We start from the raw sequence: 56,991 nt of genomic DNA, 5'->3' as shown, positions 1-56,991 counted from the left end.
TCGCCGAGCTGTCCGCGTCCTACGGCATCCCCTTCCACCACCTCCCCGTCACGCCCGACACGAAGGCGGAGGCGGAGGCGCGGCTGCTGGAGATCGTGGACGACGAACGGGTCGAGCTGGTCGTCCTCGCGCGCTACATGCAGGTCATCTCGGACGACCTGTGCAAGCGGCTGCCCGGCCGGATCATCAACATCCACCACTCCTTCCTCCCCAGCTTCAAGGGCGCCAGGCCCTACCACCAGGCGCACGCCCGGGGCGTGAAGCTGATCGGCGCGACCGCGCACTACGTCACGGCGGAGCTGGACGAGGGCCCGATCATCGAGCAGGAGGTACAACGGGTCGGGCACGGCCTCACGCCCCAGCAGCTCGTCGCGGCCGGGCGCGACGTGGAGTGCCAGGCGCTCGCCCGCGCGGTGAAGTGGCACAGCGAGCGGCGCGTCCTGCTCAACGGGACGCGGACCGTCGTCTTCGCCTGACGGACGACGCCGGGCGGGCCCTCACAGCCGCGACAGTTCGGCGGCGGCGCACAGCACGTCCCGTATGACGTCCGCGTCGCCGTACCCGCCCGCCGCCACCTCGTCCGGCGCGACACGTCCCGCCGCGAGCTGGCAGAACACCACGTCGTCCAGCGCCACGCGGGCCACCGGCTTGTCGTCCCACGCCGCGGCCACGGCGGCGTCCGGCATGTCCACGGGGATGAACCAGTCCCCGCCGCCCGCGCCCTCGACCTCCAGGTGCAGCGCGCGCCCCGGCGTACCGGCCGGGGCGAGCCGCGCGGGCGAGGCGGCGTCGCCCGCCCTGCGGCGGCGCGCGATGCTGCCCGGCAGCCGCCGCGCCGCCAGGTCGACGAACCGCCGCAGGTGCGGACCGTCCGGCGCGCCGTACGGGTAGTCCACCGCCTCCGCTATGTCCCGCGCGTGCGTCCAGCAGGCGAACGCGCGGCCCACGTACGCGTCCGGCAGCGCGCCGTCGCCGTCCCCGCCGTCCTCCCGCCCGGCCGCCGCGCGCACCAGCGCCCGTATCTGCTCCCGCCACGGCCCCCGCGCGTCCGGCCCCGGCGCCGCCCAGCGCGCGGCGGTGCGCTCCGCCGGGTCGAGCGGCGGTGTCCCGCCGGGCCACGGCAGCGGGTCGGGCAGGCCCGTCAGCCGCGCCAGCAGCCCGTCCACAGCGAACAAGTGGTCGAGCACACCGGCGGCGGTCGTCACCGTGCCGTGCCGCCGCCCGCCCTCGTACCAGCGCAGTTCGACCGGGGTGTCCCACTCGTGCTCGTCCATGTCGTCGAGCAGCGCGTCGAGCCTGGCGGCCTCGGCGTCCAGCGGCGCCGCCCAGCCGGGCAGCGGCAGCGCGGCGGGCCGCCGCGCGAGGCAGCCGGCCAGCACCCGGCCGCGCAGCCCCGGGTCCATGTCAAGGCCGCGCGGCGGCTCCAGCAGCGTGACGGCGTCGGAGAACCGTCCGGCCTCCGCCGCGCAGGACCGGCACGTCCCCAGGTGCGCCTCGACGCGTGCCGACTCCCCGGGCGCGCAGGCGCCCAGGGCCCAGGCGCCGAGCAGGGCCGCCAGCTCCTGGTGGCCGTCCGGCGCCTCGTCCGGGCGGGCGGCCCCGCGGGGGAGTGGGGACATCGGCTCGCTCGCCTTCCGCTGCCGGGGTGTGGTGAAAGGCGGGTGCCCGGTCCCGCCACGCGGTCCGCCGGGGCCGCCGGGGCGCGCGGTCACCGTACGGCCCCGCCCGCCGCGTCGGGGTCGTACCGGGACGCCGAGGACAGCAGCTGGAGGCCGAGGCGCAGCCGCCGCCGTGTCTCCGCCTCGGTGATGCCGAGGCGCCGCGCGGTCTCGCGGCAGTCGTGGCGGCGGAAGCGGGTGAGGCGCAGGGCCTCGTGCAGCGGCGCGGGCATGGAGGCGACGATGTAGTCGGCGCGGGCGGCCGTGGAGGCGTTGCGGATGCGCTCGGCCACCTCGTCGGGGGTCCCGGGGCCCGGCCGGTCGCGCAGCCGGGCGACGGCGAGCCGGTGCGTGGCGTCGGCGATCCACGTGCGCAGCGGCCCGCGCGACGGGTCGAAGCGGTCCGGGCGCTCCCAGAGGCGGGCGAACACCTCGCGCGTCACCTCGCCCGCCGCCTCCTCGTCGCCGCCGAGGATGCGCTGCGCGATGCCGTACGCGAGGGTGGCGAAGCGGTCGTACAGCTCGGACAGGGCGGCGGCGTCGCCGTCCCCGAGGCGGCGGCGCATGTCGCGGTCCCACTGTGGTGGCGTCAGGTGCGCCATCCGGCTCTCCACTTCCGTCCGCCCGGCGGGCCGTGCTCGGCCCCGTGCGTGCGTCAAATGTAGTGCGGCTGCCCCGTCGTGCGCGCCCCCACGCGAGGATCCGGACAGCGGGACCGGGTGAGCGGGGCGGGACGGGGGAGAAGTGAGGAGAGGACGAACGGAACGTGGCGCTTTCCGTCATCCCGTGCCCGGACGTGGTGGCCGGATGGCCGGATCGTTGCGCGGACGGTACGGCGGCGTACGCGTGGCCGCACGAGAAGTGGGCAGGCCGCACATAGAGTGGGCCCGGCACGGGCCCCCGGTCCGTGACCGTGGCATAACACAGAAGGGCCCGACTCTCGTGACGTTGACCGTGCAGGGGGAGCAGCGGGGGGAGTGGACCGTGCTGCGCGTCGCGGGCGAACTGGACCTCGCGACCTCGCCGCTCGTGCGCCAGCACGTGCACGAGGCGGTGGCGGAGGGCCGCAGACTGCTGGTACTCGACCTGTCCGACGTGCTGTTCTGCGATTCGAGCGGCGTCGGCGTGCTGGTCGCGGCCCGGCGGCTGATGCGTTCGTGCGGCGGTGAGCTCCGGCTGATCCTGCCCGCCAGGGGCGCGGAGGACGGCAGCCATGTGAACCGCGTGCTGGCCGCGCTCGGCGTGCGCCGCCTCTTCGACTGCTATCCCGACCTCGCGTCGGCCGCGGCCGGGCAGCGCCTGACGGCCTGACCCGCCCGCCGCGCCGCGCCGTTCGCACACAGGCGCGGGTCCTTACTCCTTTGCGCCGGAATATGCCGGAAGCGCTTGTTGTCCGAGTCTGCCGTCAATCATGCTGGGCGGAGCCGAGGTTGCGCCTCGGTGAGTGGCGAGATGTCCGCCGGTTCGGATGGTGTGAACGGTGCAGGAGCTGGAAGAGCAGTTGGAGGTCGCCCCCGAGCCCTCGGAGGTGGGCCGCGCCCGCCGGTGGGTGCGCGCGCAGCTGGGCCGCGGGCAGCCCTGCCCGGCCTGCCCCGACGACGCGCGGACGGACACGCTGGTGCTGCTGGTGTCCGAGCTGGTGACCAACGCGGTGGTCCACACCGGGCGTCCGGCGGTGCTGCGGCTCGCGGTGCGCGAACCGGAGTCCGTACGGCTCGAAGTGGTGGACGACAGCGCACGCGCGCCCCGTCCGCGCCGGGCGCAGGGCGAGGACACCGGCGGGCGGGGCCTCGAACTGGTCGAGGTCCTGGCGGACCGCTGGGGCTGGCAGCCCGAGGGCGGCGGCAAACGCGTGTGGTGCGAACTCGACTGCCCGCACGCGGCGGAATCCGGCCAGGTATTGACGAGTCGTGGTGGCTTGATGACTCTGGGAAGTGTTCCGTCCAGGTCCGTGGAGGCCGGATCGGGCGGAGCGGGGTGATGCGTCGCGAGGGGACGCCGAGGACCGCCGGGCGACCGGGGGCGCCTCGGCGAGTGCGGATCGCCCCCGCGGGTCCCTTCCACTCGACGGGAGGGGCCCGTTCTCCCTCGACGGCACGTCAGCCGCGCGCCTTCGCGGCCGCGGCGACGGCCGCGGCGATCTTCGGGGCGTCCCTGGCCAGTTCGCGCAGCATGCCGCTGATGGGGTTCGTGTAGCCGGTGAAGTAGAGCCCCGGCGCGGTCGGATGGGTCTGGCGGCCGTGCACCAGCGGGCGTCCCCGCCCGTCGAGCAGCCCCAGGTGGCCGACCAGCGGTTCGAGGCCGCGCCGGTAGCCGGTGGCGGCGACGACCACCTCGGGGGTGATGGCCGTCCCGTCCGCGAGCCGCACCTCGGCGCCGTCGAACGACTCGACCGCGCCCACCGGTTCGACCTTGCCGCGCTTCACCGCGCGGACCAGCCCCGCGTCCTGCACCGGGATGGCGCCCTCGCGCACCCGGGAGTAGAGGCCGGTCGCGGGGCGCGGCAGCCCGTACCGCGTCAGGTCGGGGAGGCCGCGCTCGACGGGCCGCGCCAGCCGGTCCACGAGCCGGACGGGGAGGCGGCGGCACAGGATGCCGCTGGCCTGTGCGGGCCAGCCGAGGGTGGAGCGCCGCAGGATGTGCGGCGGGGTGCGCACCGCGAGGCGCACGCGTCCGGCCCCGCCTTCGGCGAGGTCGGCGGCTATCTCGGCGCCGGTGTTGCCGACGCCGACGACGAGCACGTCCCGCCCGGCGTACGGGCTCGGTTCGCGGTAGCGCGAGGCGTGCAGCAGTTCGCCGGTGAACGCGTCGCGGCCCGGCCAGTCCGGCAGCCAGGGCGTGTGGTTGTGCCCTGTGGCGACGACGACGGCGCTCGCCCGCAGCCTGCGCCCGGCGGTCGCCTCCAGCAGCCAGCCGCCGTCCGGCTCCCGTTCCGGCTCCCTGACGACGCGGAAGACCTCGACGCCCGTGGCCAGGTCGAGGCGGTGGTGGCGCGCGTAGACCTCCAGGTAGCGCACGAAGTCGTCGCGCCGCACCCAGCGTCCGGCGGAGCGCGGGATGGGCAGGCCGGGCAGGGCGGAGCCGCGGCGTGTGGTGTGCAGGCGGAGGCGGTCGTAGTGCCCGCGCCAGGAGGCGCCGACGTCGCCGGACTTCTCCACCAGGACGGTGCGGATGCCCCGTCCGGCCAGGGCGGCGGCGGTGGCGAGACCGCCCGGCCCCGCTCCGATGACATGGACAGGTGCGGTCGGCGTCGGCATGTGCCGAGCATACGCAGGGGATACGGAGCGCCGCCCCGTGCCCGCCGGAGAAGTGGCGGGCGCGGAGCGGCGGTTGGGGTTGCGCGGCGACGGCGGGGCGCCGTCCCGGGGACAGGGACCGGGCGGCGGTGCCCGGCGCGCTACTTGGCGGCGGGCCTGCGGCCGGTGACCCCGAGGTGGACGAGCGACGTCAGCGCCGGCTTCAGGTCGGCCTGCTTGGCGCCGAGCGCCTGGAGGCTCTTCGGCTGTGCCGAGACGGCGGCGAGCATCGTCACGAGGGAGCCCGCGAGCGCGGCGGGCGAGGCGTCCGCCTCGCCGCCGCGGCTGCGGCTGCGCAGCTCGTCGATGGTGTCGGCGAGCGGCTTCACGATGGCGCCCTGCACGCGCGTCCTGATGCGGACGAAGCGCCGGTCGCCCTCGGCCGCGCCGAGGTCGATCACCCGGAGGATGGCGTCGTGTTTGCGCCAGAAGGCGAGGAAGCCGTCGACCAGCTCCTCGGCCGTCTGGCGGCCCGCGCGACCGGCCCAGGAGCGCCCGGTGACCAGCTCGGAGAGCGCCGCGCTCTCCCGCGCGGTCGTCTCGGCCAGCTCCAGGACGGCGGCCTCCACATCCGGGAAATACTGGTAGAAAGTGGCCGGTGACGTGCCCGCTTTGCGTGCTACGTCGATGACTTTCACGTCGCGGTAGGGCGAGGCGCCCAGCATCCTGCCGAGGCAGTCGAGCAGTTTCTGCCGTGTGGCCTGACCCCGGCGGCCGGCGACCCGGCCGTCAACGGTCGTTACCTGTCCTGTCATGCCAGTCAGCTTATCTACGCGTGATCTCGGCGCGATTTGATCGCATCCGAATGGGGAATCCTTACCGACCGGGCCGGACATCTGCCGACACTCCGCCCAAGCCGGACCCCGGGTTCGCCACGGTCGGTCCCGGCAGGAAGAATCGTCCCGGAGCCCGCAGCTTTCCGGTGGCGGATGAGATGCTGCACAGGGCGGGGAAGCAGCGCCCTAACGGGGAGGTGCAGGAGCAGTGGAGCAGCTGACGCAGCACGATCCGCGACGGATCGGGCCGTTCGAGGTGCTCGGCCGGCTGGGCGCCGGGGGGATGGGGCTCGTCTTTCTGGCCAGGTCCGCTTCGGGGCGCCGGGTCGCCATCAAGACGGTGCGCAGCGAGCTGGCCGAGGACCAGCTGTTCCGAGTGCGCTTCACGCGTGAGGTGGAGGCCGCGCGCGCGGTCAGCGGCTTCTACACGGCCGCCGTCGTGGACGCCGACCCGGGCGCGGCCGTGCCGTGGCTCGCCACCGCGTACGTCCCCGCGCCGTCGCTGGAGGAGATCGTCGCCGAGTGCGGGCCGCTGCCCGCGCAGGCCGTGCGCTGGCTGGCCGCCGGGATCGCCGAGGCGCTCCAGTCGATCCACGGCGCCGGGCTCGTCCACCGCGACCTCAAGCCGTCGAACGTGCTGGTCGTCGAGGACGGGCCGCGCGTCATCGACTTCGGCATCGCGTCCGGCGTCTCCAACACCCGGCTGACCATGACGAACGTCGCGGTCGGCACCCCCGCGTACATGTCGCCCGAGCAGGCGCGCGACTCCCGCAGCGTCAGCGGCGCCAGCGACGTCTTCTCCCTCGCGTCCACCATGGTCTTCGCCGCCACGGGCCACCCGCCCTACCGGGGCGCGAACCCGGTGGAGACCGTTTTCATGCTGCTGCGGGAACGGCCCGACCTGACCGGGCTGCCCGACGAGCTGCGGCCCCTCATCGAGTCGCTGATGGAGCACAAGGCGGAGGACCGGCCGACCCCGGCGGAGCTGCAGGCGGAGCTGGCCCCGCACCTGTTCGCCGCGAGCGACGACAGCGGCACGGCGTCGGCGTGGCTGCCGAGCGGCGCGGTGGAGATGATCGAGCGGCGCCGTGGCGGTGTCCCGCGCCTCCTGCCCGAGCAGTCGGGGCGGACGCGGGAGCAGCCCGAGGCGCGCACGGCGAAGCAGGGGCCGCCCGCGCCCTCGCCCGCCGTGCTCGCCCCGGACGCGCCGCCGCTGCCGCCGCCCTCGTCGCCGCCGTACACGGGGGGTGCCGCGAGCCGGGCCACGCCGGGCCGGGTGGCGCAGCCCGCGGCCGACGTCCTCCCGCCGCCCACCGGCGACCCGGTGCGGCTGCCCGGCGCGCGCGTGCCGATCGGCCCCGGGCCGCAGCGGGGGGAGCCGTCCGGGCCGGGCGACCACCTGGTGCCGCACTCGCCGGACTGGGCGAGACCGCCGTCCGGCGCGCCGGTGGCGGCCGTGCCGCACTCCGGCGGCGCGCACTCCGGGCAGGCCGCGCCGGGCCGGCAGGTCGCCCCGCCGCGCTGGCGGCCGTGGCGTTTCCGCATGAACCACGAGCTGTGGGGCTCCCCGACCGTGCGCGGCGGCCTGCTGTACGTCACGTCGCACGAGGTGCACGCCCTGGACGTGGCCAGCGGGCGCAGGCAGTTCAAGACGCGGGAGCCCGCCTGGGCGCTGGCGGTGACCGGCGGCCGGGTCCTCGCCTCGGACGGCGCGGCGCTGTACGCGCTGGACGCCACGGACGGCTCGGACCGCTGGCGCATCCCGGCGGAGGGCTGGATCTACGGGCTGCGCGCCGACCGGGGGACGCTCGTCACGGCCACGCGCGGCGGCGGCGTGCAGGCGTGGGAGTCGGCGAACGGCGAGCGGCTGTGGGAGCTGTCCGGCGTGCAGACCGACTTCGAGTCGCCGGACACGGCGCCGGTCGTGCACGGCGGGACGGTCTACGTGTGGGGCGAGGGCCTGCTGTACGCGCTGGAGGCGCGCACGGGCGCCGAGCTGTGGCGCCATCCGGTCGGGGACGTGTCGGTGACCGGCGGTGTGCCGGTGCGGATCGCGCCGACGGACGACGGCGCGGTGTACGTGAGCGCCGGATCGCGTGTCCTCGGGCTCGACGCGGCGACGGGCGCGGAGCGGTGGCGCTTCGACGCACCGGCGGCCATCCTCAGCCCGCCGACGTACGAGTCCGCGCGCAGCCGGGCTGCGGGTGTCTACTTCGCGGACTACCTGGGGACGGTCTACGCGCTCGACGTCGCGACGGGCGACGACCGGTGGCGCATCGCCACGGAGACGCGGCAGACGGCCGAGCCGGTCGTGGTGGCGGACGGCCTGGTGCACCTGGGCAGCGGCGCGGCGATGTACACGCTGGACGCGGTCAGCGGCACGCCGCGCTGGCGGTTCGCGGCGGGGGAGGCGATCGTCGGCTCGCCGGTGGTCAGGGACGGGCGGCTGCACTTCGGGTCGGCCGACCACTGCCTCTACACGCTGGACGCGGTGAGCGGCCGGCTCAGCTGGAAGCTGGAGACCGGCGGCGAGATCACCGGGACGCCCGCGGCGGCGGACGGCATGGTCTTCGCGTGCAGCAAGGACCACTGTGTGTACGCGCTGGACGCGGCGCGGGGCACCCGCCAGTCCTGAGCGGCCCTCATCACCCGAACGGGTGGATAACGCTCTGTGCCCTTCCCCGCACCCACTCCGTCACTTAGGGTCACGGAGTGGGTGGCGGGCGTGAACCTCCCGCCACGGGGACCGAGGAGGGGGAGGCGGTATGCGGGCGTCATGGTGGTCGCCGCGGGCGGGACCGCACCGGCGGGTACGCCGGGCCGGGGCGGTGATACGCGGATCGCCGCGTCACACATTCCCTCGCGGCGCCCTGGCGACGACTCCGGGCACCTCCGCCGCCGCGTGCCCGCCGGTACCAGACGGGGACGGCCACGGCCTGCCGGAGGACGGTGGCGGCCCGGGAACGGCCCGGAGTCCCGGCGGTGGAACAGCGCTGCTCCGGCAGGTGGCACGGCCGGGGAGCGCCGGACGTACCGGGGCGTCGCGCCGCCCGCACGGGCGGACGCATGGCCGCCTTCAGGCGGCGGTGGTGTGTTGTTGGCCGCCTGCTCACCGACGGGCGCGGGTGGTGCGCCGGCCGGGTCGGCCGGCGCACCACCCGGGGGAGTGCGCGAAGGACGTGGGGTCAGGCGGCGTCGCGGCCCCGGTGGCCGTCGCCGGAGTCGTCGCCCCGGTCTCCACGGTCGCCACGGTGCTCCCGTTCGTCGTGGATGCCCCGGCCCTCCTGGGCGTCCCGGTCATGCTGCTCGCCCGTGCGCTCGGGGCCGTAGCGCTCCTCGTACCCCTCGTGGTAGCCGCCCGTGCCGCGTTCGGGGCCCGCGTCGGACTCGTCCGGCGGGTGCTGCCACGGGCCGGGCCGCACCGTGTCCTCGGCCTGGACGCCGCGCTGCCGGGGCTCGGGCGCGTTGCCCTCACCCTCCTCGCGCTCCGTGCGGCCCTGGCGCTCCTTCCGCTCCTGGCGGTGGCGGCCGTGGTGGTGTCCGTGTCCCGCGGCGGCCAGCCGCGCGGCCCTCCGGCCCGGCATCAGCGCCGAGGCGAGCCACAGCGCGGCGCCGCTGATCAGCGCGAGCACCGCCGGGAACTTCAGGTTGCCGTCCCCGACGGTCAGGTTGTCGCTCACCTGGTACTGGCGCACCATCCACAGGATGGTGAAGCCCAGCACGATCAGGCCTGCGAGCGCCACCAGCCACCGGGACATCAGCAGCAGCCCCAGCAGTGTGACCGCGGCGGCGACGAGCATCACCAGGAAGAGCCCGGTGAGCAGGTTCGCGTTGGAGCGGGTGATCCCCTCGCTCGTGAACAGTTGCGTCAGCTTGTACAGCCGCCCGTCGCGTGAGCCGTACCAGTGGAAGAAGACACTGATGATGGCCGCTGCCGCGGCGAGGACGGCGAGCACGGTCCCGAGTGTGTTTCGCCACATGGCGAGCCTCCTCGACCTCTCTCGTCCTCCGAACGACGCTACGTGCGTCCGGCCGGGTCCGCACCCCGAGCGGCGGGAGCGCCACCGGCGGGCACTACTCTCAGCCGTCATGATCCTCATGGCGCCGGGGCGCCTGATATCCCCGCTCACGGCCGTGACGACCCTCGTCGCCCTGGAGGCGCTGCGGGTCGCCGGGACCGTGTCGGGCGCGTCGGTGACCGGTGCGCTGGCCGTCGGCGCCGTGGTCGCGCTGGGCGGGCCGCTCGTCTGGTGGCTCGGGTCGCGCGCGGCGCTGTCCGCCGGGCTCGCCGCGGCGGCCGTGGCCCGGCTGGTCGTGCAAGTGCCGGGGGCGCAGGTGCCGTTGGTCGCGGCCGTGGTGGCCGGGCTCGCGCTCGGGGCGGTGCTGCTGGTCGCGCGCCGCTCCGCGCCGGGACCGGTCGCGCGCGCCGTCGCGCTGGGCGTCGGCGCCGATGTCGCCCTGCGGCTGCCGCTGTCCGGGCTCGATCCCGTCTGGCGCGGCGGGGTGGCCGGCTGGGCGGTCGCGCTGCTGAGCGCGGCGGCCCTCGGCGCGGCCGCCGAGTACCTGCGGCGGCACCCCGTTCCGGCGCCGGACGAGCCGGTCGGCGACGCGGGTCTGGCGCTGCTGGGCCCGGCGCTGGCCCTGTACGGCGTCCTGCTCGGCTCGCCCGCGGTGCTCGCCGCCCGTGCCGGACTGCCCTGGGACGTGGCCGGACTGTGGATCACCGCGGGCACTGCCCTCGCCGTACTCGCCCTGACGCGTCCGCTGCCCGCGGTGGAGCGCTGGGTCTCGCCCGCTGTGGCGACGGCCGCCGTCGCCGTCCTGCTGCTGGTCCCGTCCTGGCCCGCCGCGCCCGCCGTCCTGCTGGCCGTCGCGGCGCTTCCCCTGCTGCTGCGCCGCACGCTGGCCCTGCCGCTGCCCGCGCCCCTGGCGACATCCCTCATCGGGCCCGCGCTGGCCGGGGCGGGCGCCGGACTCGGGTACGCGCTGGTCGCCCTGCCGTCCGCCTCGCGGGTCGCCTTCAGCTCATGGGCGGCCCTGGTCGCTCTCCTGGTCGTGGCGGGCATCGGCTGCGCGGCGATCGCGGGGACGGGCCCCGCGCGCGTGGCGCCCGCCGCGCTGCCCGGCGCGTTCCGTTCCGTCGTCCTCGCCGCGCTGCTGCTGGCCCTCCCTCCGCTCGCCGGTGCGCTGCGCGCCGTCCCCGAGCCGCTGCCGACCGACACGGCGGGCGGCATGTACCGCCTCATGACCTGGAACATCCACTACGCCGTGGACCGCGACGGGCGGCTCGACCCCGAGGCGGTCCTCGACGTGATCCGCGACTCCGGGGCGCACGTGGTCGTCCTCCAGGAGGTGCCGCGCGGCCGGGCGGCCGCCGGCGGCCTCGACCTGCGGACGTGGCTGGAGCGCCGCCTCGACGTCACGGCCGTCTGGTCCCCGGCCGGGGACCGCGCGAGCGGGAACCTCCTGCTCACCGGCCTCCCCGTCACCGCCGCCGACACGGGCGTCCTGCCCGGGGAGCGGTCCCACGCCGTCGTGGACCTGCGCCTCACGGACGGGGAGACGGCCCGCGTCGTCACCGCGCACACCGGTCCCGACACGGCCCAGCACGAGCCGCTGCTGCGCGCCCTCGACGGCGACCCGCACGCCGTGCTCGCCGGTGACCTCAACTCCGAGCCGGACTCACCCGAGATCGCCGCCCTCCTGGCGGCCGGGCTGCACAGCGCCCAGGACGGCGCGGACGGCCTCGCCGACCGCGACACCGCCGTGGGGCCGCCCCGCCGGGTGGACTGGATCCTCGGCGGCCAGGACGTGGCGTTCGGCGACGTGCGGCTGACCCGCACCGACGCCTCCGACCATCTCCCGCTCACGGCCACCGTCTACCTCGACTGACCACGCGCCCGCCGGGCGGAAACGGTTGGCACGACCAACAAGCAGGCGTACTGTTGGCCGCACCAATCATTTCTGCGAAGGGCGGTCCCCGTGTCCCCCAGCCGTCACACCCCTGCCCAGGACCGCCTCGCCGACCTCGCCGACCTCGCCGACCGCCTGGAGCTGGCCGAGCTGACCGCCCGGCTCGGCCACTGGCTGGACGACAAGGCGTTCGACGACACCGCGTCCCTCTTCACCCCCGGTGTCGTCGGGGAGTTCCCCGGCGGCGCGGTCGAGGGGGCGGCCGCCCTCGCGGCCCACGCCCGCGGCAGCCACGCCGCCGATGTGACCACCCATCACGCCACCGCCGGGGTCGCGGTCACGCTCGACGGCGACGAGGCCACCGTCCGGGCCACCCAGACCGTCACGTTCAACAAGCCGGGCCCGTCCGGCGAACCCGACTTCACGGTCGGCGAGCGCTACGACCTGCGCGCCCTCCGCACACCCGGCGGCTGGCGCTTCACCCGCATCCACGTCCACCCTGTCTGGCGCTCCTGACCCCGCCCCACCAGCCGCCTCAGTGCCGCACCGGGCCGCCGACCGCTCCGGGAGGGACATGCCCGGTCGCCGGAAGCGTCCGCGCCAGGGCCATGCCGACACCGACCGGCGACGACCACCGCAGACCGGCGACCTCGGGGAGAGGGGTCCCGCCGGACTCGGCGATCTCCCCACCCGGCTCCGGCCTCAGCCGGCCGCCGGTGACGCGGACCTGGTGGAAGACGCCGACGTTCTGGTGCGCAGGTCCGCCGGGCACGGCGCGTTCGGCCGCGGGGACGACCCGCGGGTCCACGCCGAGCAGGCGTTCCACCACCGCCTCGCAGCCGGTCTCCCCGGAGACCTCCCTGACGACCCCGCCGCCGGGGAGCGTCCAGTTCGGCTCGCGCCCCGGCGGCGCGTGGCAGGGCGAGCAGCACCTTCCCGTCCTCGCCGCACACGGCGTACGCGGCCGGCCGGAAACCCGTCCCGTCAGCCCAGGCCGCCGGTGGCCCGGATGTTCTGGCCGGTGACCCACCGGCCGTCGGGTCCGGCGAGGAACGCGACGACGTCCGCGATGTCCGCCGGTTCGCCGAGCCGCCCCAGCGGTGTCAGCGCGGGCACGCGCTCCAGCGCCTCCGGCGCGTTCGCGGCCCGCAGCATGTCGGTGTCCGTCGCGCCCGGCGAGACGGTGTTGACCGTGATGCCGCGCCCGCCCAGCTCCAGCGCGGCGACGGCGGTCAGGTGCTCAAGGGCGCCCTTGCCCGTGACGTAGAGGGCGATCCCGGGGGCGGGGCGCGTGGTGTTGAGCGTCGAGATGCTGACGATCCGCCCGCCCGCCCGCATGTGCCGCGCGGCGTACCGCAGCGTCAGGAACGCCGACTTGAGGTTGACGGCGAGCGCTTGGTCGAACGCGTCCTCCTCTGTCTCGGCCAGCGTGCGCGCGGGGAGGACGACGGCCGCGTTGTTGACGAGCACGTCGAGGCCGCCGAGCAGTTCCGAGGCCCGCTCCATCAGGGCCCCCGCGGCGGCCGGGTCAGTGAAGTCGGCCCGCACGGCGTGCGCCGTCCCGCCCGCCGCCGCCACGGCGGCCGTCACCTCGGCGGCCCGGTCCTCGGCCCGCGCGTAGCTGAACACGACCTCCGCGCCGTCCCGCGCGAGCCGTTCGACGATCGCGCGCCCGATGCCGCGCGAACCCCCGGTCACCACAGCGGCCTTGCCCCGGAGGGGCTGGGAAGAAGCTGACATGGCCCCGAGCCTGCCAGCGGGCGCGGCGCGGGGAAAGTCCCTTCTGCCGACGGCAGGGCGGCGCGTATCGTCGCGATATGCGAGACCACCGCCGCGCCCGCCGTCTCGTCGTCGGGGACACCCTCTGGTGGTGGAGCGTCCGGCACGACCACCACCCCCCGGCCTGCCGCGAGAAGCTCTCCCTGCGCCGCGACGGGACGTCCGCGACGCTCCGCCTCGTCTTCCCCGGCGGGCCGGGCCGGATCATCGCGGACGGCCTGTCGCCCGGCGGCACGGTGGGCGGCGGAAGCCTCGTGCTCAACCTCCACCGGCCCGGTGTCGCCCGCCGCTTCCTGGACGCCGCGCTCGCGGAGGGCCTGATGCCCACCGCGCGCGGCGCGACGGAACACGACGGCTGGGCGCTCTTCGACACGTTCGCCGCCGCCGTGCAGCCTTGGGAGATTTGATCGTCTCCATTGCTGCCGCATAGGTTGATGTCATGTCAGCGATTTCGACCGGGTGGCGGTGGACAGGCAGTGTCTGACGTGATTTTCGTGCGGTCCCAAGTCGAGGAGAGGGCCGATCCCAACCCTTGGGCTTTGCAGGAAGAATTCTCGGCGGAGATCGATCCGGAGAGCATGGCGGACACCGCCGCCGCCTACCTGCGGGCGTCGTCGGAGGCGGATGACGCGGGAAAGCTGGCCGCGACGGCCTCACGTGATGCCCGGGACGCCGGTGAGATCGACGGCGAGTCGCTCGTGGACGCCGACGGGAACATCCGGATGACGACCGGAGAACTCGACGCCTCCGGCATGGAGGGGGTCGTGCGCGGCATCGAGCGGGCGATGAATCTCGCCATCGACGCGGAGCGGGCCGTGCGGCACCTGATCCGGGACCAGGTCGCGGAAGCTCTGGACGATCACCGCCACAACGCCAGGATCGAGCTGCGGGACGCGAGGGGCGAGCTGGACCGCGTCCGCCCAGACAGGGGCAACGAGGAGATCGTCCTCTCCTACCAGGGCGACGACTACACCGTGGTTCCCGAAATGGACGGATTCGGCTTCGCCGCGTACAGCCTGCCGCAGGAGCTGGTCGAGCTCATCAAGTCCCGGCACCTGGGAGCTGCCGTCGTGAGCGCGTCGTCCTTCGGGGAGGAGATCAAGGAGGAGATCGAGAGCTACCGTCGCAGACTCGTGGAACTCGCCCATGAGATGGGGCCGGACGCCGTGGCCCTGACCGGCGGGCCGCTGAAGATCCTGCTCTCCCCCGAGATGGCCGAATGGGCGGCGGACCAATTCCGGCAGGAACAGGGCCGGGTCCCCCCGAGAGTCGCCGAGCTCACGCGTCTGGTCGCCACACTGAACACCATCGTCATGGGTGTCTGGGGTTCCTCCTCGGACGACCCCACCGACGTGCCCGAAAAGGCCCTCCGGGACCTGACACCGGCCGAACGGAAGTATCTGGAGACCTTCTACGGGCGATCGGTGGACATATCTCTGGCCTACTTCGGCAGGCAGGTGTTCCAGAACGAGCACGGCATCGTCACGGAGGACCCGCCCTTCGAGGGCGGCAGCGGACTCCCCGTGGCGTCCACGCTCGCCGACGGCATCCTCGTGCTGACGAACCCGGAGGTCGGCGGCTTCGACGTGCGCGCCGTCAACGCCAAGGTGGACCCGAGGGCAGACGTGTCGGTGGTGAACCTCGTCTACGCCCCTGAGTACCTGGAGGACCCCGGGATGGGCCTGGAAAGCGGCATAAGCGATCTCGACTTCGGGACGCTGATGGGGACGGCCACCGTTCCGCCCGGCCGGTCGTTCGGTGAGGATCTCCTCCGCATGTCCGACCAGGTGCGCGGCGCGATGATCCACCCCGACTCCCACTACCTCGAATGGCAGCGCAACCAGCCCCAGCCACCCTCCCTGCCCCAGTCCCAGAGCCAGCCCTTCACCCCGCCCGAGCTGCACCCCACCGAGTATGTGATGCCGCCCGGCATCTACGGCCTCCAGTGGGCGGCCAGCCGCCACCCCGAGCTGGCGCACGACCCGCAGGTCGAACTGCGGTAGCGGCGGCGGTCCTCCCCGGCGGTGGCCGCGCGGACCCGGGATTGTCAGACCCTCCCGTTACGCTCGGCCCCCGAGCGTCCGACCCGGTGCAGGGGCCAGGCCAGAAAATGGGTACGGTGTACCCGGATCTCTGGCACACTCGGTTCCTCCCCGGACCGCCACCGCCAAGGAGCCCCGCCATGCCCGACGATCCCACCACGCCCCGGACCGCCGCCGCAGCGGACAGCCACTCGCTCATCGAGGTGCGCGGCGCGCGCGAGAACAACCTGCGCGACATATCCCTCGACCTGCCCAAACGGCGCCTGACCGTCTTCACCGGCGTCTCCGGCTCGGGCAAGTCCTCCCTCGTCTTCGGCACGATCGCCGCCGAGTCGCAGCGGCTCATCAACGAGACGTACACCGCGTTCATCCAGTCGTTCATGCCCAGCCAGTCCCGCCCCGACGTGGACGCGCTGCACGGTCTCAGCGCCGCCATCGTCGTGGACCAGGAGCGCATGACGGCCAACTCCCGCTCCACCGTGGGCACCGTCACCGACGCGTTCACCATGCTGCGGATCGTCTTCAGCCGCCTCAGCACCCCGTACGTCGGCCCGGCCACGAGCTTCAGCTTCAACAGCCCGGAGGGCATGTGCCCGCGCTGCGAGGGCACCGGGCACGTCACCGACATCGACATCGACCAGCTCGTCGACCGCGACCTGTCGCTGAACGGCGGCGCCATCACCGTGCCCAACTTCTCGGTGGGCAACTGGTACTGGCAGGTCATGGCCCAGTCCGGCCTGTACGACCCGGACCGCCCGCTGCGCGACTTCACCGAGCGGGAGTGGGACGACTTCCTCAACAAGCCCGCCACCAAGGTCTCCGCCGGCTCCCTCAACACCACCTACGAGGGCCTGCTCGTGAAGGTCAGGCGCATCTTCCTCGCGAAGGACCGCGACGCGCTCCAGCCCCACATCCGCGCCTTCGTGGACCGCGCCGTCGTCTTCACCACCTGTCCCGAGTGCGACGGCAGCCGCCTCGCCGAGGCGCCGCGCTCCGCCACCGTCCACGGCCGCACCCTCCCCGAGTGCGCGGCCCTGCAGATCAGCGACCTGGCCGAGGTCGTGCGCGGCATCGACGACCCGTCCGTCGCGCCCCTGCTCGCCTCGCTGCGCGGCCTGCTCGACTCCCTCACCGACATCGGCCTCGGCTACCTCAGCCTCGACCGCCCCTCCGGCACGCTGTCCGGCGGCGAGGCGCAGCGCGTGAAGATGGTCCGGCACCTCGGCTCCAGCCTGACCGACGTCACCTACGTCTTCGACGAGCCCACCACCGGCCTGCACCCGCACGACATCCAGCGGATGAACGGCCTGCTCCTCAGCCTGCGCGACAAGGGCAACACCGTCCTCGTCGTGGAGCACAAGCCCGAGGTCATCGCCATCGCCGACCACGTCGTGGACCTCGGTCCCGGCGCGGGCGCGGCGGGCGGGCAGCTCTGCTACGCGGGCGACATCGCGGGCCTGCGCGCCTCCGGCACCCTCACCGGCCGCCACCTCGGGCACCGCGCCCGGCTCAAGGAGAAGGTCCGCACGCCCACCGGCGCCCTCACCGTGAAGGGCGCCGACCTGCACAACCTCCGCGACGTCACGGTGGACTTCCCGCTCGGTGTCCTGACCGCCGTGACCGGCGTGGCCGGTTCGGGCAAGAGCTCGCTGGTGCACGGCTACCTGGCGAAGGAGGACGGCGTCGTCGTCGCCGACCAGTCGCCGATACGGGGCTCGCGCCGCTCGAACCCCGCGACGTACACCGGGCTGCTCGGCCCGATCAGGAACGCGTTCGCCAAGGCCAACGGCGTGCGCGCGGCCCTGTTCAGCGCGAACTCGGAGGGCGCCTGCCCGCGCTGCAACGGCATCGGCCTCGTCTATACCGACCTCGCGATGATGGCGGGTGTCGCGTCGGTCTGCGAGCAGTGCGAGGGGAAGCGGTTCACGCCCGAGGTCCTCGCGTACACGCTGCACGGCCGGAACATCGGCGAGGTCCTGGACATGGCGGTCGAGGAGGCGGCGGAGGTCTTCACCGGCGGGCAGGCGCGCGCGATCCTGCGGCGGCTCTCCGACGTCGGCCTCGGGTACGTGCGCCTCGGCCAGCCCCTCACGACTCTGTCGGGCGGCGAGCGGCAGCGGCTGAAGCTGGCCATCCACATGGCGCAGGAGTCGTCCGTGTATGTCCTGGACGAGCCCACGACCGGGCTGCACCTGGCCGATGTCGATCAACTGCTGGCGCTTCTGGACCGCTTGGTGGACGACGGCAACACCGTGGTCGTCATCGAGCACCACCAGGCCGTCATGGCGCGGGCGGACCACATCATCGACATCGGTCCCGGCGGCGGACACGACGGCGGGCAGGTCGTCTTCACCGGCAGCCCGGCCGAACTGGTCGCGGCGGGCGAGACGCTGACGGCGCGGCACCTGCGGACGTACGTCGGCGGCTGACCGCGCGGAGGGCGGTGGGGGAGGGCGGGCCACCTGCGACCCGCCCTCCGGGTGCCCCGGCCGGGCGCGCCGTACGGCGGCCTCGGCCGACGGGGTACCGGACCGGGGGAAGGGTCTGCCGGCACCCGGGCACTCCCAGGGCCACGGCGGTGGCCCGCGACGGCGGGCCACGGGGTCGTGCCCACCGTACGGTTCCGTATGTTACGGGTGGTGCGCGTCTCCGGGCAAAGTCCCCCTGCCCGCCGGAGCGGCACCGGCCGGTCCGGGGCGGCCCTGTCGGGCACGGAGCGGCGGAGGACGTCGGCGCGTCCGAGGCGGTTCCCGGCGTCTGCCGCCGGAACGCGACCGGCCCGGACGGCCCCCCTCCTGCCGTCCGGGCCGGTCGTCGTCCGGGCCGGGCGACCCCCCTCCGCGTCGCCCGGCCTCGGTGACCGGAGTGTTCGGCGGCTCCCCCGCAGCCGCCGGACACTTCCCGAGGTCCCGGCCGCGCACCCCTGTGCGACCGGACTCCTAGAGAATGGCAGCCCGCCATAAACAGGCGATAAACGCCGACAGCGGGCCCCGGAGGGCCCGCTGTCGGCGTACGGGACGGAGTGCCCGTCGGCTACGGCTTCACTCGGCGTGGTCGTCCAGCGGCCGCTCGCCGTTCGCCCCGGGGTTGGTCGCGTAGGCGTCGCCCTGGCCGGGGTTGGTGGAGTAGGTGTCGCCCTGCCCCGGGCCCGTGGCGTGCAGGTCGGCGAAGGCGGAGCCGGCGCTCAGACCCACCAGGGCCACGGCGATCGCGCCCGCGCTGACCAGCTTCTGCGTACGGTTCATGCGTTGTTCCTCACTGTTCTGTGCGACGCGCCCCCGCCCCGCGCGGCGGAGACCGACCAGACGGGCTTCAACGGCCCGCCGTGATCTTCACGTTCGTACAGTAGTACGTGCGCAAAGCGTCGGAAAGAAGCGGCATGGGATCAACTCGCGTGCGCCGTGGCCAGGTTGTTCACGCGGACCTCGACGTTCCGCGCACTTCAGACGGTGCTGGGATATCGCCACTGCGAATTATCGTGCGGACCGCCGCATGCCACCGTCAAGGGGCACACACACAATGATGGCGGGCTCAGAGGCCCGCCATCACCACGCCGCAACGGGACTTCAGTCGGCCGGGCCGTCCGTGACGTGGCTGTCAGCAGGTTTGACCGTGCCAACAGTGACATGGCTGTCACCGGGGTGCGGCTCGCCCGTGACATGGCTGTCCGCCACCGCCGATCCGGCGCCCGCTCCTGCCAGTACCACGGCGATGGCACCGGCGGTCACTATCTTCTCTAAACGGAACATGGCTGGATCTCCTCACACAGCAGGCGTCGAATGGTTTCGTTCTGTCGACCTATTGCTCACACCATGCCCAGATCGCTCGCATGAGGAACCGGCCACGTCGGCGGACGACCGCCGGACGTGACCGGTTCTCAGCGCGTGGGGGAGGACCGTTTCAGTCCGCGGCGCCGCCCGTGATGTGGCTGTCCGCGGGCTTCGGCGCGTCCGGTGTGTCGGTGATGTGGCTGTCGTCGGGCTCGGGGGCGTCGGGCTCGCCGGTGATGTGGCTGTCCGCGGGCTTCGGGGCCTTCGGGGCCGGGGCAGCGGTGATGTGGCTGTCCAGCGGCTTCGGGACGCTCGGCGCATCCGGGGTACCCGTGATGTGGCTGTCCGCGGGCTTCGGAGCCTTGGGCTCGCTGGTGATGTGGCTGTCCAGCGGCTTAACGTCGGTCATGCGAACTCCCGTTTCTTCAAGCGGACGGTAGGAGACAGAGCCGCCCGGTGACTCCCCCGTGATCTTCGGGAGGCTCTGCCCGTCAACCGCCGATTCTCCGTGGTGCGGTGGTGCGCATGACGGTCGCACCCCGCGATAAACGAATGATGAATGCCTGGGAATCGACGGTTTGAAGCCTCAGACGGTCGCGGCGCTCAGAAGGTTCCGGACGCCCTCGACCTCGGGGCGCCCCAGCGCTTCGTACGTCGCGAGCGCCGCCTCCCAGCAGACCCGTGCCCTGCCCGACTGCCCGGCGCTGTCGAGGGCACGGCCCAGCAGTACCAGCGCGTCGGCTTCCCGGCGTGCGCCGCCGACCTCACGCAGCTCCGCGAGTGCCTGTTCGGCCAGCGTCGCGGCCTGCCCGATCGCCCCGGCATCCAGATGCAGACCGGCCAGACGGAAGTAGGTCATGCCGACCCACAGCCGCTGTCGTGCCTCCTGGAAGGAGGAGAGCGCGGCGGAGAACTCCTCACGTGCCGCGTCGCCCCGCCCGTGACCGGCCAAGGCGACACCCAGGGCGTAACGCCCATTTGCCAGCCGCAGCTTGGACCCAAGCGCCCGGTAGAGCGCCAGGGCCTGTTCCGCCAGGTCGACAGCCTTGTCCGGCGCGCCGAGCACCAGTTGCACGCGGGACAGATTGCTCAGCGCACTGGCTTCTCCCGAACGGTTCTCCTGTTGCCTGAACGCTTCGAGGGCCTGTTCCAGATAGTCCCGCGAGTCATGGAACCGGTCCTGGTAGAACGCACTGATGCCCCGCTCGTTCAGGCCGTGTGACATGGCCACCTGGTCCCCGGCCGCCACCCCGAGGAGCATCGCGTGCTTCGCGTGCTCCTCCGCCTCCTCGCTGCGTCCCGCTGTGCTGTGCGCGTGGGTGAGCGCGACACGGATGCGAGCCTGTGCAAGCGGCTGGTCCAGGCGGTCAGTCGCTTCGAGCACGGCCTCCGCCGCCCGCACGAACTGCTGGGAGTAGGCGCCAGATTCGGCCAGGTCCCGCGCCATCATGAGCAGATCCGCTATCTGGCGCGCATGCTCGCCGGTGCCCCGGGCCTGCCGTGCGCTCGCCAGCAGGCAGTCCGCCTCGCCGAAGAGCCAGTCAAGAGCCGGGCGTACGCCGTCGAAGCGGAGGCCGGGGCGGTCCGGCTTGTGCATGTGTTCCACCGTCGCGTCGCCGGGGCGTTCGAGCGCGTAGACCGCCGAGGCCGTGGACAGGTAGAAGTCGAGCAGGCGGGTGACGGCGGCCGTCCGTTCGGCCGGGGGTTGTTCGTCGCGTTCGGCGCAGGCGCGGGCGAAGAGGCGGACCAGGTCGTGGAAGCGGTAGCGGCCGGGGGCGGCCGACTCCAGGAGCGAGGTGTCCACGAGCCCTTCGAGCAGCTCCTCGGCCTCCTCCACGTCCCGGTCGAGCAGCGCCGCCGCGTGCAGCGAGATGTCGGGCCCGGCGGCGAGGCCGAGCAGCCGGAACGCCCGTGCCTGCGCCGGCTCCAGCTGCCCGTACCCCAGCTCGAACGTCGCCTTGACCGCCTGGTCGCCCGCCTGGAGCTCGTCCAGCCGCCGCCGTTCGTCGCTGAGCTTGCGGGCGAGGACGGACACCGTCCACGTCCGGCGCGCCGCGAGCCGGGAGGCCGCGATGCGGATGGCCAGCGGCAGGAAGCCGCACGCCGCCACCACGTCCATGGACGCCTCGCGTTCGGCGCTCACGCGCTCGTGGCCGACGATGCGGGTGAAGAGCGTCAGCGCCTCCTCGGGGCTCATGACGTCGAGGTCCACGAGGTGCGCGCCCGCCAGGTCCACCATGCGCATGCGGCTGGTGATCAGCGTGGCGCAGCTCGGCGTGCCGGGCAGCAGGTGCCGGACCTGGGCGGCGTCCCGGGCGTTGTCGAGCAGCGTGAGCATGCGGCGGCCGTCGAGCAACGAGCGGTAGAGCGCGGCCCGTTCGGCGATGCCGTCCGGTATGGAGCTGTCGGGCGTGCCCAGGGCGCGGAGGAACGCGCCGAGCACCGTCTGCGGATCGGCCGGTGTCGCGCCCGCGCCCTGGAGGTCGACGTAGAGCTGCCCGTCGGGGAACTGGTCGCGCGCCGCGTGGGCGACCTGCACGGCGAGCGTCGTCTTGCCCACGCCGCCGATGCCCGCGACGGCCGAGACCGCCATCACCTGCCCGCCCGCCGTGGCCAGTTGGGCGCCCAGTTCGGCGACGAACGCGGCCCGCCCGGTGAAGTCGGGCACGGCGGCCGGGAGTTGCGCGGGCCGAACCAGCACGGGGACGGTCGGCGTCGCGGGCGCGGCGGCGTTCAGGGTGGCGTCGGCGTTGAGGATGCGCTGTTGCAGGTCGGACAGTTCGGCGCGCGGCTCGACGCCCAGTTCGTCGATCAGCAGCCGTCGCGCGTCGGCGTAGACGGCCAGCGCCTCCGCCTGCCGTCCGCTGCGGTACAGCGCCAGCATCAGCAGCTCGCGCAGCCGCTCCCGCAGGGGGTGCGTGGTGGTGAGCGCGGTGAGTTCGGACACGGATTCGGCGTGGAAACCGGCCTGCAGGCCGACGTCGAGGCGCTGTTCGACGATGCCGAGGCGCTGCTCGGCGAGGCGGGCGCGCTGGAGTTCGGCCTCGGGTCCCGGCACGCCCCCGAGGGCCTCGCCGTCCCACAGTTCGAGGGCCTGGCCGTACAGTTCGTGCGCCCGCGCGAGGTCGCCCGACGCCGCGCACTTGTCGGCGGCGGCCGTCAGCCTCGTCGCCGCGTCCAGGTCGAGTTCGTCCTCGGGCGACAGCCGCAGCGCGTAGCCCCCGTACTCGCTGACGAGCACCGACTGCCGCACGCCGAACGACTTGCGCAGCCGCGACGCGTACGTGCGCAGCGCCGCCAGCGCCTGCTGCGGCGACTCCTCGCCCCACAGCGCGTTGACGAGGTCCTGCGCCGTCGCGGCCCGGCCCTTGCGGAGCAGCAGCACGGCCAGCAGGGCCCGTTGCTGAGGCGAGCCGGTCGGCAGCGGCCGGTCCCCGTACCGGGCGCGGACCGGTCCGAGCACGGCGAAGCGCAGCGCAGGAGTGAGCCCCCCCGTGGTCCCTTCGGCATCGACCATGGCGTCCTCTGCTTCTCAACCTCATTAACGTATGGGGCGAACGTGGAAGTCTATCGGCCTCAAGCTCCCTGGAGGAAGACGGGATTGGTCATCCCGGCCATGGCCCCTGCCGGTTCGTCCCCGTGGCGCACCTCGGCCCGTACGTGCGCGGTCGCCGCGGCCGATGTGTGCCACATCACCGTACCGCTACCTGAGGTGGGCAGCCGGACACCGAGAATTACCCCCTGGTCGGTAACGAGCCGCGCCGTCCCGCCCGGTACGCCGGTCACGTCGAGCCGTACGGTCACGGGCGCGTCCGGCGCGGTGGCGAGGCGTTCGCCGATCCCGGCCGTCGCGCCCGCCGCGTCCGTCGCGCTGAGGGCGAGCGTCACGGCGGCCGACTCGGCGAGGTAGCTGCGCCCGGCCGCGAGGCCCGCCAGGATCGCCGGGCGGCTCAACTCGTCGGCCAGGACGACGGTCTGCGGCAGGCCGATGACCTGCGGCTCGCGGTGGCTGTCGCTGTTGCCCATCGCGGGCAGCCAGCGGCCGTCGTCCCGGGCGTGCAGCAGGCCGCTCCACGTGGCGAGGGCGGCCTCGTCGTCGGGGGTCCACGGCCCGTTCCACACCTCGACGGCGTCCGCGTCCGCGTAGCCGAAGCGCCAGGAGCAGCCGACGCAGGCCGCGTGCGGGTGGGCGGGGACGACGATGCCGCCCGCCGCGCGGATGTCCCGCGCCGTCGCGGCCCAGGACGTGTCGCGGGCGCGGTGCCTGAAGTCGAGGAACGTGCCGGGCTCGACGCCGAGGGCGAGGCAGTGCCCGTTCCGCGTCGTCACCTCGATGCCGCACAGGATCAGCAGGTCGTCGCCCCACAGGCCGTCCCACGCGCCATGGCCCGAGGGGGAGTTGTGCTCGGTGGTGGTGAGGAAGTCGAGCCCGGCGGCCCGTGCGGCGGCGGCGACCTCGGCGGGGGTGCGGCGGCCGTCGGAGTAGACGGTGTGCAGGTGGCAGTCGCCGCGGTACCAGGCGCGGCCGCGCCCGGCGGCGCGTTCCGGCGGGTACGCGGGCGGCGCGGGCGCGTCCTCGGGCGGGCCGTAGTCCAGCGTGACGGTCAGCTCGTAGTCCACGCCGCCGGGCGCGACGGTGTACGGGCCGAGGACGACGTGCCACGTCCCGGCGTCCACCGGGCCCGGCAGGTAGCCGGGGGTGGCGCCCGCCGCGCCGACCGTGAACGTGTCGCGCGCCCCGCCCGACCAGCCGCGGAACCCCTCGGGGCCGGTGCCGCGCGCGTCGAACAGGCCGATGTCGAGGCCGTTCCCGTACGTCCCCGGCGGTACCTCGGGCCTGTCGTACCGGTACGCGGCCGTGAGCCGCCGCACCCCCGGCGGCACCCGCACCGGCACGTACACGAAGTCCGGCGCCCCCGGCGGCAGATGCCCGCGCACGGTCCGTGTCTCGCTGCCCGCTCCGCTCGCTCCTGCGAAATCCACACCGCGAGGCTAGCGCTGCGGCCGCATCGCGGCCCGAGGCACCGTGTCCGGATGTCACAGCCCGCTTCTATGCTCGGAGGATGACTACGAGTCCCTCTGTCCCCACGGCCAACGCGATGCGCCGCGCCCTCCGGCGGGCCGAGACGGGGGTCGCGCTCGACGTGTCCGAGGCCGCCGTCCTCCTCCAGGCGCGCGGCGCCGACCTCGAACGGCTCGCGGGCGCGGCGGCGCGGGTGCGGGACGCGGGCCTCGAAGCGGCGGGCCGGCCGGGGGTGATCACCTATTCCAAGAAGGTGTTCATCCCCCTGACCAGGCTGTGCCGCGACCGCTGCCACTACTGCACGTTCGTGACCGTTCCGGGGAAGCTGCGCCGCGCGGGCCACGGCATGTTCCTGTCGCCCGACGAGGTGCTCGACATCGCGCGGCAGGGCGCGGCGCTCGGCTGCAAGGAAGCGCTGTTCACCCTCGGGGACAAGCCGGAGGACCGCTGGCCCGAGGCGCGCGAGTGGCTTGAGGCGGAGGGGTACGACGACACGCTCGCGTACGTACGGGCCATGGCCGTCCGCGTGCTGGAGGAGACCGGTCTCCTGCCGCACCTCAACCCGGGCGTCATGTCCTGGCTCGACTTCCAGCGCCTCAAGCCCGTCGCGCCGTCCATGGGCATGATGCTGGAGACCACCGCGACCCGCCTGTGGTCCGAGCCCGGCGGCCCGCACCACGGCTCGCCCGACAAGGAGCCCGCCGTCAGGCTGCGCGTCCTGGAGGACGCCGGGCGGTCCAACGTGCCGTTCACCACCGGCCTGCTGATCGGCATCGGCGAGACGTACGAGGAGCGCGCCGAGTCGGTCTTCGCGATACGCGCCGCCGCCCGCACATACCGGGGCATCCAGGAAGTCATCGTCCAGAACTTCCGCGCCAAGCCGGACACGGCGATGCGCGCCATGCCCGACGCCGAGCTGTCAGAACTGGCCGCCGCCATCGCCGTCACCCGCCTGCTGCTCGGCCCGGCCGCCCGCATCCAGGCCCCGCCGAACCTGGTGGACGAGGAGTACGCGCTGATCGTCCGCGCGGGCATCGACGACTGGGGCGGCGTCTCCCCGCTCACCCCCGACCACGTCAACCCCGAGCGCCCCTGGCCGCAGATCGACGACCTGGCCGCCCGCACCGCCGCCGTCGGCTTCGACCTGCGCGAACGGCTCACGATCTACCCGGAGTTCATCAAGCGCGGCGAACCGTGGCTCGACCCCCGCCTGCTGCCGCACGTCACCGCGCTCGCCGACCCCGACACCGGGCTCGCCCGCCCCGACGCCATGCCGCGCGGCCTGCCCTGGCAGGAGCCCGACGAGCCGCTGACCGCCGCCGGGCGCACCGACCTGCACCGCACCATCGACACCGAGGGCCGCACCTCCGACCGGCGCGACGACTTCGACGACGTGTACGGCGACTGGGCCGCCCTCGCCGAACTGGCCGCCCCCGGCAAGGCCGCCGAGCGCATCGACACCGACGTGCGCGCGGCGCTGGCCGTCGCCGCCGACGACCCCACGCGCCTCACCGACGACCAGGCCCTCGCCCTCCTGCACGCGGACGGGCCCGCGCTGGACGCCCTGTGCCGCGTCGCCGACGACCTGCGCCGTTCCGTCGTCGGCGACACCGTCACGTACATCGTCACGCGCAACATCAACTTCACCAACGTCTGCTACACCGGCTGCCGCTTCTGCGCCTTCGCCCAGCGCCGCACCGACGCCGACGCGTACAGCCTCTCCCTCGACCAGGTCGCCGACCGCGCCGCGCAGGCCTGGGACGTCGGCGCCGTCGAGGTCTGCATGCAGGGCGGCATCCACCCCGACCTGCCCGGCACCGCCTACTTCGACATCGCCCGCGCCGTGAAGGAACGCGTCCCCGGCATCCACGTCCACGCGTTCTCGCCCATGGAGATCGTCAACGGCGCGACGCGCACCGGGATGTCCGTCCGCGACTGGCTGACGGCGGCCCGCGAGGCCGGCCTCGACACCATCCCCGGCACCGCCGCCGAGATCCTGGACGACGAGGTCCGCTGGATCCTCACCAAGGGCAAGCTGCCCGCCGACACGTGGATCGACGTCGTGAGCACGGCGCACGAACTCGGCATACGGTCCTCGTCCACCATGATGTACGGCCACGTGGACCAGCCGCGCCACTGGCTCGGGCACCTGCGGACCCTGGCGGACATGCAGCGGCGGAACGAGGAGAAGGGCGTCGCGGGCTTCACCGAGTTCGTCACCCTCCCGTTCGTCCACACCAACGCGCCCGTCTACCTGGCCGGCATCGCCCGCCCGGGCCCCACCGCGCGCGACAACCGCGCCGTCACCGCCATGGCCCGCCTCCTGCTCCACCCGCACATCACCAACATCCAGACCAGCTGGGTGAAGCTCGGCACCGAGGGCGCCGCCGAGATGCTCCGCTCCGGCGCCAACGACCTCGGCGGCACGCTGATGGAGGAGACCATCTCCCGCATGGCGGGCTCCTCCTACGGGTCCTACCGCTCCGTCGCCGACCTGCGGGCGATAGCCGACGAGGCGGGCCGCCCGTCCCGCCTGCGGACCACCACGTACGGCGAGGTCGCCCCGGAGCGCGCCGCCCGCGCGGCCGAGGCGGACGGCCGCCTGCCGAAGCTGCTGCCCGTCCTGGGCGGTGGCGCGTGAGCACCCCCGGGGGCGGGCGGCTGTGGGGCCGCGCCGACCAGCAGGACTTCCGCAGCCGAGTGCGGGGCTGCCTGCTGGGCGGGGCGATAGGCGACGCGCTGGGCGCGGGCATCGAGTTCGACTCCCTGGAGGCCATCCGCGCGGCGCACGGCCCCACCGGGGTCACGGACTACGTGCCCGCGTACGGGCGGCGCGGCGCCGTCACCGACGACACGCAGATGACGCTCTTCACCGTCGACGGGCTCATACGGGCGCACGTACGCCGCGACACCGGCGCCTGGCACCCGCCGACCGACCTGCACGCCGCCTACCGCCGCTGGTACCAGACGCAGCGCGACTGGGGCCCCGACGAACGCCGCCCCCACGACGGCTGGCTCGCCCGCCAGGAGTGGCTGTACGCGCGCCGCGCCCCCGGGAACGCGTGCCTCGTCGGCCTCGGCGACGCCGTGATGGGGACGGTGGAGCGGCCGAAGAACCCGGACTCCAAGGGCTGCGGCACGGTGATGCGGTCGGCGCCGTTCGGCCTGCTGGTCGGCTGGGAGGCGCCCCTCGTCTTCCAACTGTCCGTCGAATGCGCCGCCCAGACCCACGGCCACCCCACGGGCCAGCTCGCCGCCGGGGCGTTCGCCGCGATCGTGCACGCGCTGGTGCTCGGCGACGACCTGGACACGGCCGTGCAGAAGGCCCTCGTCCTGCTCGCCGCACGCCCCGGCCACGAGGAGACGACGGCCGCCCTGAAACAGGCCCTCGGCGCGGTACGCCAGGGCCTCCCCTCGGCCGAACGCGTCGAGTCGCTGGGGGAGGGCTGGGTGGCGGAGGAGGCCCTTGCCATGGGCGTCTACTGCGCGCTGGTCGCGGAGGACATGGCCCACGGCCTGCTGCTCGCCGTCAACCACGGCGGCGACTCCGACTCGACGGGCTCCATCTGCGGCAACCTCCTCGGCGCCCTCCACGGCGAAACGGCCCTCCCCCCGGCATGGCTGGCCGAGTTGGAGGGCCGCCCGACGATCCTGGAACTGGCCGACGACTTCGCGATGGAAATGACACAGGGCCAAGCCCTGCACACCCCCGCCGACTCCTCCCCGGCCTGGCTGGACCGCTACCCGAGGGTCTGACGGGTGGGGGGTTCCCGGAGAAACGCCGCCCACGCCCCGGCCCCCACCCGCACGACGGGCCCGGCGGGAACCTTCGAGTCGCGCACGGCCACACTCGCCGCGACATCGATCGCAACCTCGACGCACTCTTTGTTCGGGTCCGGGAGGCTGTATGTGGACTTGACAAAATGGAACTGGCCCACGCGGTCACATGTCCTTTCGGATTTCTTCGATCAGGCGAATCGAATCCCGCTCATCGAGACTTGCCTCCGCCAGGGAGTGGAAGTGGCGCGTGTATGCGAGGCTATCGGTTTCGTTTTCCGCCCACATGCACGAATTGATGTTGTCGGCGTAGACGACGTCAAGGGCGTCGGTGCGGTCGAAGGTGAGGATGTTGAAGGCGCTGATGGGACGGCCACGGTTGCCCGACGCGAAGGGGATGATCTGCAACCGTATGTTCGGCCGCGCCGCCATCTCGACCATGTGGTCGAGTTGCCCGCGCATGACGTCCGACCCGCCGACCGTTTGCCGCAATGCTGCTTCCCACATCACAACATGCAAGGTCAACGGGTTTTCCCCTTCGAGCCGACGCTGTCTTTCCCGCCTGATGTCCACAACCTTCGAGGGTTCGGCATCGATTTTCTCTTCGCTGTCGAAGAGGGCGCGGACATAGCTTGGCGTCTGAAGAAGCCCGGGGATGATCGAGACCTGCAGGGCGCGCACGTGGGTGGCGACGGATTCCATGGCGAGGTATTCGCTCATCGGCCCCTCCCAGAGATAGTTGCGCCACCACCCCTTTGCCTTGCGGCGGTCCCTGTCCAGGCTCGCCAGCTTGCACAGGCGATCGACGGTCGAGGCGTCCGTGACGCCGTAGGCGCTGCACAGGGCCCGGATGTCGGGGTCGCGCATGGGGACGAGGCCGTTCTCCATCTTGGCGACCTTGGCCACAGATGCGGACAGCGCCTCGGCGGCATGACTCTGGCGCAGGCCAAGCGCCTCGCGGAGATGCAGCAACTCACCGCCGAGCCTGCGGCCCAGGACGGTTGACACCGTGGCTCCGCGGTTCGCCCGATCACCTGTCATGGCCTCATTACTACGGGATGCGTGGTCATCCGGGCAAAGTGATTCCCCCGCCGTACGTCCGTTCGCAGAGAATTTTCTGCGCGAAAACTTGATGCGATCGAAGGTCGCCGATACGGTCGGTGTTCAGTGAATCACCACGAGTGCGAAGGTGTGATCGCGTGAACGTGCCCTCTTCCGTGCCCGACCCCAACGGCGTCCTCCGCGAAGACCGCCTCACCTACACGCCGTTGCCGCGCAGTGTGCGGCTGGCCCGGGTGCGGACGGCGCGGCTTGTGGGGGAGGAGTGGGGGTTGCCCGAGGTCGCGGGGGATGCCGCGCTCATCGTCAGTGAGCTGGCGGGCAACGCGATCTTCCACGGCCGGGTGTCCGGACGCATGTTCCGGGTGCATCTGCTGCGCAGCGACGAGACGTTGCGCATCGAGGTCACCGACCCGCGCACCGAACGCCTCCCCGAGCAGCGCCAGCCCGCCGACGACCAGGAGTACGGACGCGGCCTCCTCCTCGTCGGCGGCCTCTGCTCCCGCTGGGGCACGGAACCCCTCGTCGTCGGCAAGACCGTCTGGGCCGAGATCGACCTCAAGTGAGGGGGTACAGCCCGCTGTAGTGCTGATCGGGCGGGCGGCTGGATGGTTCGTGGTGGTCGTGGCGGGGAGTGTGGGTCCCGCACCGAGAACATGAGATACCAGCACACCGGACGGCCGCATGACCCCCCTGACACGACGCGCCGCGCTCGGCGCGTTCGCCCTGCCCGCCCTGACGGCGCTGCCCCTCGCGCCCGGCGCCCGCGCCCGGGACGCCGACGTGACGCATGCCCTCGCCCGCGCCGCCCGTCCCCTGGACGACCTGAGGCCGCTGGGCCGGGCGATCGGGGACGCGCCCGTGGTCGGCCTCGGCGAAGTCGTCCACGGCGCGCACGAGTTGTACGAGCTGAAGCATCGGGTCTTCCGCCACCTCGTGGCGGAGAAGGGCTTCACGGCCTTCGCGCTTGAGGTCAGCTGGAGCGCGGGCCTGCGCCTCGACGCGTACGTGCGCAGCGGGAGCGGTGATCCGCGCCGCATCATGGACGACGAGTTCGGCGGCGGGGCGTGGCCCTGGCACGTCGAGGAGTATCTGGCGCTGTTCCGGTGGATGCGCGAGCACAACCGGCGGCATGAACGGCGTCCCGTACGGTTCGTGGGCGCCGACCTGTCACAACCCCGGCTGGGCGAGGCGCTGTTCGACGGCGTCCTGGCATACGTGGGCCGCTACCGCCCGCACGCCCTGCCGGAGTTCGAGGACTGCTATCGCGAACTGCGCGCCCGCCCGACCGCTGCCGACTTCGCCGCGCTGCCCCCGGCGGACCGCGAACGGCTCGCGGGCCTCGCACGCCGCGCCGCCGAACGCCTCCCCGCGCCCGGCCGGCCCGCCGCCACCCCGTACGCCTGGGCCGCCCAGCACGCCTGGAACATCGCCGAGACCACCGCCCTGCTTGCCACCGACTTCAGCGACCACGCGCAGCACCGGCAGGCCCTGCGCCGCCGCGACGCGCTGATGGCCCACAACGTCGCCTGGTGGCACCGCCACGTCGGCGGCAAGGTGCTCGTCTCGGCGCACAACGGCCATACCGCGTACGCCACTTACGACCCCGACTACTACCCGACGACGCAGGGCGCGTTCCTCCGGGAGCGGCTCGGCCGCGACTACCTCGCCATCGGCACGACGTTCGGCCACGGCGAACGCGTGGACACCGGCCCCGACGGCCGCTGGGCCACGACGGCCTTCCCGCCCCCACAACGGGGGAGCAGTGAGGAGACCCTCGAACGGGCCGCCCGCCTCGCCGGGCACCGCGACGTCCTGCTGGACCCGCGCACGGTCCCCGCCCCCGCCCGTGCGTGGCTCGCCACCCCGCGCCCCACCCGGGACATCGGACACCCCGACGACCCCTACCGGCAGTACGTCCTCGCCGAGGGCCACGACGTCCTCATCCACCTCGGCCGCCTGCACGGTGCCCGCCCCCTGACGTGAACCGGCAGAGGAGCCGCCCCATGTCCGTCCTGATCCGCCTGCTCCTGTGGACCGTCCTGGTGGCCGGTGCCCTGGCGAACGCCACGCTGTCCCTGCGCGGCGGCGGCACGTTCCCCGCGCTCGCCTGCGGCTGCGCGGCCGTCGTCGCGGCCGCCGCCCTGGTGGCCCTCCGGCGCGGGCGCTGAGCGGTCAGTCCTCCGCCGGGGGGACCACGCGGATGTTGAAGGCGTAGGAGCCGAGGGACTGTGCGATGCCGATGAAGAGCAGCGCGAAGTGTTCCTGGCCCCGGGCGGTCGCGATCCCGCCCAGGTCGTGCAGCGAGTCGGCGGGCCAGCCGAGGTCGCGCAGCAGCGCGGCCACCGTACGCTTCGCCGCCGCGTCGTCGCCCGACAGGAAGAGCGTGCTCGGGCCTTCGAGGGAGCCCGGCGCGACCATCACCGACGAGTCCACGGTGCACAGCGCCTTCACCACCCGCAGCGCCGGGAACGTCCGCTGGATCTCCTCGCCCAGGCTCTCCACCGGATGCGACAGCGACCAGTCCTCGCCGAAGCCCACCGCCACGTCCAGCAGCGTCTTCCCCGCCAGCACGTCCGCGCCGACCGAGGAGAGCAGCGCCACGGACGCGGTGCCAGGCGTCGCGTTGACGATCACCTCGGCGTCGGCGACGGCCGCGGCCACGTCCCGTACCGGCAGGGGCCCGCCGCGCAGCTCCGGGTCCTCCGGCCGCCGTGACCCGAGGACCACCTCGTGGCCCGCCCGCGCCCACGCACCGGCGAGCGCGCGCCCGACATTGCCCGTTCCGACCACCGAGATCCTCATGGGGCCGACGCTAGGCGCCGCCGGGCTCCGGCGCGTCGGGCCGCGGTCGCGCCTCCCGCTACCCCGTCCGGCCTACGTCGAACGGGGGTGTGACTGGGCCGCCTTGCCGAGGTAACGGGCGTGGTGGTTGCGCGCGTTGAGGGTCTCGCGGTGGTCGGGGCCCAGGACGCGGGCGTAGTCCTGCGCGACCTCGGCCATCAGCAGCGCGGCTTCGGCGTGCTGGCCGGATTCGCCGAGTTCGTAGGCGTGGAAGTCGCGGGCGTAGAGGGTGTCGGGGGCGTCCGGGCCCAGGACGCGTTCCCGCGCGGCGGCGACCTCGGCGTGCAGGCGTGCCGACTCGCGGTGGTCCCCGTTCTCGCCGACGAAACGGGCGTGGTTGTGCCGGACGGTGAGGGTCTCGGCGTGGTCGGGGCCGAGCACGCGCTCGTAGTCGGGGATCACCTGCGTCCACAGCCGGGCGGCTTCCGCGTGCTCACCGGCTTTGCCGAGGTAACGGGCGTGGTGGTTGCGCGCGTTGAGGGCGTCGCGGTGGTCGAAGCCCAGGACGCGGGCGTAGTCGCGCGCGAGTTCCCCGTACAGGCGCGCGGCTTCGGCGTGTTGGCCGGATTCGCCGAGTTCGTAGGCGTGGAAGTCGCGGGCGAAGAGGGTGTCGGGGGCGTCCGGGCCCAGGACGCGCGCCCGCGCGGCGGCGACCTCGACGTGCAGACGTGCCGACTCCGCGTGCTTCTTCATGTCTCCGAGGAGGCGGGCGCAGTGGTGCCGGACGGTGAGGGTCTCGGCGTGGTCGGGGCCCAGGGCGCGCTCGTAGTCGGGGATCAGCTGTGCCCACAGCCGGGCGGCTTCCTCGTGCTCACCCGTCCTGCCGAGGAAGCGGGCGTGGTGGTTGCGCGCGTTGAGGGTGTCGCGGTGGTCGGGGCCGAGGACGCGGGCGTAGTCGTGCGCGAGTTCTCCGTACAGGCGTGCGGCTTCGGCGTGTTGGCCGGATTCGCCGAGTTCGTAGGCGTGGAAGTCGCGGGCGAAGAGGGTGTCGGGGGCGTCCGGGCCCAGGACGCGTGCCCGCGCGGCGGCGACCTCGGCGTGCAGACGTGCCGACTCCGCGTGCCGCTTCGCCTCCCCCAGGAAACGGGCGTGATTGTGGCGGACAGCGAGGGTCGTGGGGTGGTCGGGCCCCAGGACACGCTCGTGGTCCCGCACCAGGTCGGCCCACACCCGGTCCATCTCCGTGTGCTCGCCCGCCTTCCCGAGGTAACGCGTGTGGTTCGCCTGGGCGTTCAGCGTCTCCGGGTGGTCGGGGCCGAGGACGCGGGCGTAGTCGCGCGCCAGCTCGGCGTACAGGCGGGCGGCGTCCACCGCGCGGCCCGCCTCGCCGAGTTCACCGGCGTGATTGCGGCGGGTGTGCAGGGTCTCGGGGTGGTCGGGGCCCAGGACGCGCGTCCGGTCGGCCACGACCTCGGCCAGCAGCCGGGCGGCCTCCGCGCGCTCGCCCGTCCTGCCCAGATAGGACGCGTGGACGGAGCGGGCGCTCAGCGTGTCGGGGTGGTCGGGGCCCAGGGCGCGTGCCGAGTCGATGGCCAGTTCGGCGTACAGGCGGGCGGCTTCGGCGTGCGCGCCCGACCCGCCGAGTTCCCAGGCGTGGTGGTGGCGCGACAGCAGGGTGTGGAGGTGGTCCGCGCCCAGGACGCGGGTCCGGGCGACGACCAGCTCGGCGTGCAGGCGCGCCGACTGGGCGTGGTCGCCCGCCTCGCCGACCGCGCTCGCGTGGCGGCTGCGGGCGTCGAGCGTGTCGGGGTGGTCGGGGCCGAGCAGGTGTTCCCGTTCGACGACCAGGCGCGCCGCCGCCGCCCGGGCGTCGGGCTGGGTCTCCTTCTCCGTCTCCGGCGCGGGCGCAGCGGTCGCGGTGGGGGCGGCGTGCGCGTCGATCAGCGTCGACACGGCCTGCGGCCACGGCTGGGCGGTGGGGAAGTCGAGCGGCGGGTCCCAGTGGGCGGTGATCAGGTCGAGGAGCCGCGCCGTCGTGGGCCGGTCGGCCGGGTCCTTGGCCATGCACGCGGCGACGACGGCGCGCACCGCCTCCGGCAGCCCGTCGAGCCGCGGCGCCCCGGTGACGACGCGGTGCAGGATCGCCAACGGCGGTCCCTGGCCGAACGGTTCCGCCCCGGACGCGGCGTACGCGAGGACGGCGCCGAGCGAGAAGACGTCGCTCGCCGTGCCCACCTCGCCGCCCTCGGCCTGCTCAGGGGCCATGAAGCCGGGCGTGCCGATCGTGACGCCGGTCTCGGTCAGCGCCGTGGCGTCCATCGCGCGGGCGATCCCGAAGTCGATGACGCGCGGCCCGTCCGCCGCCAGCAGCACGTTCGACGGCTTGAGGTCGCGGTGCAGCAGGCCCTCGGCGTGGATGGCCTGCAACGCCTCGACCAGCCCGGCCGCCAGCGGCCACAGCGAGCGTTCCGGCAGCGCCCCGGCCGTGCTCACGGCCTGGGCCAGCGTCGGGCCAGGGACGTGGACGGTCGCGACCCACGGCGTGTCGTCCTCGGGCCCCGCCGCCACCACCGCCGCCGTGAACGCCCCGCCCACCGCCCGCGCGGCGGAGACCTCCAGGCGGAAGCGCCGCCGGAACTCCGCCTGCTGCCCCAGATGCGGATGGACGACCTTCACCGCCACCGCCCGCCCGCCGGGCGACCGGCCGAGGAACACCTTCCCCATCCCCCCGGCGCCGAGGCGGCCGCGCAACACGAAATCACCCACGCTTACGGGGTCTCCCGCCGCCAGCGGCTCCATATCGCCCTCCACCCCTCACCGAACGCGCACCCACCGACCACTCCCCGGCAAGCTACCCGACCACCGGGACGCCCCGGTCCCGGTTCCGAAACAGTCGCGTCCCCGTCGCCGTCCCCGTCGCCGCGTCCCCGCCGCAGGCGATGATTGTGCAAAGTCATGTCATGTGCGCGCTGGGCGACTTACCCTGTGCGGATGAGCCTGTTCCGACGGCGTGCCGGGCGGAGTTCCGCCGTGCCCGGGTGGTGTGCGTGGTTCAGCCCGGACGAGTGGGACGCGTTCCGCGCGCTGGTGGAGGAGTCGGTCAGGGACGAGCGCGGTGACGGCGTCCGCGTCGAGGGGGACCAGCCGTACGCGCGCGGCCACACGCGCGAGGGGCAGCCCTACATGACCGAACTGGCGCCGCTCGCAGCCGAGTTACGCGACCACCCGCGCGCCCTGTGGCCCGCCGCGCTCGCCGAGGTCTTCCAGCGGCGCAACGCGGCCGTGGCCGAGGGGCTGCGCCTGCTCGACGGCCCGTTCGACACCGTACGCCACCGCCTCCTGCCGCGCGTCGAGCGCGCCGGCGACCTGCTGCCGGGAACGACCGGCCGCAGCGCCGCCCGCGACCTCGGCGGCGGCCTGACCGCCGTCCCCTGCCTCGTCACCGACGGGGGCACCTTCACCGTCGAGACCGCGCATCTCGCCCACTGGGACGTCTCCCCGGACGAGCTGTGGGCCCTCACCACGCACAACCTGCACCGCGAGCCGTGCCAGAACAACGAGTTCGGCGAGCCCGGCTCCGGCTGCCGCGTCCTCACCGGCACGGGGGAGTGGACCGCGTCCCACGTCCTGCGGCTGGACGAGCTGACCGGCGGCGCCCCGCACGGCGCCCTGGTCTCCGTGCCCCGCACGGACGTCCTGCTGTACTGGGCCATCACCGGCGCCGACCTCTTCACCCTCGGCCCCTACCTCCAGGCCGCGGGCCGCGAACTGCTCGCCCGCCCCGGCGGCGAGGAACGGCGCCTGACCACCGACCTGTTGTGGTGGTCGGACGGCGTCCTCGAACCGATCTCCATCCCCGCCATGGGACCGGGAGCGCCCCACAGCGGAACGAAGGACGACCCCCACGTCCTCAAGGTCACCCCCCGCTTCCTGGAAGTGCTCAAGGCCATCGGCTTGTCGAGAGGCTGACGATGTTCCGCCGCCGCGAGACGGTCTCGCCCCTCCTCGCCGCCGTCCGGGCGCGCGCCGGCGCCTGGGAACGCGCCCGCGACGCCGACGCCGTCCTCACCGTCGACGCCGACCTCGAAGCGTCCCGCCTGATCAGGGAACTCCCCGGCCGCGGCGGCCTCGGCGCCACCGGCGAGGCGTACGTGCTCGCCGTCGGCCGCCTGCACTGGTGCCAGTTCGAGGCGCTGACCGCGCGCGGCGAGCACGAGCGTGCCGCCGCCCCGTACGAGGCGGCCCTCAGCCAGCTCTGCCTCTTCGACACGTCACGCCACGGCAGGTCGCGCGGTGAACTGCCCCCGCCCGTCGCCGCATTGTTCGCCCGCACCCCCGAGGCCCGCCGCGACCCCCGGCGCGCGGCGGCCGAGGCGGGCCAGGCGATGGCGGACGTCGCGGCCCAGGGCATCCCCGAGGCGGAACGCGGCTCCCTCCCCCTCCCGGTGTCCCCGCCCGGCCGCGACCCGCACATCGTCCTCGACCACGCCGCCGACACGCTCGACCACGCCATGGCCGCGCTCACCGCGTACACGCCCGAGCACGGCATCGCGTCCCTCCTGCTGTGCTCGGCCCTGGTGATGCGGCAGGACTACGGCACCCCGCGGCCCGCCGATCTCGACCGCGCCGTCGCCGTCCTGCGGTCCCTGGCCCCGCCGTCCGGCGCGCACGCCGACCCCGTCCAGGTGGACCGCCTCCTCGGCCACGCCCTCTCCCTGCGCGGCCAGCGCGACGACGACCCCGCCGACCTCGACGAGGCGATCGTCCTCCTCCGCGCGGCGATCGACGCGCTCCCCCCTGACCACTTCAGCGTCCCCGAGCGCTGGAGCCTCCTCGCCCGCGCCCACTACGCCCGCTACCTCGCCGCCCCCGACGACGACGCCCTCGACTCCGCGATCAGCGCCGTCCGTTCGGCCGTCCGCGTGTCCGGGCTGCTCGGGCACGCGGACCGCGCGCGGCGGCTCGCCGAGCTGAGCGAGATGCTGCTGCGGCGCCACCAGCGCACGTCCGACCGCGCCGCCGCCGACGAGGCGCTGGCCGCCGCCCGCGAGGCGGTGGCGACGGCGCCGGACGAGGCGGCCCGCCGCCGCTCCGGGGGCGCGCTCGGCCGCGCCCTCCTGACCCGGTACGCGTACGACCCGCACGCCGCCCATCTCACCGAAGCCGTACGGCTCCTGCGCGACACCGACCCGGAAGGCCCCACGGCCGACCACCTGGACGACCTGGCCGTCGCCCTCCTCCACCTGCACCGCCACCGCGTCGCCACCGGCACGGCCGTCACCGGCACCCCCGAACTCGACGAGGCCACCGCCCTGCTCCGCGCGGCCGCCACCCTGCCGTCCACCCCGGCCGCCCGTACCAACATCCTCATCAACACCGGCGCCGCCCTGAAGGAACGCCACCTGCTCACCGGCGACCGCGCCCTCCTCGCCGAGATCACCGACACCTACCGCACCGCCGCCGAGGGCACCGCCAGGCCCGGCACCCGCTCCGCCGCCCTCCTCAACCTGGGGCTCGTCCTCGGCGAACGGGCCACCGACCACGGCGAACCGGGACTGCTCCCCGAAGCCGTCGCCACCCTCCGCGCGCTCACCGCCACCGAGGAGGCCGAGCCGGAACTGCGCCTGAGCGCCGGCCGGAACTGGGGCAAGTGGGCCGCGCGCGCCGGGGACTGGGCGACGGCGGCGGAGGGGTACGCGCGGGCCGTCGCCGTGCTCCCCGAGCTGGCCCCGGCGCACCTGCGCGCCGCCGACCGGGCCGAGTTGCTCTCCGGCCGCCTCCAGGTCACGCGCGACGCGGCCGCCGCCGCCCTCCACGCCGGACAGGACGCGCGCGCCCTCGAACTCCTCGAACACGGCCGCGCCATCCTCCTCACCACCGCACTCGAACTCGACCGCGAGACCACCGACCTGCGCGCCGTCGCCCCCGGCCTGGCCGACACGCTCGAACGGGTCCGCGACGCGCTCAACTCCCGCCTCGACGACCCCGACCGCCGCCACCGCCTCGGCGCCGAGCGGCGCGACGCCGTCGCCCGCGTCCGCGCCCTGCCCGGCTTCGCCGACTTCCTGCGCCCGCCCACCGCCGACCGGCTCGCCGCGCACACGACGGCCGGGCCCGTCGTCACCGTCAACGTGAGCGAGCACCGCTGCGACGCGCTCGTCCTCGACACCACCGGCCTCCGCGTCGTCCCCCTCACTGCCCTGCGCCCCGCCGAACTCGACGACCGCGCCCGCCGTTTCGCCCGCGACACGGCCGCCGCGCACGACCCCGCCGTCCGCCGCCCGGCGCGCGTGGAGGCGCAGGAGTCGCTGCGCGACACGCTCGCCTGGCTGTGGGACACGGTGGCCGGGCCCGTCCTCGACGCCCTCGGATACGCGGCGCCCCCGCCGGACGGGACGCCCTGGCCGCGCGTGTGGTGGTCGCCCACCGGCGCGCTCGCCGCGCTGCCGCTGCACGCCGCCGGGCACCACGACGGCGACCGCGCCGTGCTCGACCGCGTGGTGTCCTCGTACACGCCGACGATCCGCGCCGCCCGAGCCGTGCCGCGCGCGTCGGAGGACACGTGGCTCCCGGCGCTGGTGGTGGCCGTGCCGGAGGCGCCGGGCGCGCGCCCGCTGCCGGGGGCGCTGGCGGAGGCCGCGTTCGTCACCGGCGAGATCGGCGGGCGCGTGCTGACGGGCAGGGAGGCGACGCGCGAACGGGTCCTCGACGGCCTGCGCGCGGGCGGGCTGGCGCATCTCGCCTGCCACGCGCACCTCGACCGGGCGCGTCCCGCCGTGGGCCATCTGGTGCTGGACGACCAGCCGTTGCTCATCAGCGACATCCACCGGCTGCGGGTGCGGGACGCGGAGCTGGCGTTCCTGTCGGCCTGCTCCACCGGGCTGGGCACGGACGACCTGGCGGACGAGGCGGTGCACCTGGGGTCGGCGTTCCGGCTGGCGGGGTTCCGGCACGTCGTGGCGACGCTGTGGCAGGTGCAGGACAGCGCGGCCGACCGGCTGGCGCGCGACTTCTACACCGCGCGCCGGGCGCACGGCGACACGGCGCTCGCGCTGCACGAGGCGGTGCGCACGGCGCGCGAGGTCACCCCGCGCCTGGTGACGCGCTGGGCGGCGCACGTCCACACGGGCGTGCAGGAGCGGTGAGCGTGCCGGGAAATCCCTTGCGGAGCGCACCGGTGTATTCCAGGCTGCGGAGGGTGACCGAGGTGCCGGAACGGTGGAGCAAGGCGAATGTCTACCCCGACATGTGGGTGGACCCCGACGACGACCCCCGCGACAGTGACGGGGTGGCGCCGGACGGCGAGTTGGCGACGCTCCGGGAGTACCTGCGGGACTACCGGCTGACGCTGCGGCTGAAGTGCGAGGGGCTCGACGCGGAGCAGATGGCGCGCCGGTCCGTGCCGCCGTCCACGATGTCGCTGCTCGGACTCGTCCGCCATCTCGCCGAGGTCGAGCGGGACTGGCGCGGCTGGATCGTCTCGGAGGAGCCCGCGCCGAGGCTGTACGGGCCGCGGGACGCCGACTTCGACGGTGCGGTCCCGCGACAGGAGCTGGTCGAGGGCGCGTTCGCCGATCTGGCCCGTGAACAGGCCGCGACCGACGCGGCGTTGGCCGCGCATCTCGACCTCGGCGCACGAGTTTGCCGGGACGGCGACACCGCCCGGGGGCTGTGGGTGCACCGCATCGAGGAGTACGCCCGCCACTGCGGGCACGCCGACCTGCTGCGCGAATGCGTCGACGGCCGGGTGGGCCAGTGAAGCGGCCCGCCCGCGTCCGGCCGTAGGGGGCCTCCTCGGCGCGCCACGGGCCGCGTTCAGCCTGCACGGCGGCTTCGAAGGGCACGCGCGCTACCTCGGCGTCGGGGTGGCGCTCGCGCTCGGCCTCGCCGGGGTCCTGGCCTGGTGGACCCCGCACCAGGAGCCCGACTCTGGCTAAAGGCCCAACATCTGACGGACCGTCACCGTGCGCGTCACTCCTCCGCCACGCCCCCGCAGGAGCGCCGGACGATCAGCCGGGGCTGGATCGTCACGCGGCGCGGCGCGGGCGGGTCGGCGTCGAGCTGGTCGAGGAGCATCTCGGCGGCCAGCACGCCCAGTTGCCGCTTGAGCGGGGAGACGGCGGTGAGCGGCACCTCGGCCAGCGCCGCGATCTCGTCGTCGTAGGCGATCAGCGCCAGGTCCTCGGGCGAGCGCAGGCCGCGGGCGCGCAGCCGCTGGAGCATCTCCACGGCGTCGTGGTCGGAGTGCACCAGCGCGGCCCGCACCTTCCCGTCGAGGCAGGCGTCGATGAACGCGTCGTACTGCCGCGTCGCGCGCGCCGAGCCGAGCGGGTTGTACCCGGCGTCGACGGCGGGCGCCGCCTGGTCGAGGCCGAGCGCCCGCACCGCGTCCGCCCAGCCCTCGTGCACCAGCGGCGCGGTGGGGGTCTGGGTCATGTAGAGCGCGACCCGTTCGTGGCCGAGCGAGCGCAGGTGCTTCACGGCGAGGAACGCGCCCTGGCGGTGGTCGGTGATCACGTACTGGCAGGGCTCGTACTCGTCGAGCGGCTGACGTTCCATCAGCACGAACGGGCGCCCGCAGTCGCGCAGCGCGGCGAGGGTGGCCTCGGGCACGTGGTGCGGTCCTGTGGTGGCGGCGAGCAGTCCGGCCACGCCGGAGTCGCACAGCTCCTCGATCTGCGACAGGTCGCGCGGCCGTTCGGTGTCGGTGAGGCCGATGACGACGCGCGCGCCGCGCCGGGCGGCGACCTCGCGGACCCCGGCGATCGCGCCCGGGTAGTAGTACGTCGCGGACGGCACGAGCAGGCCGAGCGTGCGGTCGGCCGCCGGGGGCGCCGGCTCGGGGGCCGCGGGTGCCGCCGGTTCGGCGTCGGAGGGGGACGCGGGCGGGGCGGCGCGTTCGACGGGGATGGCGCCGCCGCGGACCTTGGTGAGGCGGCCGAGGTCGGCCAGCTCCTGGAGGTCGCGGCGGATCGTGCCCGTGGACACGCCGAAGCGCTCGGCGAGTTCGGCCACGCGTACGGCACCGGTGGCGTGCAGCTCGCGCAGCAGCAGCTCCTGGCGTTGTTCCACGAGCATGTCGGCCATGTCCCGCGTCCTCTCTCGATGCTGCATGAAGCTTAGTGCACGTTCGTTGATGTTCATGGCTGCTCGTGGATGTTGATGGATGAAACTGATCGTTTCTATTGACTGATTGTCGTAGCTGGGTCAGTGTGCTGGGGCACAACGCCAACGAAGGAGAGGTGCCTCGTGCTCCGACGCATTGTCGCGGCGGCGGCTTCGGTCCTGATGCTCGCCTCCTGCGGGCTGGCCGACGGTGGCGCCGACGGTCCGACCGAGATCACCTACTGGTCATGGGTGGCCGGTTCGCAGGAGATCGTGGACCGTTTCAACGCCACGCATGACGACATCCAGGTCAACTTCGAGCAGATCCCGGCGGGGACGTCCGGCGGCTACTCGAAGATGTTCAACGCCGTCCGGGCCGGCCGCGCCCCCGACGTCGCCACGGTCGAGTACCCGCAGATGCCCGGCTTCGTGACGCAGAACGTCATCCAGCCCATCACCCGCTACGGCGTCGCGGACCTCGCCGACCAGTACCCCGAGTGGGCCTGGGGCCAGGCCGCGCTCGGCGACGAGGTCTACGGCCTGCCGAAGGACGTCGCCCCCACCGTGCTGTTCTACCGCTCCGACCTCTTCGACGAGTACGGCCTGGAACCGCCCGCCACCTGGGACGAGTACCGCGCCACCGCCGAGCGGCTCAAGGAACTGGACCCGGACGCGGCCATCACCACGTTCAGCACCGCCGACGCCGGACTCGTCTCCAGCCTCGCCTGGCAGGCGGGCGCGAACTGGTTCGACACCTCCACCGGCACCTGGACCCTCGACACGGACGACGAGGCCACGCGCCGCATGGCCGAGTACTGGGACGGCATGATCGAGGACGGCCTGGTCAACGCCGAGCCGACGTACGCCGAGAAGCACATCAACGACCTCAACGCCGGCACCTCCCTCACCCTGCTCGCCGCACCCTGGAGCGCCGCCAACCTCTCCCGCTTCGTGCCCGACCTGGCCGGCAAGTGGGGCGTCGTCCCCCTGCCCACCTGGGACGGCCAGCCGCGCGCCGGGAACTACGGCGGCTCCGTCATGACGCTCCCCGTCGGCTCGCCCCACCCGGACGAGGCCATGGAGTTCGCCCGCTGGGTCTCCACCTCCCCCGACGCCGTCGCGGCCGCGTCCACGATGTCCACCGCCTTCCCCGCGAACCTCGGCCTCGCCGACGCCTGGGGCGAGGCCACCGAGGCGGCCATGCCGTACGTCCAGGGCATGGACCTCACCGCCGTCGCCCGCGAGGCGGCCCTCAGCATCGACCCCTCCTGGGAGTGGGGTCCCGACATGACCAACGGCTTCCAGCGCCTCAACGACCGCACCGGTGCCACCGTCGGCTCACCCGGCGGCCTGACCGCCGCGCTGCGCCGCTGGCACGACGACATGCTCGACCAGATGCGCCAGCGCGGCTACGAGGTGACGGGCTGACGGGGCGACCCCGGCCCGACGGAGAGGAACGACAGGGACAGTCATGGCATCCATCACCGGCACCCAGGCCCGCACCGGCGCGACGGAGCGAGGCACCACGGGACGCGGCGGCAGGCGGGGCGGCGTACTGCTGCTCCTCGGCCCCTTCTTCGCGCTGTTCGTCTTCACCTACATCGGCCCGATGCTCTACGCGCTGTGGCTCAGCTTCTTCCGCGAGCGCTACGAGGGCATCGGCTGGGACGGCCCGCAGCGCGTCTTCGCGGGCCTGCAGAACTACACGCGCGCGCTGACCGACGAGCAGTTCCTCCAGGGCACGGGCCGCGTCCTGCTGTACGGCCTGATCTACGTGCCGCTGCTCATCGCGCTCGCCGCCCTCTTCGCGCTGCTGCTCGACAGCGCGATGACGGCCGCGCGCCGCTTCTTCCAGACGGTCCTCTTCCTGCCGCACATCGTCCCCGGACTGATCGCGGCGATCGTCTGGGTGTACCTCTACACCCCCGGCCTGAGCCCCATCGTCGACGCACTGGACGCGATCGGCATACAGGCCGACTTCCTCAACGGCGGCGGTGTCCTCGGCTCGCTGGTCAACATCGCCGTGTGGCAGTCACTGGGCTTCAACGTGGTGCTGATCTACGTCGCACTCCAGGCCATCCCCAAGGCCACCGTCGAGGCCGCGCGCATCGACGGCGCGGGCGAGATCCGCACCGCCGTGTCCGTCAAACTGCCGCAGGTCTTCCCCGCCGTGATGGTCGCGACGCTCTTCACCATCATCGGCTCCCTCCAGCTGTTCACCGAGCCGCAGATCATGTCCGCCTCCGGCAACAGCTCGGTGACCAGCACCTGGACACCCAACATGCTCGCCTACTCGTCCGCCTTCAACAGCAACGACTACCACTACGCCGCCACCGTCTCCGTGCTGATCGCCGTCCTCGCCGGAGTCCTCTCCTTCGCCGTCACCACGTTCGCCAACCGGAGGAGCGCCCGATGACCGACGTCCTCACCACCGGGCGCCCCGCCCCGGAGGCCACACCCCGCGACTCCCGGCCGGAACAGCACGGCAACGCCTGGTGGCTGCGCCGCTCCACGGCCACGATCCTGTGCGCCATCGCCGCCATCTACACCCTGATGCCGCTCGTCTGGCTCGTCTTCGGTGTCACCAAGACACTGCCCGAGCTGTACAGCGCCAACGGCTTCTCGCCCTCCGCCGGATTCCACGTCTTCGACAACGTCGCGGACCTCTTCCGCCAGGACGACGGCGTCTTCGCCCGCTGGATACTCAACACGGCGGGCTACGCACTGGGCGGCGCCGCCATCGCCACGCTGCTGTCGGTCGCCGCCGGGTACGCCTTCGACAAGTTCCAGTTCCCCGGCCGCGAGAAGTGGTACGCCGTCGTCATCGCGGGCGTGCTGATCCCGCACACCGCGATCGTCGTCCCCCTGTACCTGATGATGTCCGAGATCCACATGACGGACACGTACTGGTCCGTCCTGATCCCGGTGATGGTCAACCCCTTCGGCGTCTACCTCGCCCGCGCCTACTCCTCCGGCGCCATACCCGACGAACTGCTGGAGGCCGCCCGGCTCGACGGCGCCAGCGAACTGCGCACCTTCTTCTCCGTCGGCCTGCGCCTGATGGGCCCCGGCGCGCTCACCATCTTCCTGTTCCAGTTCATCGCCATCTGGAACAACTTCTTCCTGCCCCTGGTGATGATCACCGACAACGACCTCTTCACCATCGGCCAGGGCCTGTTCACCTGGAGCTCCGCCGACGGGCAGAACCCCGACTACACGCGCATGGTCGTCGTCGGCTCGGCCGTCGCGACCATCCCGCTCATCCTGCTGTTCATCCCGCTCCAGCGCCGCTGGCGCGCGGGCCTGACGGAAGGCGGCATCCGTTGAGCACCTCCCCCCACAGCCCATTCCCCCACAGCGCGGCCCCGCCCGAGGACCACCGGCTCTCCCCGCGCACCGGCTACACCCGCGCCCACTGGGAGTGGGCCGCCGACAGCATGCTCGCCGCGGTGCGCCCGTACGCCACCCCCAGCGGCTCCCTGCTCGACCTGCCGGGCCCGGCCAGCGTCTCAGGGCGCTGGAGCGACGGCCTGGAGGGGTACGCGCGCACGTTCCTCCTGGCCGCCTTCCGCGCCGCGCACGCCGCCGACCCCGAGCCGGTCGTCGCCCCGTACGCCACCGGCATCGCCGCCGGCACGGACCCGGCCTCGCCCGAACGCTGGCCCACGCCCGAGGAGATCGGGCAGGCACGCGTCGAGGCCGCCTCCGTCGCCCTCGCCCTGCACGAGACGCGCGCCGTCCTGTGGGACCGCCTGGACGACGGCGTACGGGAGCGCGCCGTCGCCTGGCTCTCCCAGATGTCCGGCATCGACGTCCCGCAGAACAACTGGGTGTGGTTCCGCGCGGTCGTCGCCGCGTTCCTGCGCTCCGTGGGCGCCCCGTACTCCACCGCCGACATCGAGCGCGCCGTCGCCGCCACCGACGGCTGGTACCGGGGCGACGGCTGGTACTCGGACGGCGACGAGCGGAACTACGACCACTACAACGCCTGGGCCATGCACCTGTACCCGCTGTGGTACTGCCGCATCACCGGCGACACCCCCGAGACCGCCGCGCTGTCCGCCCGCTACCGGGAACGGCTCAGTGCGTTCCTCCAGGACGCCGCGCCCTACCTCGTCGGCGGTGACGGGGCGCCGCTGTTCCAGGGACGGTCGCTGACGTACCGCTTCGCCGCCGCCGCCCCGTTCTTCAACGGCGCGCTGTTCGACGCGAACCCGCTGCCGCCGGGGCTCACCCGCCGCGCCGCCAGCGGCATGCTGCGCTACTTCCTGGACCGTGGCGCCACCGAGGAGAACGGGCTGCTCTCCCTCGGCTGGCACCGCCGCTTCGAGCCGGTGCGCCAGCCGTACTCGGGACCCGCCTCGCCCTACTGGGCCAGCAAGGGCTTCACCGGGCTGCTCCTCCCGCCCGACCACCCCGTGTGGACCGCGCAGGAGCAGGACCTCCCCGTCGAGCGTGGCGACTTCACGCGCGCCCTGCCCGTACCCGGCTGGCTCGTCTCCGGCACGGCGTCGGACGGCGTCGTCCGCATCTCCAACCACGGCACCGACCACACCCCGCCCTACCACCACGTCTACAGCCGCCGCGCCTACTCCACGCACGCCGCGCCCGACTACGACGGGCCCGACCCGGACCGCGAGACACCCGTCGAGCCGCTCTCGCTCACGGGCCGCACCGCCCTGTCCCGCTCCGGCGGCATCACGACCGCCTCGGCGGTCAACGGGCCCTGGGAGGTCCGCGTCGTGCACGCCAAGGGCTCCGACCCGGTCCGCATCCCCGGGCACACCCTCGCGGGGGCGGCCGCGCCCTCCGGCGACCACGGCCTGACGCGCCGCGCGGACGGGCTGACCAGCGCACTGCTCGTGCTGTACCCCGCGTTCAACGCGACGGTCACCCTGCACCGCGCGCAGGACGTCAATCCCTACGGCACGCACAGTGCGACGCCCGTCTACGAGGCCGCCGCATCCGCCGGCGCCCCCCACGCCGTCGCGCTGTACCTCGGCTCCACCCCGCCCGGCACGCTGCCCACGGCACCCCGCCTCGCGCTCCACCCCACCGCGCCCACGGCCACCGTCACCTGGCCTGACGGCCAGAGCGACACCTTCCCCACCGGCGCCGCATAGCACAGCCGGGGTATCACCGGCACGTGCCCGCGACCACGCCTCCCCGCGTACGCGCGGCACGTGCCGGTGCCGCCCCAGCCGTCAGGCGAGCGCGTCCCGGTGCCGCGCCACCCACGCACGCGCCTCGCGGACCCGCGCCGGGACATCCGCCTCCCGCAGCCGCACCATCGCCGCATCACCCCGCGCCGCGCCCGCCTCGATGCCGTCCGCGCACCGCTCCTGCCACCACAGCACGGACCCGACGACAGCACGCGGCTCCACCGGCCGCCCACCGACCGGGCCGTACGCCCCGCACACCGCACGGATCGCCCGCGCCGCGCCCGGCACATCCGCCACCGACGGACCCAGCCCCAGGAACTGCCAGCACAAGTGCGCCAGATCGTGCACCCGCTCACCCGGCGCGGCCAGGTCCCAGTCGACGAACGCGACCGGCCGCACCGTCCCCGGCGCGTACACCGTGTTGCGCGGCGACAGGTCGTTGTGGCACACCACCTCGCCCCCGGCGCTCAGCGGGGTCCCCGCCGTCAGGTCGTGGAACGCGCGCACCATCCGCGTGACGGCCGCCAGCGGCTCCGGCGTTCGCGCAGCCCGCTGCCGCGCGTCCGTCAGAGCCGCCTCACCCGGCACGAATCCCAGCAACTCCCGCCCGTCGCCGGACATCCCCAGGAAGCGCGGCGCACCCGCCCAGCCCCGCCGCTCGAACCACCGCAGCAGATCGTGCACGTACGCCGCCCGTTCCCCGGGCCACCGGCGCACCGTCGAGCCGGACAGGACCACCTCGTTCACCAGACCGCCCGCCAGCGGCCGCGCCCGCTCCGCCAGGGCGGCGTCCTCCGGCAGCGCGCTGACCCGCACGGGATCACGCGTCGCGTCCAGCACGACGACGGACAGGGAATCTCCCGGCTGCGGCAGTGGCGCGTCATTGCGCCACGCGGGCAGCTTCGCGTTGTCCACGAGCCCCGCCGTGCCGTCCTCCAGCACGACCAGAACCCCCCACGGCGCGACCGAAGTCACCCGTGCCTCCGACCGCTGATGGTCGATCACCCGGCACCTCCCTCTGCGGAGGCTCAGGCTATGCGGGCGAACGGTGCCGCCACGTTCCTCTCCCTGGGCTGGTGCTTCAGCAGACGACGGGCCACACCGGCGTAGCCGTGTCTTCGGGCCATGCTGCCCGCCTGCCGCTCCAGCAGCGTCCGCTCCGCCGTGTCCTGCATGGACGCGACGAGTCCCACCAGCGCGTGCAGTTCACCCCGCCGGTAGCCCAGGCCGCGCGAGACGGTCAGCGCCGCCTGATGGTGGCCGACGGCCTCCATCCGGTCGCCGATGAGCGTCATCGTCCGCCCCGCCGCGTTGTGGCACTCGGCCAGGGCCCACCGGTCGCTGTGCGCCTCGGCGACCCGCAGCCCCTCCCGCACGGCCGACCTGGCCGCGCCCGCGAGCCCGCCCGCCGCGTGCAGCGCGCCGAGGTACGCCTGCGACAGCGCCGCCATCCTCGGCAGCCGGTCGCTGAGCGCGAGCGCCGCCTCCTGCGCGGCGACCGCCTGTTCCAGCATCCGCAGGTCCTCCTGCGCCACCCCCATCTCGGTGAGGGCCAGCGCCTCCAGCCAGACGATGCGCAGCGAACGCGCCAGCCGCAGCGCCGTGCGGTGGTACCGCACCGCGATGTGCGGACGCCCCAGGTCCACCTCGACCCGGGCGAGGCCGCACAGCGCCAGCGCGATCTGCTCGGGCCGCTCGGCCGCCGTGAACTGCTCCACGGAGTGCGTCAGCAGGTCCCGCGCCTCGGTCAGGTCGCCCGCGAGCCAGCGCAGCCTGCCCAGGTACTCGTACGCCGCCGCCTGGACGCCGGGCAGCCGCTCCTCGTGCCCGATGGTCAGCGCCTGCCGCGCGTACTTCTCGGCCTGGTCCACCTTCCCCGCGATCAGCATGGCGTCGGTCAGCGAGACGCACAGCTCGCCCTCCGCCTCGCGGTCACCGGCGCGCCGCGCCGCGCGCAGCCCGGCCAGCGCGCCCGCCAGCCACTCGGGCATCAGGCTGTTGTGCTTGCACATGCCCCACAGGCGCTGGGCCAGCATCCAGGCCGCGGGGAACGGGCCGTGCTCGGCCGCGCATCCGGCGAGCGCGGGCAGGTTGCGCAGCTCGCCGCCCGCCTCGCGCCGCAGGAGGCGGGCCGCCGCGCTGTCCGGCGCTGGACCTGTCGTGACGACGCCGTCGGGGCCCGCCACGTGCAGCCGCACCGGGCCGCCCGCGAGCACCGAGGCCGCGCGCATCGACCAGGCCGTGAGCCGGTGGACGGCCGCCTCGCGCTCGTCCGGCCGCTCGTCGGCGAGGGCGCGGCGGCGGGCGTACTCGCGCAGCAGGTCGTGCGGGAAGCGGTAGCGGTGCGTGCCGTGCGGCTCGATCAGGTTGGCTGCGACCAGCGAGTCGAGCACCCGCTCGGTCTCCTCGTCGCCGAGCCCCGCCAGGGCGGCGGCGGCGCGCCGGGTCAGCTTCGGCCCCGGCACGAGCGCCAGGCGCCGCAGCACCCGGCGGGACGTCTCGTCGAGCGAGTGGTACGACAGGTCGAGCGACGCCGAGACGGACAGCTGCTCGTCGCCCGGCACGGCGGCGTGCGCCAGCGGGTCCTCGGAGGTGAGGCGCCGCGCTATGCCGTCGAGGTCCTCGTCGGTCACGGACGCGCCCGCCGCCACCAGCCGCAGCGCCAGCGGGAGGTAGCCGCACAGCCGCGCGATCTCGGCGGCGGACTTCCCGGCGGCGGGCCCCAGCATGGTGTGCAGCAGCTGCTCGGCGTCCTGCGCCGGGAGCACGGGCAGGTCCACGTGCCGGGCGCCCTCGCCCGCGACGAGCCCGGTCAGCCGGCGCTGGCTGGTGATCAGCACCGCGCAGCCGGGACTGCCGGGCAGCAGCGGGCGTATCTGCTCGGTGTGCGCCGCGTTGTCGAGCACGACCAGTACGCGGCGTTTGGCGAGCAGGGAACGGAAGAGGCTGGACCGCTCCCGGGTGTCCGGCGGCACGTGCTGGTTGGCCACGCCGAGGGACCGCAGGAATCCGCCCAGGATCTCCGTCGGGTGGGCGGGGCCGAGCGGGTCGAAGCCGCGCAGGTCGGCGAACAGCTGGCCGTCCGGGAAGTCGTCGACCACCTGGTGCGCGCAGTGCACGACCAGCGCCGTCTTGCCCACGCCCGCGGTGCCCTCGACATAGACGATCGGCATGCCGCCGGAGCGCAGCAGCCCCGTGATCCGGCCGACCTCCTCGTTCCGGCCCGTGAAGCCGTACGCGTCGTGCGGCAGTTGGGCGGGGACGGCCGCCGGGGCCTTCTCCGGGGGCGGCCTGCGCGGCGCCTGGGCGCCCCCGGACAGGACGAGCTGGTGCGCGGCGCGCAGTTCGGGACCGGGATCGGTGCCGTACTCCTCGGCCAGGCGCTGGCGGATGCGCGCGTAGACGTTGAGCGCCTCGATCTGGCGGCCGGAACGGGCGAGTGCCCGCATCAGCAGGCCGTGCAGGTGCTCGCGCTGCGGGTGTTCGGCGGCGAGCCGCACGAGTTCCGGGACGTGCTCAGGGCCGTGGCCCAGGTCGAGGCCGAGCGCGTGGCTCTCCTCCAGGGCGATGAGCTGCTGTTCGGCGAGCCGGTCCCGTTCCAGCTCTATGCCGGGCCCCATGGTGTCCTCGGCGAGCGGTCCGCGCCACAGCGCCGTGGCCCGGGTGAGCGCCTCGGCGGCGCGGGCGGGCTTGTCCTCGTTCTTGAACGAGCGGGCGGCGGCGAGGAGTTCCTCGAACTCCCACAGGTCGAAGCCGCCGCGCGGGTCGATCGCGTAGCCCGCGGTGGTGAGGGTGATCGGTGCGGTGGCGGGCAGGCAGCGGCGCAGGCCCGACACGTACTTCTGGATGAGATTGACCGAGGGGGTGGGCCCGTCGGCCCCCCACACGGTCGCGATGATGCGCTCGGCCGAGACGGGCCGCGGCGCGCGCAATAAGAGCGCGGCGAGGACGGCTCGTTGCCTGGGCGGGCCGAGGGGGATCTCCGCCCCGGCCCGCAGTGCTCTCAATGGGCCGAGAACCTCGAATCGAACCCCGTATTCAGTCATGACGAAACCCCGTATTCGATCACAACGTACCCGAAATGGTCACTTTCGGTGGTGCCCCCAGCTGATATGTGGAGCATAGGCGATGGCGCGTGTGCGTGGGTGGACGGTTACGTGGTGTTCATCAACACCCCTCCCATAGGCACTGTTTGGTCGCGCATGCGCATTCTGCACAACACATCGCGCAGTCTCTTCAGCGTTTCTTCCAGCCTCCCGTCAGCGGGGCCCGTCATCGTCGCCGACAGGGCACCGGGGGGTGCCCGCACGGACCCGGAAGGAGAGCACGGCAATGACCCTGCCCATGGAACTCCCCTCGTCCACCACGCGCGACCGGCTCACGTACGACGCGACCGTCCCGCGCGCGATGGTGCACCGGGCCTCGATCGCCGAGGTCTTCGTCACCGACTCGGTCGCCGCGGCGACCAACGGCATCGGCCGCTCGGAGGCGTCCTTCGAGGTCGCGGCGCAGCTGCCGCGCGGCCATGTCATCGGAGAGCACTCGGCCGGCTACGACTTCCTGCTCCTCGTCGAGGTGATGCGGCAGGCGGGCGTGTACGTGGCGCACCAGCACCTCGGTGTCGCCCTGGACAGCGCCTTCATCTTCAAGTCGATGAACTACTGGGTGCGCTCGCTGGAGGCACTGCGGATCGGGCCGCGCCCGGCGCACGTCGTCGTCGTCCTGACGGTGCGCCCCGAGCGCAACAGGGCCGGGCGCGTCCTCGGCTTCGACTTCGACGGCACGCTGCTGGTGGACGGCGTGCGGACGCTGGAGGCGTCGGGCGGGCTCGCGTTCGTCGGCCGCCGCGCGTTCGGCATGCTGCGGGCCAAGGGCCGCGACCGGGCGGCGACCGCCGACCCGACCGCCGTCCTCAGCTCCCGGCTCGCGCCCGCGGCCCCGGCGACCATCGGCCGCCGCGACCGCCGCAACGTCGTGGTGACCGAGCCGACGGTCGGACCGCGCGGCACCGCGCAGGCCCGGCTCGTCGTCGACACCGAGCACCCGCACCTGTTCGACCACCAGCTCGACCACATACCGGGCAACCTCCAGCTGGAGGCCGCCCGCCAGCTCGCCGTCGCCGCCGTGGCGCGGCTGCACGGCCTCTTCCCGAGCGAACTGGCCGTCACCCGCCTGCGGGCGGACTTCACGGACTTCGCCGAACTCGACCTCAACACCACGGCCACCGCGCAGGTGGACGGCGTGCGCCACGCGAAGGAGCTGGGGCTGCTGGCCGTGCCGGTCGCCGTCCGCATGAGCCAGGGCGAGCACACGGTCAGCGAGGTCCTGATCGAGGTGGCGCAGTGGTCCTGACACCCGGCGACCCGGACCACCGGGCCGTCCCGCTCACCCCGCTCGCGGACGACTACGGCGAGACCCTGTCCAACCCGCTGGCCGGGCCCGGCCGTACGGCGGGCCGCTCCGGCATGCCGCGGGAGACCGTGGCCGCCGCCGTCGAGGCCGCGACGGAGCGGCACGGCGCGGCGCTGATGGCCGAGCTGGGCAGCCGCCTGCCGCCCACGGAACCCGACGACCCGGACAGCGGCGACCGTCCGGACGACCCCGACAGCGGCGACCCCGACGCAGAGGCCGACGCATCCGTTCCCCGCACGCGCGGGCAGCCCGTACGCACCCGGCGCTCCCCTCTCCCGCGCCTCTCCCCGCTCCGCACGACCCGCTCCACCACGTCCGCCGTACTGGCCGCCTGACCAAGCGGCCCACGTCCCCCACGCACGCACTCCCGCCCCGGCGGCCTTGCGCCGCCGGGCTTTCCGCATGGCATCGGAACTCCTGTGTCCCCCATGCCCCTTCCCGTTCCCCCACGGCGCCCCATACTCCGCTCCCACCACGTGACGTGAAAGGTCCCATCACGATGGCGCGCGCCCGCAGACCACTCCTGGCCGCCGCGGCGGCCCTCCTGTCGCTCACCCAGGTACTCGCGACGGAGTCCCGGCACGCATGGGCCGCCCCGGCCAGGCAGGCCGTCGGCACACCCTCCGACCCACCACCCGCACACCAGACATCCCCGCAGGCAGCCCAGCAGGGATCACCCACCGCCCCTTCCCCGGCGGCGCTTCCCGCCGACGTGGTCGAAATACCCGTCAGCTTCATCGTCAGGAACGTCAACCGCTCCCTGTCCGTCTGCGCCGTGGACGGCGGGACGTACACCGTGCGCGGTCACCTCACCGCGCCGCGCGCCCTCCTGGACAGCGGCGACGACCTGTCCGTCACGCTCTACCAGCACGACATCGCCAGCGGCGAGTGGTTCTGGCGGCTCGACGCCCAGGGCCACCACCTCGCCCGCGAACTCGCCGCACGCGGCCACGCCTCGCTCACCGTCGACCGCCTCGGCTACGGCGCCAGCGACATCCCGAACGGCACCGGCCTGTGCCTGGGCGGCAGCGCCGACATCGCCCACCAGATCACCCAGCAGCTGCGCGACGGGGACTACCGCACGCACGGCGCGGACCGGGAGACACCACCCGCGTTCGACCACGTCTTCCTGGCGGGCCAGGGCAACGGCGCCCAGCTCGCCCAGATCGCGGGCTACTCGTTCGACGGCATCGACGGCCTCGTCCTCATGGACTGGACCGACGTGGGCCTCGACCCCCGCGTCAACGCCCCCTTCTTCACGGCGCTCGGCCCCTGCCTCTCCGGCGCCGACAACGGCTACGCCTACTACGACCCGACACCCGCCGCGTTCGCCGAGGAGAACTTCACCGACGTCCCGCCCGAAGTCCTCGGCCTCGCCGTCCCGCTGCGCAGCCCGCACCCGTGCGGCGAGATGGTGTCCCAGCCGACAGCCGTCCTGTCCGACCTGCGGCACCTGCCCGGCATCGACACCCCCGTGCTGCTCCTCTTCGGCGAGCACGACCCCCGGGTCGGCGACCCGCGCGAGCAGCGCGAGCTGTTCACCGGCGCGGACACCGAGCTGGTGACCGTGCCGGGCGCCGGGCACTACGTGACGTTCGGGCGCCGCGCGGACGTCCTGCACGACGCCCTGGCCGACTGGCTCACCCGCCACGGCGGCTGAAACGGACGCGACAGGACACGCGCGCCGCTGCCAGAATGCGCCGGGTGGACGAGCAAGAAGTACCCCTGACCGGTGGCAACGTGAGCGCGGGCGTCGCACGGGCGGGGGACACCGTACGCCGCCCGGCCGGACCGTGGACCCCCGCCGTGCACGCGCTGCTGCGGCACCTCCACGCCTCCGGCTTCGACGCCGCGCCGCGCCCCCTCGGCATCGACGGGCGCGGCCGCGAGATCCTCGGCCACGCGCCGGGCACCACGCTGTGGCCCGACCGGATGGACGAGCTGGCCCCCGCCGGGCGGCTGGCGCGCGTCGCCCGGCTGATCCGCGCGTTCCACGACGCGGCGGCGACGTTCACCCCGCCGCCGGACGCCGCCTGGCAGCGGCTGCTGCCCGTCCTGGACGACGGACCGGCCGTCATCGGGCACGGCGACATCGCGCCGTGGAACCTCGTCGCCGACGGCCCCGAGGGACCCTGGGTCCTCATCGACTGGGACGGCGCCGGCCCCACCACCCGCCTGTGGGACCTCGCCTACGCCTGCCACGGCTTCGTCCGCCTCACCGCCGCCCCGCCCTTCGGACGGCCCGATGACGAGAACGCCGCGCGCCTGCGGGTCTTCGCCGACGCGTACGGCCTCGACGAGGCGCAGCGCCGCGCCCTCGTACCGCTGCTCGGCCGCCGGATCCGGGGGATGTACGACTTCCTGCGGGAGCGCGCGGCGGTGGGGGAGGAGCCGTGGGCGACCCACTGGCGCACGGGGCACGGCGATGCCTGGCTCGGCGACGCCGAGTACATCGAGGCGCGCAGCGCACTGTGGGCACGGGCGCTGCTGGACTGACGTCCGCCTCGTGGGCAGTGCTGGACTTTCCCGCGACGGCGGCCGGAGGATGACCGCACAGCACGAGCGGTACAGCGCGGCGGGAAGGCGGCGGTCCGGCATGGCACACGAGGTACGGATCGAGTACTGCACGCAGTGCCGCTGGCTGCCGCGCGCGGCCTGGCTGGCACAGGAGTTGCTGACCACCTTCGAGAACGATGTCTCCGCCGTCGCGCTCCAGCCGGGCACCGGCGGCGTCTTCCGCGTCAGCGTGGACGGCGAGACGGTCTGGGACCGCAAGACCCAGGGCTTCCCCGAGCCCACCGCCGTCAAGCGGCTGGTCCGCGACCGCGTCGCACCGGGCCGTTCCCTGGGCCACTCGGACTCCACCGCCGCCCCCTGATGAGCACGAACGCGCGCCGCGACCAGGTCCGGACGCTGCTCCTCGACCGCGCCCGCGCCGACAGCGCCGTCACGGGCGCGGCCCTGACCGGCTCGGCCGCGCGCGGCACCGAGGACCGCTGGTCCGACATCGACCTCTTCCTCGGCCTGGCCCCCGACGCCGCCGTGGCGGACACGCTCGCCGATTGGACCGCGTACCTCTACGGCGAGCTGGGCGCCCTCCACCACTTCGACCTGCGCGCGGGCGAGGCGATCTACCGGGCGTTCCTGCTGCCCGAGCCGCTGGAGGTCGATCTCGGATTCGCCCCAGGCGGCGCCTTCGGGCCCGTGGGCGACGGCGGGTTCCGCGCCGTCTTCGGCACCCCGGCCGCGCCACGGCCCGCGTCCGCCCCCGACCCCGGCCACCTGACCGGCCTCGCCTGGCACCACGTGCTGCACGCGCGGATCGCCATCGAGCGCGGCGCGTACTGGAACGCCGAACACTGGATCAGCGCCACCCGGGACCACATCCTGACCCTCGCCTGCGCACGCCTCGGCCTCCCCACCGCGTACGCCAAGGGCGCCGACCGCCTGCCGGCCGCCGTCACCGCCCCGCTGGAGGCGACGCTGGTGCGCGCGCTCGACCCCGCCGAACTCTCCCGCGCGCTCGCCGTGACCGTACGCGCCCTGCTCACCGAACTGGCCCACAGCGCCCCGGCCGAGGCCGCCCGCCTGCGCGCCTGCCTGCTCGCCCTTGCCTGACCCGCTACTGCCAGGTCGCCGTGTCCGGGTCGATCCCCTGGGCGCGCGCGGACGCGTCGACACACCGCCGGAACCACGACGCCAGCCCCGCCCGTACACCGTCGTAGTGGGCCGCGAAGCCCGGGTCCGACTCGTACATGCGCCCCAGACACACCTGCATCCGCCGGGTGAGCGTGAAGAAGTGCGAGAACACCTCGCGGTGGCGCTCGACCAGCGCGTCCGCCTCAGGACTGCCCGGGGCGACGCCCCGGTCCAGCGCGTCGCCCAGGTCGCGTTCGAGCGCGGACATCGCCCCGGCGAGCGCGCGCCACTGCTCGCGCGTGCGGGAGGCGGAGCGTTCGGCGAACTGCGCCCACTGCGGGGACTCTCCCCACAGAACGCGCGCCTGCCCCGTTCTTCGCGCGTCCCAGTCCGGGCCGAACGTCGCCGCCTGCTCCTCCTCGCTCAGCAGGATCCCGCGCTCGTGGGCCTCGGCCATCCGCTCAAGGCGTTCGTCCAGCAGCCGCAGGTCGTCGATCTGCCCGGCGAGCTGGACGCGTTGCTCCCGCAGCGCGGCCCCGATCCCCGTGCTCGTGTCGTCGAGGACCGCGCGGATCGCGTCGAGCCCGAGACCGAGGTCGCGGTAGGCGGCGACGCGCTCAAGCCGCTGCACGTCCGCGTCGGTGTACAGGCGGTACCCGGCCGTGGTGCGGAGGGACGGCGACACGAGGCCGACCTCGTCCCAGTGGTGCAGCGCGCGGACGGTCACCCCCACGCGTCCGGCGGTCGCCCCCACCGTGAGACCGGCGTCAGCCACGGCCGTCGCCGCCGTCGCCGGGCGCGGTGATCCCGACCGCCGCGAGCGCCCGCGCCTCTGGACTGCCGGTGACGAGCCGCTTAGCCGCCGTGAACACCACCCGCGCCCCCTCGGGCGTGATCACCTCGATGTCGCGGGTGTTCCACGGCGTGTCACGCGGGCCGGTGACGCAGTCGGCGACGAGCGTGCGGCACGCCTCCGCGACCGGCTCCACCTCGTTCAGCACGCAGGAGAAACTCACACTCATCGCGGGCACCGCCGCCTGCGCGGCACCGGCCTCGGCGGCGACGAGCAGCACGTCCTGGAACGCCCAGCGGCGCAGGTGCACCAGCTGCCCGGGGATGCCGAACAGCTCGAAGAACCCGAGCCCGCGCACCCAGAAGTCCGTCGACGCGGCCAGATCACCCGTCGGCACCGTCACGAACGCGGGCATCCCGTAGATCCCCCGGAACGGCTCCGGCGCCACCGCGTCGGGACCGGGGACGGGCACGGGACTCATCTCGAAAGCGGGGAAGAAATCGCTCATGCGTTGCATCGTCCACCCCTACGCGGCGTGAGGGTCAACAGCGTTCGCCGGTCGGCACCCGCACGTACGCACCCGCGTCCCAGCCGCTGATCCGCGCCGCGGACCCCGCCCTCCGCGACGTCCGCGTGGTCATCCTCACCAGCTACGCCCTGGACGTCCCTGTGTTCGATGCGCTGCGCGCGGGCGCCTGCGGCTTCCTGCTGAAGGACACCGAGCCCACCGAACTTCTACGCTCCACGGCGTGCTCGCCCGGCGCGAAACGCGAGGTCCTCACACTGGTCGGCGCGGGACTCTCCGACGAGGAGAGCGCGGAGCGGCTGGTCATCTCCCCCACCACCGCCAAGACCCACGTCAGCCGCACCATGATCAAGCCCGGAGCCCGCGACCGCGCCCGAAACCGGCAGCGCTGTCCGCCCCCCCCACGCCGCATCCGTCAGCCCACCACGACCTGGGGCCGCCGGGACCGGCGGTCAGGCGCGTGGCCGGTAGACGGAG

Annotated in this window: 48 protein-coding genes and 2 pseudogenes (2 of these 50 cut by a window edge); 28 read left to right on the top strand and 22 right to left on the bottom strand. The window is 74.0% G+C overall.

Features of this window, described 5'->3' with window-relative positions:
* On the top strand, positions 1-476 hold the 3' portion of the coding sequence (gene purU / locus ACIBPC_RS18950; RefSeq protein ID WP_362963855.1) for a formyltetrahydrofolate deformylase. It extends 406 nt beyond the left edge of the window; 476 of the gene's 882 nt are visible here — the last part of the coding sequence; its start codon lies beyond the left edge, outside the window; the stop codon is at positions 474-476.
* A gap of 21 nt (positions 477-497) precedes the next feature.
* Here purU and ACIBPC_RS18945 read toward each other — a convergent pair whose 3' ends face one another.
* Entirely contained in the window at positions 498-1,619 is a 1,122-nt protein-coding gene (locus ACIBPC_RS18945) for a zf-HC2 domain-containing protein (protein WP_398846053.1), read from the bottom strand.
* 89 nt (positions 1,620-1,708) lie between these two features.
* Entirely contained in the window at positions 1,709-2,260 is a 552-nt protein-coding gene (locus tag ACIBPC_RS18940; protein WP_398846051.1) for a sigma-70 family RNA polymerase sigma factor, read from the bottom strand.
* Positions 2,261-2,600: 340 nt separating this feature from the next.
* Between ACIBPC_RS18940 and ACIBPC_RS18935 the strand changes: the two genes are divergently transcribed.
* Both ACIBPC_RS18935 and ACIBPC_RS18930 read left to right on the top strand, forming a co-directional pair.
* Complete coding sequence (locus ACIBPC_RS18935; protein WP_362963861.1) at positions 2,601-2,969, top strand: STAS domain-containing protein; 369 nt, start codon at positions 2,601-2,603, stop codon at positions 2,967-2,969.
* Positions 2,970-3,138: 169 nt separating this feature from the next.
* Complete coding sequence (locus ACIBPC_RS18930; protein ID WP_398846048.1) at positions 3,139-3,639, top strand: ATP-binding protein; 501 nt, start codon at positions 3,139-3,141, stop codon at positions 3,637-3,639.
* Positions 3,640-3,757: 118 nt separating this feature from the next.
* Here ACIBPC_RS18930 and ACIBPC_RS18925 read toward each other — a convergent pair whose 3' ends face one another.
* Both ACIBPC_RS18925 and ACIBPC_RS18920 read right to left on the bottom strand, forming a co-directional pair.
* A complete protein-coding gene (locus tag ACIBPC_RS18925) occupies positions 3,758-4,915 on the bottom strand; it encodes a flavin-containing monooxygenase (protein ID WP_398846045.1) in 1,158 nt (385 codons plus the stop codon).
* 140 nt (positions 4,916-5,055) lie between these two features.
* Positions 5,056-5,709, bottom strand: a complete 654-nt coding sequence (locus tag ACIBPC_RS18920) for a TetR family transcriptional regulator (RefSeq protein ID WP_398846043.1) — start codon at positions 5,707-5,709, stop codon at positions 5,056-5,058.
* A gap of 229 nt (positions 5,710-5,938) precedes the next feature.
* Here ACIBPC_RS18920 and ACIBPC_RS18915 point away from each other — a divergent pair, with 229 nt between their 5' ends.
* Complete coding sequence (locus ACIBPC_RS18915; RefSeq protein WP_398846040.1) at positions 5,939-8,365, top strand: PQQ-binding-like beta-propeller repeat protein; 2,427 nt, start codon at positions 5,939-5,941, stop codon at positions 8,363-8,365.
* 550 nt (positions 8,366-8,915) lie between these two features.
* Here ACIBPC_RS18915 and ACIBPC_RS18910 read toward each other — a convergent pair.
* Positions 8,916-9,710, bottom strand: coding sequence for a hypothetical protein (locus ACIBPC_RS18910; protein ID WP_398846039.1), 795 nt, complete (start codon positions 9,708-9,710; stop codon positions 8,916-8,918).
* A 109-nt stretch (positions 9,711-9,819) separates the two neighbouring features.
* On the opposite strand from ACIBPC_RS18910, the gene ACIBPC_RS18905 reads away from it, so the two are divergent.
* Together ACIBPC_RS18905 and ACIBPC_RS18900 are read left to right on the top strand one after the other, a co-directional pair.
* Entirely contained in the window at positions 9,820-11,622 is a 1,803-nt protein-coding gene (locus tag ACIBPC_RS18905; RefSeq protein ID WP_398846038.1) for an endonuclease/exonuclease/phosphatase family protein, read from the top strand.
* A gap of 90 nt (positions 11,623-11,712) precedes the next feature.
* The gene (locus ACIBPC_RS18900; RefSeq protein ID WP_362958625.1) at positions 11,713-12,159 is read left to right on the top strand and encodes a nuclear transport factor 2 family protein; all 447 of its coding nucleotides are present in this window, start codon (positions 11,713-11,715) and stop codon (positions 12,157-12,159) included.
* A gap of 19 nt (positions 12,160-12,178) precedes the next feature.
* Here ACIBPC_RS18900 and ACIBPC_RS18895 read toward each other — a convergent pair.
* Both ACIBPC_RS18895 and ACIBPC_RS18890 read right to left on the bottom strand, forming a co-directional pair.
* Positions 12,179-12,596: pseudogene (locus tag ACIBPC_RS18895) on the bottom strand (NUDIX hydrolase).
* A gap of 31 nt (positions 12,597-12,627) precedes the next feature.
* The gene (locus ACIBPC_RS18890; RefSeq protein WP_362958622.1) at positions 12,628-13,383 is read right to left on the bottom strand and encodes a glucose 1-dehydrogenase; all 756 of its coding nucleotides are present in this window, start codon (positions 13,381-13,383) and stop codon (positions 12,628-12,630) included.
* A gap of 77 nt (positions 13,384-13,460) precedes the next feature.
* On the opposite strand from ACIBPC_RS18890, the gene ACIBPC_RS18885 reads away from it, so the two are divergent.
* From ACIBPC_RS18885 to ACIBPC_RS18875, 3 genes are all read left to right on the top strand, one after another.
* Positions 13,461-13,829: a hypothetical protein gene (locus tag ACIBPC_RS18885; RefSeq protein WP_398846034.1), complete on the top strand. Its 369-nt coding sequence runs from the start codon at positions 13,461-13,463 to the stop codon at positions 13,827-13,829.
* Between the two features lie 132 nt (positions 13,830-13,961).
* Entirely contained in the window at positions 13,962-15,425 is a 1,464-nt protein-coding gene (locus tag ACIBPC_RS18880; RefSeq protein ID WP_398846032.1) for a hypothetical protein, read from the top strand.
* A 179-nt stretch (positions 15,426-15,604) separates the two neighbouring features.
* On the top strand, positions 15,605-17,893 hold the full coding sequence (locus ACIBPC_RS18875; protein WP_398846029.1) for an ATP-binding cassette domain-containing protein: 2,289 nt from the start codon (positions 15,605-15,607) through the stop codon (positions 17,891-17,893).
* 612 nt (positions 17,894-18,505) lie between these two features.
* Here ACIBPC_RS18875 and ACIBPC_RS18870 read toward each other — a convergent pair.
* The 5 genes from ACIBPC_RS18870 to ACIBPC_RS18850 all read right to left on the bottom strand — a co-directional run bounded on the left by ACIBPC_RS18870 (position 18,506) and on the right by ACIBPC_RS18850 (position 24,217).
* Entirely contained in the window at positions 18,506-18,709 is a 204-nt protein-coding gene (locus ACIBPC_RS18870) for a hypothetical protein (protein ID WP_362958611.1), read from the bottom strand.
* Positions 18,710-19,030: 321 nt separating this feature from the next.
* Positions 19,031-19,213, bottom strand: a complete 183-nt coding sequence (locus ACIBPC_RS18865; protein WP_398846025.1) for a hypothetical protein — start codon at positions 19,211-19,213, stop codon at positions 19,031-19,033.
* Positions 19,214-19,364: 151 nt separating this feature from the next.
* Positions 19,365-19,643: a hypothetical protein gene (locus ACIBPC_RS18860; protein ID WP_398846022.1), complete on the bottom strand. Its 279-nt coding sequence runs from the start codon at positions 19,641-19,643 to the stop codon at positions 19,365-19,367.
* Positions 19,644-19,820: 177 nt separating this feature from the next.
* Positions 19,821-22,751: a BTAD domain-containing putative transcriptional regulator gene (locus ACIBPC_RS18855; protein WP_398846021.1), complete on the bottom strand. Its 2,931-nt coding sequence runs from the start codon at positions 22,749-22,751 to the stop codon at positions 19,821-19,823.
* Positions 22,752-22,810: 59 nt separating this feature from the next.
* Positions 22,811-24,217 carry a CehA/McbA family metallohydrolase gene (locus ACIBPC_RS18850; protein ID WP_398846019.1) on the bottom strand — a complete coding sequence of 469 codons (1,407 nt, stop codon included), beginning with the start codon at positions 24,215-24,217 and terminating at the stop codon, positions 22,811-22,813.
* Positions 24,218-24,297: 80 nt separating this feature from the next.
* Between ACIBPC_RS18850 and ACIBPC_RS18845 the strand changes: the two genes are divergently transcribed.
* Positions 24,298-26,898: a bifunctional FO biosynthesis protein CofGH gene (locus ACIBPC_RS18845; protein WP_398846015.1), complete on the top strand. Its 2,601-nt coding sequence runs from the start codon at positions 24,298-24,300 to the stop codon at positions 26,896-26,898.
* Positions 26,895-28,013, top strand: a complete 1,119-nt coding sequence (locus ACIBPC_RS18840; RefSeq protein ID WP_398846013.1) for an ADP-ribosylglycohydrolase family protein — start codon at positions 26,895-26,897, stop codon at positions 28,011-28,013. The genes ACIBPC_RS18845 and ACIBPC_RS18840 overlap by 4 nt, the downstream gene beginning before the upstream one ends.
* Here the strand turns inward: ACIBPC_RS18840 and ACIBPC_RS18835 are convergent.
* Both ACIBPC_RS18835 and ACIBPC_RS18830 read right to left on the bottom strand, forming a co-directional pair.
* Positions 27,998-28,195: a DUF397 domain-containing protein gene (locus tag ACIBPC_RS18835; RefSeq protein ID WP_398846010.1), complete on the bottom strand. Its 198-nt coding sequence runs from the start codon at positions 28,193-28,195 to the stop codon at positions 27,998-28,000. The genes ACIBPC_RS18840 and ACIBPC_RS18835 overlap by 16 nt on opposite strands.
* 4 nt (positions 28,196-28,199) lie before the next feature.
* Positions 28,200-29,042 carry a helix-turn-helix domain-containing protein gene (locus tag ACIBPC_RS18830; protein WP_398846008.1) on the bottom strand — a complete coding sequence of 281 codons (843 nt, stop codon included), beginning with the start codon at positions 29,040-29,042 and terminating at the stop codon, positions 28,200-28,202.
* A 191-nt stretch (positions 29,043-29,233) separates the two neighbouring features.
* Between ACIBPC_RS18830 and ACIBPC_RS18825 the strand changes: the two genes are divergently transcribed.
* From ACIBPC_RS18825 to ACIBPC_RS18815, 3 genes are all read left to right on the top strand, one after another.
* The gene (locus ACIBPC_RS18825) at positions 29,234-29,659 is read left to right on the top strand and encodes an ATP-binding protein (protein ID WP_398846007.1); all 426 of its coding nucleotides are present in this window, start codon (positions 29,234-29,236) and stop codon (positions 29,657-29,659) included.
* 118 nt (positions 29,660-29,777) lie between these two features.
* Positions 29,778-31,079: an erythromycin esterase family protein gene (locus ACIBPC_RS18820; RefSeq protein WP_398846005.1), complete on the top strand. Its 1,302-nt coding sequence runs from the start codon at positions 29,778-29,780 to the stop codon at positions 31,077-31,079.
* A 20-nt stretch (positions 31,080-31,099) separates the two neighbouring features.
* A complete protein-coding gene (locus ACIBPC_RS18815) occupies positions 31,100-31,264 on the top strand; it encodes a hypothetical protein (RefSeq protein ID WP_398846004.1) in 165 nt (54 codons plus the stop codon).
* A gap of 4 nt (positions 31,265-31,268) precedes the next feature.
* Here ACIBPC_RS18815 and ACIBPC_RS18810 read toward each other — a convergent pair whose 3' ends face one another.
* Complete coding sequence (locus ACIBPC_RS18810; RefSeq protein ID WP_398846000.1) at positions 31,269-31,898, bottom strand: NADPH-dependent F420 reductase; 630 nt, start codon at positions 31,896-31,898, stop codon at positions 31,269-31,271.
* A 72-nt stretch (positions 31,899-31,970) separates the two neighbouring features.
* Positions 31,971-34,643: a tetratricopeptide repeat protein gene (locus tag ACIBPC_RS18805; RefSeq protein ID WP_398845997.1), complete on the bottom strand. Its 2,673-nt coding sequence runs from the start codon at positions 34,641-34,643 to the stop codon at positions 31,971-31,973.
* Between the two features lie 225 nt (positions 34,644-34,868).
* Between ACIBPC_RS18805 and ACIBPC_RS18800 the strand changes: the two genes are divergently transcribed.
* From ACIBPC_RS18800 to ACIBPC_RS18790, 3 genes are read left to right on the top strand one after another with little or no spacing between them, the layout of a single operon-like run.
* Positions 34,869-35,846, top strand: coding sequence for a hypothetical protein (locus ACIBPC_RS18800; protein WP_398845995.1), 978 nt, complete (start codon positions 34,869-34,871; stop codon positions 35,844-35,846).
* 2 nt (positions 35,847-35,848) lie between these two features.
* Complete coding sequence (locus tag ACIBPC_RS18795; protein WP_398845992.1) at positions 35,849-39,022, top strand: CHAT domain-containing protein; 3,174 nt, start codon at positions 35,849-35,851, stop codon at positions 39,020-39,022.
* 53 nt (positions 39,023-39,075) lie between these two features.
* A complete protein-coding gene (locus ACIBPC_RS18790; protein ID WP_398845990.1) occupies positions 39,076-39,636 on the top strand; it encodes a DUF664 domain-containing protein in 561 nt (186 codons plus the stop codon).
* Between the two features lie 212 nt (positions 39,637-39,848).
* On the opposite strand, the gene ACIBPC_RS18785 is transcribed toward ACIBPC_RS18790, so the two are convergent.
* Complete coding sequence (locus ACIBPC_RS18785) at positions 39,849-40,991, bottom strand: substrate-binding domain-containing protein (protein WP_398845987.1); 1,143 nt, start codon at positions 40,989-40,991, stop codon at positions 39,849-39,851.
* A gap of 135 nt (positions 40,992-41,126) precedes the next feature.
* On the opposite strand from ACIBPC_RS18785, the gene ACIBPC_RS18780 reads away from it, so the two are divergent.
* Genes ACIBPC_RS18780 through ACIBPC_RS18765 form a run of 4 tightly spaced genes read left to right on the top strand, consistent with a single transcriptional unit; the run spans position 41,127 to position 46,105 of the window.
* Positions 41,127-42,410, top strand: a complete 1,284-nt coding sequence (locus ACIBPC_RS18780) for a sugar ABC transporter substrate-binding protein (protein ID WP_362958564.1) — start codon at positions 41,127-41,129, stop codon at positions 42,408-42,410.
* A gap of 43 nt (positions 42,411-42,453) precedes the next feature.
* Complete coding sequence (locus ACIBPC_RS18775) at positions 42,454-43,398, top strand: carbohydrate ABC transporter permease (protein ID WP_398845984.1); 945 nt, start codon at positions 42,454-42,456, stop codon at positions 43,396-43,398.
* Positions 43,395-44,309, top strand: a complete 915-nt coding sequence (locus ACIBPC_RS18770; protein WP_362958558.1) for a carbohydrate ABC transporter permease — start codon at positions 43,395-43,397, stop codon at positions 44,307-44,309. Before ACIBPC_RS18775 ends, ACIBPC_RS18770 begins: the two co-directional genes overlap by 4 nt.
* The gene (locus tag ACIBPC_RS18765; RefSeq protein WP_398845983.1) at positions 44,306-46,105 is read left to right on the top strand and encodes a DUF2264 domain-containing protein; all 1,800 of its coding nucleotides are present in this window, start codon (positions 44,306-44,308) and stop codon (positions 46,103-46,105) included. Before ACIBPC_RS18770 ends, ACIBPC_RS18765 begins: the two co-directional genes overlap by 4 nt.
* A gap of 81 nt (positions 46,106-46,186) precedes the next feature.
* Here the strand turns inward: ACIBPC_RS18765 and ACIBPC_RS18760 are convergent, their stop codons facing one another.
* Positions 46,187-47,149, bottom strand: coding sequence for a phosphotransferase (locus ACIBPC_RS18760; RefSeq protein ID WP_398845980.1), 963 nt, complete (start codon positions 47,147-47,149; stop codon positions 46,187-46,189).
* 23 nt (positions 47,150-47,172) lie between these two features.
* Complete coding sequence (locus tag ACIBPC_RS18755; protein WP_398845977.1) at positions 47,173-50,151, bottom strand: BTAD domain-containing putative transcriptional regulator; 2,979 nt, start codon at positions 50,149-50,151, stop codon at positions 47,173-47,175.
* A gap of 325 nt (positions 50,152-50,476) precedes the next feature.
* On the opposite strand from ACIBPC_RS18755, the gene ACIBPC_RS18750 reads away from it, so the two are divergent.
* The 6 genes from ACIBPC_RS18750 (at position 50,477) to ACIBPC_RS18725 (ending at position 55,174) form a co-directional block, all read left to right on the top strand.
* A complete protein-coding gene (locus tag ACIBPC_RS18750) occupies positions 50,477-51,496 on the top strand; it encodes an AfsA-related hotdog domain-containing protein (protein ID WP_362958546.1) in 1,020 nt (339 codons plus the stop codon).
* Positions 51,487-51,891, top strand: a complete 405-nt coding sequence (locus ACIBPC_RS18745; RefSeq protein ID WP_398845973.1) for a hypothetical protein — start codon at positions 51,487-51,489, stop codon at positions 51,889-51,891. The genes ACIBPC_RS18750 and ACIBPC_RS18745 overlap by 10 nt, the downstream gene beginning before the upstream one ends.
* A gap of 146 nt (positions 51,892-52,037) precedes the next feature.
* Positions 52,038-53,216 (top strand): alpha/beta hydrolase, encoded by a 1,179-nt coding sequence (locus tag ACIBPC_RS18740; RefSeq protein ID WP_398845972.1) that lies wholly within the window; start codon positions 52,038-52,040, stop codon positions 53,214-53,216.
* Between the two features lie 35 nt (positions 53,217-53,251).
* Positions 53,252-54,052, top strand: coding sequence for a phosphotransferase enzyme family protein (locus ACIBPC_RS18735; RefSeq protein WP_398845969.1), 801 nt, complete (start codon positions 53,252-53,254; stop codon positions 54,050-54,052).
* Between the two features lie 100 nt (positions 54,053-54,152).
* A complete protein-coding gene (locus ACIBPC_RS18730) occupies positions 54,153-54,434 on the top strand; it encodes a SelT/SelW/SelH family protein (protein WP_398845966.1) in 282 nt (93 codons plus the stop codon).
* Complete coding sequence (locus ACIBPC_RS18725) at positions 54,434-55,174, top strand: nucleotidyltransferase domain-containing protein (protein ID WP_398845964.1); 741 nt, start codon at positions 54,434-54,436, stop codon at positions 55,172-55,174. Before ACIBPC_RS18730 ends, ACIBPC_RS18725 begins: the two co-directional genes overlap by 1 nt.
* 4 nt (positions 55,175-55,178) lie before the next feature.
* Here ACIBPC_RS18725 and ACIBPC_RS18720 read toward each other — a convergent pair whose 3' ends face one another.
* Both ACIBPC_RS18720 and ACIBPC_RS18715 read right to left on the bottom strand, forming a co-directional pair.
* A complete protein-coding gene (locus tag ACIBPC_RS18720; RefSeq protein WP_398845962.1) occupies positions 55,179-55,970 on the bottom strand; it encodes a MerR family transcriptional regulator in 792 nt (263 codons plus the stop codon).
* Complete coding sequence (locus tag ACIBPC_RS18715) at positions 55,963-56,496, bottom strand: VOC family protein (protein ID WP_398845960.1); 534 nt, start codon at positions 56,494-56,496, stop codon at positions 55,963-55,965. The genes ACIBPC_RS18720 and ACIBPC_RS18715 overlap by 8 nt, the downstream gene beginning before the upstream one ends.
* Before the next feature lie 101 nt (positions 56,497-56,597).
* Here ACIBPC_RS18715 and ACIBPC_RS18710 point away from each other — a divergent pair.
* Positions 56,598-56,891, top strand: a pseudogene (locus ACIBPC_RS18710) (LuxR C-terminal-related transcriptional regulator); the annotation flags it as partial.
* Positions 56,892-56,966: 75 nt separating this feature from the next.
* Here the strand turns inward: ACIBPC_RS18710 and ACIBPC_RS18705 are convergent.
* A protein-coding gene (locus ACIBPC_RS18705; RefSeq protein WP_398846568.1) for a putative RNA methyltransferase crosses the window boundary here: on the bottom strand, positions 56,967-56,991 show its 3' end. It continues 806 nt past the right edge of the window; only the last 25 of its 831 coding nucleotides appear in the window; its start codon lies off the right edge, out of view; its stop codon occupies positions 56,967-56,969.

The sequence above is a fragment of the Streptomyces sp. NPDC049879 genome (genome assembly GCF_044461265.1).
GTDB lineage: Bacteria > Actinomycetota > Actinomycetes > Streptomycetales > Streptomycetaceae > Streptomyces.
The sequence above is the reverse complement of the archived record's forward strand: the minus strand, read 5'-3'. Positions and strand labels throughout refer to the sequence as shown.

What these genes read in the sequence shown, in the direction of transcription:
- ACIBPC_RS18885 (WP_398846034.1), top strand. Translation starts at nt 13,461, where the DNA reads ATGCGAGACCACCGCCGCGCCCGCCGTCTCGTCGTCGGGGACACCCTC.
- ACIBPC_RS18820 (WP_398846005.1), top strand. Translation starts at nt 29,778, where the DNA reads ATGACCCCCCTGACACGACGCGCCGCGCTCGGCGCGTTCGCCCTGCCC.
- ACIBPC_RS18855 (WP_398846021.1), bottom strand. Translation starts at nt 22,751, where the DNA reads ATGGTCGATGCCGAAGGGACCACGGGGGGGCTCACTCCTGCGCTGCGC.
- ACIBPC_RS18730 (WP_398845966.1), top strand. Translation starts at nt 54,153, where the DNA reads ATGGCACACGAGGTACGGATCGAGTACTGCACGCAGTGCCGCTGGCTG.
- ACIBPC_RS18775 (WP_398845984.1), top strand. Translation starts at nt 42,454, where the DNA reads ATGGCATCCATCACCGGCACCCAGGCCCGCACCGGCGCGACGGAGCGA.
- ACIBPC_RS18810 (WP_398846000.1), bottom strand. Translation starts at nt 31,898, where the DNA reads ATGAGGATCTCGGTGGTCGGAACGGGCAATGTCGGGCGCGCGCTCGCC.
- ACIBPC_RS18925 (WP_398846045.1), bottom strand. Translation starts at nt 4,915, where the DNA reads ATGCCGACGCCGACCGCACCTGTCCATGTCATCGGAGCGGGGCCGGGC.
- ACIBPC_RS18750 (WP_362958546.1), top strand. Translation starts at nt 50,477, where the DNA reads ATGACCCTGCCCATGGAACTCCCCTCGTCCACCACGCGCGACCGGCTC.
- ACIBPC_RS18905 (WP_398846038.1), top strand. Translation starts at nt 9,820, where the DNA reads ATGATCCTCATGGCGCCGGGGCGCCTGATATCCCCGCTCACGGCCGTG.
- ACIBPC_RS18815 (WP_398846004.1), top strand. Translation starts at nt 31,100, where the DNA reads ATGTCCGTCCTGATCCGCCTGCTCCTGTGGACCGTCCTGGTGGCCGGT.
- ACIBPC_RS18785 (WP_398845987.1), bottom strand. Translation starts at nt 40,991, where the DNA reads ATGCAGCATCGAGAGAGGACGCGGGACATGGCCGACATGCTCGTGGAA.
- ACIBPC_RS18735 (WP_398845969.1), top strand. Translation starts at nt 53,252, where the DNA reads ATGCGCCGGGTGGACGAGCAAGAAGTACCCCTGACCGGTGGCAACGTG.
- ACIBPC_RS18945 (WP_398846053.1), bottom strand. Translation starts at nt 1,619, where the DNA reads ATGTCCCCACTCCCCCGCGGGGCCGCCCGCCCGGACGAGGCGCCGGAC.
- ACIBPC_RS18725 (WP_398845964.1), top strand. Translation starts at nt 54,434, where the DNA reads ATGAGCACGAACGCGCGCCGCGACCAGGTCCGGACGCTGCTCCTCGAC.
- ACIBPC_RS18875 (WP_398846029.1), top strand. Translation starts at nt 15,605, where the DNA reads ATGCCCGACGATCCCACCACGCCCCGGACCGCCGCCGCAGCGGACAGC.
- ACIBPC_RS18890 (WP_362958622.1), bottom strand. Translation starts at nt 13,383, where the DNA reads ATGTCAGCTTCTTCCCAGCCCCTCCGGGGCAAGGCCGCTGTGGTGACC.
- ACIBPC_RS18715 (WP_398845960.1), bottom strand. Translation starts at nt 56,496, where the DNA reads ATGAGCGATTTCTTCCCCGCTTTCGAGATGAGTCCCGTGCCCGTCCCC.
- ACIBPC_RS18865 (WP_398846025.1), bottom strand. Translation starts at nt 19,213, where the DNA reads ATGTTCCGTTTAGAGAAGATAGTGACCGCCGGTGCCATCGCCGTGGTA.
- ACIBPC_RS18910 (WP_398846039.1), bottom strand. Translation starts at nt 9,710, where the DNA reads ATGTGGCGAAACACACTCGGGACCGTGCTCGCCGTCCTCGCCGCGGCA.
- ACIBPC_RS18860 (WP_398846022.1), bottom strand. Translation starts at nt 19,643, where the DNA reads ATGACCGACGTTAAGCCGCTGGACAGCCACATCACCAGCGAGCCCAAG.
- ACIBPC_RS18800 (WP_398845995.1), top strand. Translation starts at nt 34,869, where the DNA reads ATGAGCCTGTTCCGACGGCGTGCCGGGCGGAGTTCCGCCGTGCCCGGG.
- ACIBPC_RS18920 (WP_398846043.1), bottom strand. Translation starts at nt 5,709, where the DNA reads ATGACAGGACAGGTAACGACCGTTGACGGCCGGGTCGCCGGCCGCCGG.
- ACIBPC_RS18795 (WP_398845992.1), top strand. Translation starts at nt 35,849, where the DNA reads ATGTTCCGCCGCCGCGAGACGGTCTCGCCCCTCCTCGCCGCCGTCCGG.
- ACIBPC_RS18770 (WP_362958558.1), top strand. Translation starts at nt 43,395, where the DNA reads ATGACCGACGTCCTCACCACCGGGCGCCCCGCCCCGGAGGCCACACCC.
- ACIBPC_RS18940 (WP_398846051.1), bottom strand. Translation starts at nt 2,260, where the DNA reads ATGGCGCACCTGACGCCACCACAGTGGGACCGCGACATGCGCCGCCGC.
- ACIBPC_RS18845 (WP_398846015.1), top strand. Translation starts at nt 24,298, where the DNA reads ATGACTACGAGTCCCTCTGTCCCCACGGCCAACGCGATGCGCCGCGCC.
- ACIBPC_RS18870 (WP_362958611.1), bottom strand. Translation starts at nt 18,709, where the DNA reads ATGAACCGTACGCAGAAGCTGGTCAGCGCGGGCGCGATCGCCGTGGCC.